Here is a 55,056-nt window from a genome sequence, read left to right as displayed (position 1 = left end):
TGGCAGCCACCAGGGTCTCCACTGGGCTCGGCAGCCTGGTCGACTGAGCTGCGTGACCGAGATGATCAACCTTCCGGGTCTCACGGCCGGGGGTTGGTGCGATGCCACCGTGGGCGCGCGTCGCTGCCGCGGCGTCCGGCGGCGGAGGCGCAACGGGGGCAGAGGCGCCGTACCCGGTCCGCCGCGCCTCCCGATTCCGGGAACGTGTCCGTCCAGGCGACGTGCGGGAAGCGGGACAGCTGGGAGCGGCTGAGTGACAGACCGCAGACCGTCTCGTTCAGGCCCGGCTCCCAGGCGTGGACTTCGCCGGCGGGCAGCCGACGGCGGCCCTCCTCCTCGTCGGTCCACTGTCCGGAGGCGGCGACGGCGTACTGCTTCGTGCGAGCCATGGCGAGCGCCGGCCTGCGGTCAGCCGACGGTGTCGTCGACGCGGGGCCACACCATCGCGTAGGGACATTCACACCGAGTGATCACGGCACCCTCCTGCGCTCGGGTTCGTACAGCTCTCCCGCGTGCCCGAATCACCGGATCTCAAGCCCTGGGGCGCGGGACGAGCGGACACTGCCGCCGTGGCCATGTCCGCATGGTTCTACGTGTCCGACACCGATCAGGGTGACGAGGACTACGGACAGTACACGTCGTACGCGGGGCCGACCCACGTCCACGGCAAGGGCCACTGCCTCGACTGAGGCGGCAACATCAGCAACGTGTACGCGCAGGTCTCCCGTTCGAACTGCGGCGCGCTGAAGGAGAGTCGGGTCACCTTCACCCGGTGACCGCGTTCGCCCTGGCGGACCTGTGTGTTCCGCCAGGGCGACGCGGACCGCGATCGGTACCGGGCGACCTGCCGTAGACCTTGGGCGAGGAGGCCTGCCCGCGGGTGCGTGAAGGCCCAGCCCAGGTACGGCGGAGACGGCGCCACCCGGCTGTCCCCGCCGGCGTCAGCCCTGTTCGCGCAGGCCCCAGGGAGAGCCGTACTCGGTGAGCAGGTCGAGGAAGGGGCGGGGCGGAAGGGCCTCGGGGCCGAGGACGCCCTGACCCGACCAGGCTCCGGTGGCGAGGAGTTCGAGGGCGACGACCGGGTTGACGGCGGTCTGCCAGACCACGGCCTGGGAGCCGTACTCGCGCATCGACCACTGGTTGTCGACCACGTGGTACAGGTACACCTCGCGCGGAGCACCGCCCTTCGTGCCTTTCACCCAGGTGCCCGCGCACGTCTTGCCGGTCATGCGATCACCCAGGGTGGCCGGGTCGGGCAGGCAGGCGGCAACCACGTCGCGCGGGGACACCTCGACGGGCCCGTCCCCACCAGGGACGGTGACCTTCGCGGTCGAGTCCAGACCCAGCGCGTGAAGGGTCTTCAGCTTGGCGATGAAGTCGTCGCCCAGACCGTACTTGAACGTCACCCGGCGCGCGTCCACCCAGCGCGGGATCAGCAGCACCTCCTCATGCTCCACGTTCACGCACTCGACGGGGCCGATACCCTCGGGGAAGTCGAAGACCTCCGGCTCGCTGAACGGCTCGGTGGTGAACCAGCCCCGGTCCCTGTCGTAGACCACCGGAGGATTGAGGCACTCCTCGATGGTGGTCCAGATACTGAAGGAGGGGGCGAAGTCGTAGCCCTCCACGGTGAGATCGGCGCCGTCGCGGACGCCGATCTCCTCGATCTCGTCGAAGAGTTCGTCCGCGGCGTATCGGGCGAAGACGTCGGACAGGCCGGGTTCCACTCCCATGCCGACCAGAGCCAGACGACCCGATACCTCCCAGCGGTCGGCCAGCTCGAACTGGCCGTCACCGAGCTTCACGCCGCACTCCTGGTACGGGTGCTCGGCGTGCGGGACGGACAGAGACATCGCCATGTCCAGATAGTGCGCGCCCGCTGCGAGCGCCGCGCGGAACAGGGGCATCACGAACCGCGGGTCGGTCGCGTTCAGCAGGACGTCGCAGCGCTCCTCGAGGAGCAGCCGACGCACGCCGTCCTCGTCGGACGCGTCCAGGCGCCGTGCGCTGAATCGGCCCCCGTGCTCCCTCAGCGCCGCAACGGCCGCCTCGGCCCGCGTGAGGTCGTAGTCGGCCACGACCATGTGGGTCAGGAAGTCGCGGCGGGCAGCGATCCGGGTGACGGCGGTTCCGACACCGCCCGCGCCCACGAGAAGTACTCGCATGTCAGACACCTTTCTTCTGGAAGGCAGACGCCCTACGGGATGCCCTGATGCAACGGGACGGCGCAATGTAAAGTCAACTGCGTTGGCATAAGGCTCGCCGCCACGGCGGTGCGAAGGAGTGGTCCGCATGGCCAAGCAAGTGGTGCCGGAGCCGGCGCGGCGCAGGCGCCGGCCGACCCGGCAGGGCACGGTGCTGTCCGAGACGCTCATCGTGCACACCGCGCTGCGGGTCCTGCGTGAGCACGGCGGCGCCGGCCTGACCGCGCGCCGCCTGGGCGCCGCCCTCGGCGCCGACCCGAGCACCCTGTACCGCTACTTCGCCGGCATGGACGACCTGACCCGGGCCATCGGCGAGGAACTCATGGGCCGGGCGCTGGACAGCTGGTCCGCCACGGGCGAGTGGCAGGCCGACCTGCGCGCGCTCGGGCTCGCCATCCATTCCTCGTATCTCGCCCACCCGCATGCCGCCGCCCTGACCACGAGCCGGGTCACCGGCCGCCCACGGGAGATCGCGGTCGACGAGACGATCCTCGGCATCCTGCGCTCCGCGGGCTTCCCGGACGCCGCCGCCGTCCGCCTCTACCACGCCTTCATCGACCTGAGCCTGGCCTTCGCCGCCCTCGACGCCGGAGCCCTCGCCCTCACGGAAGAGGCCCGGGCGGCGGACGAGGAGATATGGAGCTCTACCTACGCCCGCCTCCCCGCGGAGTCCTACCCGCACATCGCCGCGACCGCCGGCCTGCTCGCCGCCCGTATGCCGCACAGCGCCTATCCGGACGTCCTGGACACCTTGCTGGACAGCGCCGCCGCCCAGCTGGCCACCGCGCGGTCCACAGCGGCCGCCCACGGCCGGTCCGCCCGGCCCGAAGATCCGGCTGCCGCCCGATGAGCAACGCCAGCGACCGGGCCGTGGGCCCACAGCACCGGCACCGGCACCGGACCTCGCGCCACAGCCATGGACCGCCGACCGCCTCTGCGTAGCTCCCGCCCTGCCCGCGATGCCGCAGCCCGACCAGCCCCGTCGACCGGCCGTGGGGCCCGCGTCTTCCACCAGAGGTTCGCCCCGCCCATCCCCGGACACCGGGCTCTTCCGGAGGCCGGAGCCGTCCCGCGGGTGCCAGGTCGAAGGGCGGGGCGGACGGCGGGGCCAACCGGGTGGTCCCCGGCCGTGTCGGGCGGGCGGCGTGGGGCCGGTTGGCCATGCTGGGCCGGGATGGGCACCCCTTCCCGTGACAAGGAGCACCGCATGCCGACGGACCCGGTCGGACGATTCCTGGCGGCCCTGGACCCCGATCACCGCAAGGCCGTCGGCGCCAAGCCGCGTGAGGAACAGGAACAGCTCGCGGCGGCCTGGGAACGTGAACTGGAAGCGGACGACGAGCTCGACACCCTCGACGAACTGTCCCCGCCTGCTGCGGAGGCCGAAGCGGCACGCCGCGTCCTGGACCGTGGAACCGGCTAGCGCCCGTCTTCGAACGTGGCACGTCTCGCCTGCTGAGGCCTGCCTGACGCAGAACGCTGTCCGGGGCCGGGACCGGTCGGCCTCGAGCTGTCCAGCACGGCAAGGAGACACGCCTCAGCGCAGATGAGGCCTGCCCATCCGGATGGTGGCGCTGCACACCTGAGTGGGTAGGCGGTGCCCCTGCGCGTCGGTCAGGTGTACGAAGGAGCCGTAGTCCTTCTTCGCGGGGTGGGGCGGCACCACATCGCTGGACGCATGGGAGTCGCCCCTGATCCAGCAGCTGCCGGGCGGGACGTCGTGCGGTTGGTAGAAGAGCGGGAAGCCGACCGTATGGCCCTGGTCGAGCACCAAGCGGACCGGCTTGGCCTTGTCCTTCGGCTCCGACTGCCCGTCCTGCGCCTTGCCGACCCAGACGTTGAGCTGCGGGTAGCCGTCGAACGCGCAGGGCTGCGCACTTCTGTTCCTGGCGCTGAGCATGGCCGCCGGTGCGCCCGCCGCCTGGTCGGCCAGGCGGGTCCATTTCCAGCGCAGCTGCGCTGATCCGCAAGCGACGGCATGGCGGTGGCCCCCGTCGCAGGCGGTCGACCCCAGCAGCACCGCCAGGCTGAATATCAGGACCGTTGCTCTTCGCTGTGCCATCAGGACGTCCCCCCGTGGAGAGGCCACCTGCCTCCACGGCCGGATAGATGCAGCCTTTTCCCGGGAGGTTCCAGCGGGCGGGTCGGCGTCGGTCGCGCCCGGCCTTCACCAGAGCGGTCACGCAGCGCCTGGTGGCCGTGCCGCTGGCCGACTCGTCACGCGAACTCGACGCCGTACCGGGCGGTTTGCCGGCGCGTTTCGTCCGCCGGTCACATTCCCGCGCTGTGATCCGTCAGGGCGGTGACCGCAACGTGAGATGGAAGGAAAGACGACATGGCAGCACGTTCGATCACCGCGCAGGTGCCGATGCGTCCGCGGATGCCTCAGGACCCTCTGGAGCTCGTCCCGGAACTGGCGGAGGTGTCCGCGGCTCTGTTCAAGGCCACCGGCAACCGCTCGATACCGCGGACCACGATCAGTCTGGTCCAGCTGCGCGCCGGGCAGATCGTGGGCAACACCTACCTCACCGTCCTGCACACGGGCTTCCTGCGCAAGGCCGGGGAACGGGAGGAGCGGATCACCGCGGTGGCGTCCTGGCAGGACGCGCCGTACTTCACCGGCGCCGAGCGTGCCGCGCTGGCTCTCGTGGAAGCCGTGCTCCAGCCGTCCGTACAGGGCGAGCGGGTGTCCGACGAACTGTATGCCCAGGTGTGCGAGCACTACGACAACACGGCGCTCACGACCCTGACCATCGCCATCGGACAGGTCGGCTTCTTCATCCCCATCGCCCTCATCGCCAAGCCGGTCCCCGGTCGGGCGTTCACCGACCCGTGGGCATGAGACCGGCCGCCGGGTCGTCCTCGGCGTAGGCGGCTCCGGAGCCGAGGGCCAGCACCGCCGGCGCGGCCGCCGCCCTGGCGAAGAACGTTCCACCTGAATGCGGCCGGCCCGGGCCGCCGGGCCGGCCGCCGTGGTTTCCCGACACTGCGGTCCGGCCGTACGCCGGCCCGCGGTGACAGCGATCGGCTTGCGGCCGGGCGCCGTGAACTGGCAGATGGGAAGCGAGTGTTCGACGTAGGTTGTGCTGTGAATGATCCACGCCTCGGCTGAAAGACGGACACGACTCATGACCGACCCCGCGACGACATCCGGACCAGTGACGCACCAGAAGATCGACACGTCGGTGCCGCACTCCGCCCGCATCTGGAACTACTGGCTCGGCGGCAAGGACAACTACCCCGTCGACGAGGAGGCCGGCGACGCCTACACCGCCGTCTTCCCCGGCATCGTCACCATCGCCCGCAGCAGCCGTGCCTTCCTGCGCCGCAACATCACCCATCTGGTCACCGAGGCGGGCGTGCGGCAGTTCCTGGACGTCGGCACCGGCCTGCCGACCGCCCAGAACACCCATGAGGTCGCCCAGCGGCTCGCCCCCGAGGCACGGATCGTCTACGTCGACAACGACCCGATGGTGCTGGCTCATGCCCGCGCCCTGCTGTACTCCTCACCCGAGGGCGCGACCGCCTACATCGACGCCAACGTCACCGACCCGGAGCGCATCCTCGCCACCGCCGCCGAGACGCTGGACTTCAGCCGGCCCACCGCGCTCATCCTCAGCAACATCCTGGGTCACGTCGCCGATCACGCCCAGGCCCGCTCCATCGTCACCCGGCTGATGGACGCCCTGCCGTCGGGCAGTTACCTTTCCGTCAACGACGGCTCACGCGGCATCGACCCGGTCTTCGAACAGGCCCAGGACGGCTACAACAACAGCGGAGCCGTCCCGTACAACCTCCGCACGATCGACGAGATCACCGCGTACTTCGACGGCCTGGAGCTCATCGAGCCCGGCGTCGTCTCGGTCACGCAGTGGCGTCCGGAGCCCGGTTCGCCCGCCCCGGAGGTAATCGCCGAGCATGGCGGACTCGCCCGCAAGCCGTAGTCGGGAAACGAGCCCGCGGGCGCTCCACTCCGTCTCTCCCGAGGCGGAATGGAGCGCCCCTGGTTCGGCGGGTCGCGCCCACGAGCTGCTCCCGCTTCCTCCGCTCGCAGACGGGACGGACCTGCGCGCCGTAGTGGTCAGCCGCCTCCGCGCACACTGCGAGTACGGGCTTGGCGGGCGCCTGCAGCCGCCCCAGAGCACCGACCACCGCGGACAGAGCCGCGCTGCCCCGGTCAGGCGGTGCGGCCGGCCTTCAGGGCGGCCGCGGTGGTGACGACGCGGCGCGCCTGGTAGCGGGCCGCCTCCAGAGCCACCTCTCCGGGCAGGCCGTCGCCGGCCACGTGGGAGGTTCCATAGGGGTTGCCCGACTGGAACTGGATGGGGTCGGTGTAGCCGGGGGGCACGATGATGCCGCCCCAGTGGTAGAAGGTGTTCGCCAGCGCCAGGAGGGTGGATTCCTGTCCGCCGTGGGCGGTGTTGGAGGCGGTGAAGGCCGAGTACACCTTGTCCGCGAGCTTGCCCTGGAACCACAGCGGGCCGGTGGTGTCGATGAACGCCCGGAGCTGGCTGGCCGGGTTGCCGAAGCGGGTCGGGGTGCCGAACAGCACCGCGTCGGCCCAGGCCAGGTCGTCGTGGCCGACCTCGGCGACATCGGCGCTGTCCTGAGCGTGCTGGGCCCAGGCCGGGTTGGCGTTGATCGCCTCGGGCGGGGCCGTCTCTGCGACCTTGCGCAGGCGCACGTTGGCGCCCGCCTTCTCCGCGCCCTCGACGGCGGATTGCGCCAAGGTGTGTACGGTGCCGGTGGAGCTGTAGTAGATGATCGCCACGTTCACGGGTTCCACGATCGGATTCCTTCCTAAGCGGGTCTGATCGGTACGACGAGACAGCCCCGCGAGATGTGAGGCGCCGCCTCGACCTCACAGTTCGATGCGACGGCTCGTCGTAGAAGGTGAGGCAGAGCGTCCAAGGAAGCTGGTGACACCATGACCAACCCATCGGAGCCGGGATACGGCCGGCCCGACCCGGGCCTGAGCGTGATCGTGAGCGAGCGGCGTCAGCTGACCAACCTCGCGTACCGGCTGCTGGGCTCCCTGGCCGATGCCGAGGATGTCGTACAGGAGACCTACGCCCGCTGGTACGCCATGTCCGCACAGCAGCAGGAAGCCATCGACTCCCCCGGCGCCTGGCTGACGACCGTCGCCAGCCGTATCTGCCTCGACCTGCTCGGCTCGGCGCGGGCCAGGCGCGAGCGTTACGTGGGCGAATGGATCCCGGAGCCGCTGCCCGACCGTACGGAGTGGATCAGCGGGCGGCCGGGCGCCGGCATCGTCGACCCGGCCGACCGGGTCACCCTGGACGAGTCGGTCAACATGGCCTTCCTCGTCGTGCTCGATGCGATGACCCCGGCCGAACGGGTCGTGTTCATCCTGCACGACGTCTTCCGCTACCCCTTCGCCGAAGTGGCCGAGATCGTCGGCCGGACCCCGGCGGCCTGCCGCCAGCTGGCCACTTCGGCCCGTCGGCGCCTTGGCGCGTCTCAGCCCGCCGCGGCCTCGGCAGCCCAGCGCGCCGGCATCGTCAGAGCCTTCAAGCAGGCGTGGGAGGCCAAGGACATCGACGCCCTCATCGGCCTGCTGGCTCCCGACGCCACGGCGACCGGCGACGGCGGCGGACTCGTCAGGGCCGCGCTCCGCCCGGTGGAAGGCGCCGAGCAGGTCGCACGCTTCTTCGCTGACCGGTCCGGTGCGGCGCCCGACATGACGCTCGTGGAGCGTACGGTCAACGGTCAGCCGGGTCTGGTGGCCCAATTGGACGGCGTGACCGTGTCGGTGATGGCGTTCGACATCACCGGCGACCGGATCAGTGACATCTGGGCAGTGCTCAACCCCGACAAGCTCCGCTTCTGGACGACGGGCTGACAGCCGAGGGCGTCGTCCTTTGCCCGGACGACGCCGCTGAGGAACGGCGCACCGAGCGCCGGTGTGCTCGAACCGCGGGTCGATCCGGGCGGCAGCACAGGGGCCGGCCCGTTCGTGCGGGCCGGCCCCCGGCGGCTGTCGGCGGTCAGCGGCGAGACGGCTCTCTGTCCGCGGGGATCAGCGGATCCTCATGGTGGCCATCATGCCCATCGCCGAGTGGTCGAGCATGTGGCAGTGGTACACGTAATCCCCGGCATAGCTGTCGAACGTCGCCTGGAGTCTGACCGTCTCACCGGGCTGGAGCACCACGGTGTCCTTCAGGCCCGACTCGGCGGGCCCCGGCGCGTTCCCGTTGCGTTCGATCACCCGGAACTGCACCAGGTGCATGTGGAAGTTGTGCGCGGCCTTGACGTTGGTGTTGGTGACCGTCCAGATCTCGCTGGCGCCGTAGCGGACGCTGGCGTCGATCCGCTCGGGGTCGTACACCTTTTCGTCCATGTAGGCCTGTGGGTCGGTGCGGCCGTCCTCGTCCATGCGCATCACGATGGTGCGGCTGCCCGTGGGAGTGGGCAGCGGCGGCAGGGTGCGCAGCACGGGCGGGACGGAGCTCGGGTCTTCGGCGGTGTGTGTCACGTCGAAGCGCATCACCTGTCCGACCTGCTCGACGGGGCCGCGGCCCCCGGTGTTCTGCAGGACGACCTGGGTGCCGACCGGGTAGCGGGAGAAGTCGATGACGACGTCGGCGCGTTCACCCGAGGACAGGTAGACGGACTTGGTGGTGTTCGGGCTGGGCAGCAGTCCGCCGTCGGAGCCGATCTGGATCATGTCGCTGCCGTCGGCGAGACGCAGCTCGAAGAAGCGCATGTTGGAGGTGTTGGCGAAGCGCAGCCGGTACTTGCGGGCGGCGACCTGGAAGTACGGGTAGGGGGCGCCGTTGACCAGGAGGGTGTTGCGGTTGCGGTCGCTCATGGCGTACAGCAGCTGGCCCGTGGCGTCGAAGTCGGCGTCGCGCAGCTGGATCAGCACGTCGTACTTGCCCTTGGGCAGGGGCAGGGCGTCCTCGGTGCAGTCGCTGATCAGATAGCTGCCCTGCAGGCCCCGGTAGACGTTCTCGGACTCCACGTGGTGGGCGTGGTCGTGGTACCAGAGCGAGGCGTGCGGCTGCTTGTTGGGGTAGGTGTACACGCGCCGGCCGCCCGGGTCGATGGTGTCCATCGGGCCGCCGTCGCTGTCCTGCGGTACCGAGGCGCCGTGCAGGTGGCGTGAGATGGGGACGTCCAGCCCGTTGTGCTGCACGATACGCACGGGCCGGTTCTTGCGTGCCTTGATGGTCGCGCCGGGGAACTGGCCGTCGTAGGTGACCAGCTCGGTCTGGATGCCGGGCAGGATCTCCTTGGTGACCTTGCGCGTGGTGATCTCGTAGGTGTCCACGCCGCCGGCGGTGGAGACGGGCCGCGCCACCGGGATCAGAGGCATGGGCACCTTGAAGAGTTCGATCGCCAGGGGCGTGGTGCCGGTCGCCGGTGCGTCGGCGGCTTGTGCTGCGCGGGCGGAGAGCAGGGGAAGCAGCGAGGCCCCGGTGAGCCCAGCGGATCCGGCCGCGATTCCTGCGCCGAGCACACGGCGTCTGGTGACCATGATGTGTCGTCCTCCTCGGGTGGTGCCTGGTCGAACTGGTGGATCGGTCACAGCAGGTCAGCCGGGACGGTGCCTTGCTGGGTTCCGGTGCGTTGCGGGCGTGCCTCGGCATCCGGGCCTGCTCGAGGGCCCGGATGCCGCCGTATGTGGGGCGGCCGGCCGTTGGTGCGCGGCGCGTCGGCCGCGCGGTGCCGGTCCGGTTCAGGTGGGAATGCCTTCGCGCTTGATCGTGGGGACGGCGATGCCGAGCGCACGCAACTGCTCGAAGGGGTTCATGAACTCGCGGTTCTGCACGATCTTTCCGTCCTCGAGCTGGAAGGAGTGCAGGAAGTGGTTCTCGTAGTAGCCCTCGGGGTAGCCCGGGAAGCGGATCTTTCCGTGCCCGTCGCACTCGACCCAGAAGAAGTTCGGGTCCTGCGTCTCGAAGACCTGGATGTTGTACCACTCCCAGTCCGGGAAGCATTCGAGCGACCAGACGCCGTGCTCGGCCAGGCGGTCGCGGCCCTTGATGACGATGGGCTCGCCGGTGTCGTTGGTCCACAGGCCGCCGCTGCCGTGCTCGACGAACAGCTCGTGCCGCTGCAGACGGGCCGGCCCCTTGGTGTCCGCCAGGTACTTCTCGACGGTGGCGCGGTTCTTGCGCCGCAGTTCGGCGGCGTCGGTGAAGCCGTGCGGTGCGTCGTCAGCCATGGTTTCCCCCAGCAGTGTGTCAACAGGCCGAAACAGGCAAGAGTGTCGTCGCCGCGACTCGGGACCGGGTCGAGAAGTGTTCAAGGACCTGCGGTGATGATGTGTCCGGCGCGGACACGCCGGCAGCGGGCGCCGGCGGCACATGGGAGCCGGTGCCAGGGTGTGGGTGTGGTTTCGGTGGCTGCCGGCGACGAGGTCGCCGGGGTGGCTCCCGTCAGTCTCGAGCGGAACGCGATGTGCCAGGTGCAGGCTGGAACATACATGCCGGGACGCGTACACGACCGTTGTGCCCCCGGACTTCGCAGGGCACGCGAAAGGGGACCTGATTCGATGGCAGGCGCTCGCCCCGAGGCCGCAGAGGTCTCCAAGACGTCCGACACCCCGCACGGCGCGGACGGACGGCCCCCCGGTTCGGCCGCCGCCGCGCAGGCGGTGACGGGCGAGCTGCTCGAACTGGCCCTGGGATATGTGTACTCGGCTGCCCTGCACACCGCCGCGCGGTTCGCCATCGCCGACCATCTGGTGGACGGCCCCCGCACGGCCGACGAACTCGCGGCGGCCACTCAGGTCAACGGCCCCTACCTGTACCGGCTGTTGCGGTTCCTGGCCACCAAGGGTGTCTTCCGGGAGGACGACCAGGGCCGTTTCCATCTCACCCCGCTCGCCCGGCCGTTGTGCACGAATGCGGAGCGGTCGCTGCGGGACTACATCATGGTGCGCGGCGAGGCGGTCTTCTGGGAGTCGGCGGGCCACCTCCACGAGGCGGTTCGCACCGGCACGACCGCCTTCGAGGGCCTGTACGGCGTCCCCTTCTACGACCACGTCGCCGCCGACGCTGATCTCGGCGAGGCGTTCAACTCCAGCATGGCGGCGTTCTCCGAGACACTGAGCAACGACGTCGCCGAGGCCTGGGACTTCTCCGAGGTCAAGACCGCTGTCGATGTGGGCGGCGGGCGCGGCGGCCTGCTGCGCGCGATCCTGCGGCGCAATCCACACATGACGGGCACCCTGTTCGACCTTCCCACCGTGGTGGCCGGGCACGTTCTGGACATTCCGGAGCTGACGGGACGCTGGAGCGCCGAGGGCGGGGACTTCTTCACCTCCGTGCCGGCCGGCGCCGACGTCTATCTCCTCAAGCACGTGCTGGCCAGCTGGCCGGACGAGGAGTGCGTGCGCATCCTGCGCACGTGCCGGCACGCGATGCCCGCGCACGGACGGCTGCTGGCCGTCAACGCCATGATCCCGGCGGGCAACGAGCCGCACCCGGGCAAGACCATCGACATGCTGATGATGACGGTCCTGAACGGAAAGGGCCGTACCCGCGCGGAGTACGAGGGGCTGCTCACGGCGGCCGGTTTCACGGTCCGACGCGTGCTGGAGCCCTCGCCGCACGCGTCCGTGATGGAAGCGGTCGCCGCCGGCTGAACGTTCCCGGCCGATCGGTTCACGAAGGCGGCAGCTTCCGTACCGTTCGGCCAGGACGCTCACGCTGCGGTCAACGACCTGAGACACCACTCGCTTCGGATCTGGCACAGGTATTGAGCGCCGACGCCCTGATCGTCACACCGGGGGTGACCCTGACCGGCGAAGCGCCGGCCGAGCATGCCCGCCCCGGAACACCCCGTGCCGCCATCACGGCTGGAGCGTCACACGTGGTGGTGGGCCGCACGGTCACGCGCGCCGCGGATCCAGAGGCCGCGTTCCGTCTCGTCCGCGCCGGCCTCACCGCGTAACAGACAGACCCGGGGTCAGGCTCGGGCGGCGATCGGCCGGCCGCTCCGGCGGAGGCCCTTCTCGTCACGGACACGAGTGCGCATACCTCCGTACGGCCGGCGCGTCGGGTGCCAGCATCCGCCGTTCTGCCCGGCCGGTCCGAGCGCCCGGACCGGCTGAGCCGTACCGCCTGCCCGCGGCGGTCGGATGTCCCATGACATCCGACCGCCCTGGGACCGGCTCACACCGGCCCGGTGATCGGTGCCGGTCGCAGCGCCAGGTCCGACGACAGGGCCTAGGGTTGGAGGCGGCTGGTCCGCCAGCCCTGGGTGGTGCGGTCGTAGCGCAGCCGTTCGTGCAGCCGGTCGGTGCCGTTGGCCCAGAACTCCACGCCGGCGGGGGCCAGGAGGTAGGCCGCGTAGGTCGGGGGGCGCGGCAGCGGCCGCTGGGGCTCGCCCAGCTCGCGGGCCCGGGACCGCAGTTCGGCGAAGTGGTCGAGGTCGTCGACCGGCCGGCTCTGCCGGGAGACGGTGGTCATGGCATGGGTGAAGACGGGCCGTGCGCACCACAGGGCCTCCGCCTCGGCGTCGGCCAGCCGCTGTACGGGGCCGGCGACGGTGATCTGCTGGCTGGTCTCCCTCCAGTACAGGACGCCGGACGCCCATGGGTTGTCGGCCAGTTCCCGGCCCTTCTGGCTGTCGGCGTGGGTGGTGAAGACGAGGCCGGCGTCGGTCACGGAGGTGATGGTCACGATGCGGGAGGAAGTGCGGCCGCGGGTGTCGGCGGTGGCCAGGGCCAGCGCGCGTGGCTCGCGCACCCCGTGGACGGCGGCCGTCTTCAGCCACGCGGTCAGCAGGCGCATCGGCTCGGCGGGCGGTGCGAGGAACTCGGGGAAGTCCACCGTGACGGTGCCGGTGAGCGATTCGGAACGGGTGGAGCCCTCGCGGGCGCCGGGGGTGGTGCCGGGGGCCGCGTGCGAATGGGACAGGTCAGACATGGAGCACCCCTTCGATCGTGACGACGCCGTGGCCGAAGACCTCGACGGAGTCGACCCGGTCGCCCTCCCCGTGCACGAGCGCGCCCATGGGAGAGGGACGGCCGATCTCGACGCCCTGAGTGATCTCGATGCGCTGCCCGTAGGCGCCGAGGCCGTGCCGGGCGAGATGGATGGCGATGGGCCCGGCCGCGGAGCCGGTGGCGGCGTCCTCCACGACTCCGTAGGCGGGCGAGAACATGCGATTGCGCCATGAACTGCCGGATCCGGCATAGCAGTTGGCCGCCATGTCGGGGAAGCGGGCGAGGGCGCGGTGATCGGGGTCCACTTTCGACAGGGCCTCGATGCTCTCGAAGCCGACGAGGACGTGCCGCGGGCCGTTGCGGTAGATCTCCACCGGGAGCGTGGAGTCGCTGACGCCGAGTGCCTGCAGGAGTTCGGCGGCGCGGTCGAAGGGCTCCCACACGGGCACCGGCTGGCGCATGCTCGCCGCGACGACCATGCCGTGCTCGCGTCGGAGTTCGAAGGGGATCACGCCCATGGCGGTCTCGATCCGCAGCCGGTCGGCGTCGGTGCGCCTGCCCAGGGCGATGGCGGTGCCGAGCAAGGGGTGCCCCGCGAAGGGGAGTTCGTTGACCGGGGTGAAGATCCGCACATGGGCGTCGGTGCCGTCCTGCCGGGGTTGCAGCACGAACGTGGTCTCCGAGAGGTTCATCTCCCGTGCGATGCGCTGCATCTGGTTGGCGGTCAGGTCGTCGCTGCCGAAGAACACCGCCACCGGGTTGCCGGTGAGGGGTGTTCGCGCGAACGCGTCGACGACGACGTAGGTGTGCATCGGTTCTCCACTCGTGGTACGGGTCCGGGCCTCGCCGGGCATCGCCTCGGGAGGTGGGGCGGTGCCGGGCCGGTGCACGGGGGACGGGCACCGGCCCGGCGGCTCGAAGGGGGCGGATCAAAACGGTTGAGGTGGTTCAGGCCGGGTCGGGGGTGCGGACCGGAGCGAGCAGGCCCGACAGGAACGTGCCGACGATGCGGGGGCCGTCCCGGGTGAGCACGGACTCGGCGTGGAACTGCAGGGAGGCGAAGTGGGGCCCGCGCAGGGCGTGGACCTCCCCGGTGGCCGCGTCCCGGCTGACCCGGATGGTTCCCACACCGTCCGCGGTGAAGGTGTCGTGCTCGCTGACCAGGGCGAAGGTGTTGTAGAAGCCCACCTGTTCCGGGCTGCCGAACAGGTCGATACTTTTTTGCACCCCCTGGTTGGGCTCGGTCCTGCGGTGCAACGGCAGTCCGAGTCCGAGTCCGAGGATCTGGTGGCTGAGGCAGACGGCGAAGAACGGTCGGCCTGCGTGCAGCAGCGTCTCGACGGCGGTGTGCAGGTGCCGCATTCTGGGGTGCGCCATCTCCTGCGGATCGCCCGGCCCCGGCCCCATCACGACCAGGTCGTGGTCCGAGAGGGCGTACTCCTGGTCGTAGCGGCGGATGGTCACGTGCAGGCCCAGGGACCGCAGTTGCTGCTCGATCATCGAGGTGAAGGTGTCCTCGGCGTCCACGACGAGGACGCTGCGCCCGGCCAGGTGCGGCAGCGCGGAGGTGCGCTCGGCGGTGTCGGACAGCCAGAAGGCGGCGAGGGAGTCGTTGCGCCGCTCCAGGGCCCGGCGCACGCTGGGATGGTCGGCGAAGCGCCGGGGGTGGCCGCCGCCGAGTGCGGCGACGAGCCCGGCCGCCTTGGCCCGGGTCTCGGCGGCCTCGGAAGCGGGGTCGGAATGCCGCACGATGGTGGCGCCCACGGCGATGTTGATGCGTCCTTGGCGGGTGATGTCCGCGGTGCGGATGAGGATCGCGGAGTCCATGACGCGTCCACCGGCGGCATCGCGTCCGATGAGCGCGGCGACGCCGCTGTAGTAGCCGCGGCCTCCCGGCTCGTACTGGTGGATGATGCGGCAGGCGCTCTCGAGCGGGCTGCCCGTGACGGTGGGGGCGAACATGGTCTCGCGCAGGATCTCGCGCACGTCGCGGCCGGTGTGGCCTTCGATGAAGTACTCGGTGTGGGCGACCTGCGCCATTTCCTTCAGGTAGGGGCCCACGACACGGCCGCCCGCCGGGCAGATCCGGGCCATCATCTTCAGTTCCTCGTCGAGGACCATGTACAGCTCGTCGGTTTCCTTGCGGTCGCCGAGGAAGTCGAGGACGCCCGGCAGCGCGGGACCTGAGGGGGGGTAGCGGTAGGTGCCGCTGATGGGGTTCATGACGGCCGTGCCGTCCTCGAGGCTGATGTGCCGCTCGGGCGAGGCGCCGATCAGGATCCGGGTGCCCGTGTCGATCAGGAACGTCCAGTGGGCGCCGGACTCGCGCTCCAGGAGCCTGCGGAAGAGGGCGGGGGCGCTGTGCGGACCGTAGTCGGTGATGTCGGCGACGAAGGTGCGCTTGACGACGAAGTTCGCCCCCTCCCCCGTGCCGATCATCTCCTTGACGATACGACGCACCGTGTCCTCGTATGCGGCGTCGTCGACGTCGAAGTCCGCGCCCGCCAGCGGGGTGGGCACGTCGGGGATGCGCTCGAGTGCCTGGCCGAGCGGCAGCCGCTGCTGACCGGTGACGGTCATGGCCACCAGCGGTGTGGCGTCGTCGGCGCAGGCGAAGCCGCGTTCGGTGAGCTGCCGGTAGGGGACGACGACGAGGACCTCGTGGTGCGCGCCGGTGGCCGCGTCCGGGGCGGGGGCCAGCGGAATGTCGGCCAGCGTGGCGGGCAGGGACACGGAGCCGGTGAGGACCTCCACGATGCCCGGTCCCGTCGTGACGGGCCGGTGCAGCAGGGCATAGGCCCGCGACCGGCTGTTCAGCACCTGCTCGAGCAGGTCGCCGGCGCTGTCGGGGCCGCCGGTCGGTGGCGGTGGGTATGTCATGTGAACAGTCCCTTGGCCATGGTGACCTTGGCGCAGCACTCGGCGGCGTAGGTGAGTGCCGATCGGTGGTGCTGCGGGGTGAAGTCGGCCGTCGCGTCCGCGACGATGAACGGCTGGATGTCATGGGTGAAGGCGTCGACGGCGGTGGCCAGGACACCGACGTGGGCGTAGACGCCGCACAGGATGAGCTGGTCGCGGCCCTCGGCACGCATCCGGTCCAGCAGGTCGGTGCGGAAGAACGCGCTGTAGCGCCACTTGGTGAACAGCCAGTCGTCCGCGGCCGGTGCGAGGGCGTCGGTCACCTGGCGGTCTTCCGGTCTGGTTCGCATGCCCGGGCCCCAGAAGTCCTTGAGCAGACCTCGTTGTTCGTCGTTCATGCCGCCGGGCTGGGCGGTGTAGGCGACAGGAACGCCGAGGGCCGCGCACTGGTCGCGCAAGTGTGCCGCGTTGCGGACGAGTTCCTCGCGCATGCTGTCGGGGAAGGGGGTGAGGAAGTAGCGCTGCATGTCGTGGACGAGAAGGACCGACCGGTCGGGTTCGGCGTTCCAGTGCACGAGGGGGGCGGGCAGGTCGCCCTCGGCGGGCAGCGGGTACGGGCTGATGGGGGGTATGCCGGTCATGGCTCCACTTCCTGGCTTGCCTGGTCGGTAAGGGGGTGCGCACCGCGACCTCGTGCACGCGGGCCCGCTCAGGCGGTCCAGGCCGAGACCACGGAGACGGCCTGCGGCGGGTTGAGGCGGGGGTCGCAGTACGAGGTGTAGCGCTCACCCACGCCACCGAGGTCGGCCTCGGTGGCGGCGCATTCGGTGACGTCGTCGGGTGTGGTCTCCAGATGCAGTCCGCCCGCGACCCCGCCCGCGCCGCGCACGGCCTCGACGAACCGGGAGACCTCGAGCGAGACGGTCCTGACGAGCCGTGTCTTTCGGCCGCCGGGCGCCGTCACGGTGTTGCCGTGCATGGGGTCGGTGAGCCAGACGACGGGGTGACCCGCAACGCGTACGGCCTCGACGAGGCGAGGCAGCCGGTCGGTGACGCGGTCGGCTCCCATGCGTGCGATGAGGGTGAGCCGCCCGGGGTCGCGCCAGGGGTCCAGCCGCTCGCACAGGGCCAGCAGTTCACCCGGTTCCATGGCGGGGCCGACCTTGCACGCCACCGGGTTGCTCACCTGGGCGAGCAGGGCGACGTGGGCGCCCTCGACCTGGCGGGTGCGCTCGCCGATCCACGGCCAGTGGGTCGAGCCGAGGAACAGCCGCCCCGCCTCGTCGGTGCGGAGCATGGGCATCTCGTAGTCGAGGAGCAGCGCCTCGTGACTGGTCCACACCACCGGTTCCACGGTGTCACGTCGTGCGGCGCGTTCCCGCCAGCCCAGGTGCTCGGCGATGTCGCAGGCGGCCATGTAGCTGGTGAGGATCCGCAAGGGGTCGGGGCGGCGGCTGTCGTGGTCGGGTTCCGGGCCGTTGACCATGTGGCCGCGGAACACGGGGAGTTCGACACCGTCGACGGCTTCGGTGGGCTTCGAACGGGGCTTGGCGAACTGGCCGGCGATGCGTCCTGCGCGCAGGACGGGCTTGCCGGTGATCAGGCCGAGCGCCCCGGCGAGCAGGTCGAGCAGTGCGGCCTTGCGTGCGACGTGGTCGCGGGTGCACTCCCCCGGGTCCTCGGCACAGTCCCCGCCCTGCAGCACCATGGCCTCGCCGAGCGCCACCCTGCCCAGCAGGGTCCGCAGCGTGGCCACGTCGTCGGCCCGGACGAGGGTGGGGCGTTGGGCGAGTGCCTCGGCCACCCGGCTCACCTGCCGCAGGTCGCTCCATTCGGGCTGCTGTAATGCCCCGCGGATACGAATCTTCCGTATGACGTCTTCCATGAAGATCTCCGATACCGAGCGCCCGCACCTGCTGGAAGGGGTTCATGAACTCGCGACTGTGCCGGGCCTCCCCATTCCTTCGAGCTACTGAATGGGCAGGAAATGTGATTCCGGCAGGTTGCTCTCGGCACACATGATCCCGTCGAGCGATCCTGCACCAGGAGGCAAGCGTCCGCAACAAAGATCCACGAACGGTCAATGAACACTCGAGGCGAATTGGATCGGGACCCCATCGGGGGATATGAAAACCGGCTGACTGGTTTTTCGCCGAATGCAGTGCATAACGCGCTGCGGAAAATACGGTCGGTCAGGTGGCGGCCGTCTCCCGCACACGGGGGCTGCGGATGAGCACGGCCATGAGGGAGCGGCGGCGGTGGCCGCGTATGTCGTGGGCCCTGGTGGGTGCGTCGGGGCCCGGTCGGTCATGTGCGGCGGCCGCGCGGGGTGTTGCGAGGTCCGCGATGGGTGAACTGGGGCCACCGCGAGGCGTTGTGGGGCCGCGGTGGGCCAGGGGCCGTCCGGTCAGTGTGGGGGCCACGCACACGAGCGGCGCGCGCACGGGTGCGATGGTTGCGGCGCGGGTGACCCGTCGTCCGATCACCCGCGCCGCCGCTTGGTGGGCCGCTCACCTGTGCCGTTCCGCCGGTCAGTGCCCGGCCGGCCCGGTCCCTGTTCCTGAGGGGAGTCGGGCGGGCCGGATTCCAGTTGCCCGTCCGAGGATGCCTGCGATGAACATCTGCAGACAGGTGCCGACCACCGGGACGGCGAGTGTGATGCCTTCGAAGATGCGCAGGCCGGTGCCCGAGAGCAGGTCGTCGGGAAGTGAGTATCCGAGGAAGCCCTCCACGATGGCCAGGACGAGGATCACGAAGCCGATCAGCCAGTTGAGCTCGCGGGGCTTGCGGAACGATCCGGTGAAGAAGTGCCGCAGCGTGTGCACGCAGAGCGCGGCGATCATGGTCAGGGCCGACCAGTGGTGCAGCTGGCGGATGAACAGGCCGCCGCGTACCTCGGCGCCTCTTGACGCTCGTCGCGCGGCGCCTTGTCGGTGACGCTCATACCCGCGCGCCCCTCCCCCTCGCCGCTCGTCCGTCCCAGGCACACGCGTCCGGCCGGTGAACGGTCGGTGGTGGGGGCCGTGGCCTGCGGCGGCGAAAGCGGGCCCGCGCCTCGGAGCGAGGAAACGATATCGACCTGTAGTGCGGCCGGACAATGACACTCGAGCCGGCTTCGGACCCCAACTCCATTTGTTCTTGAGCGAGTTCCGAGTCACCCGGACGCAGCGTCCCGGCGGTCCTGGACCTCCAGCACACGCGGGCACACGGGCCCCGAAGCGGTCCGGGCCGGGCCTCTCAGCCTTTGCCAGGCGGCGCCCACGGCCTATCGGGAGGCTGCGGGCCCTCCAAGGCGCTGCGGAACTTCTCTTTCAGGCTTTTTGGCTGAGCCTCCTTCTCCTCGTTCGAATGCACGAGCCGGGCAGTGGTCACTCGTATCTGACAATCGCGGTGCCGCTGTCTGAGAAGCACCACCCACGCGCCGTCCTGGGTGAGGAAAGCATGGCGCGCCGGCTCGTCTCCCGGACGGGCATGCCGAGCCAGAACTCCCGGTGTGTAGTGCAGAGCCGCGTCCTCGGCTGCCGCAGCGGCCGCAGTCTGATCCCCGTCGATCGGGTGAGCGGCCACCAGCATCCACCGATGCAGCCTGAGTTCCACGCCCTCGACGCGCTCCGTCACTCGTGTGTCCTCTTCGATGAGGACGTACCACTCGGCAGTCATGGCCGGTACCTATCTGTCTTCCAGGGCGTGGTCAGAGTTCCGAGAGCCGCGTCAGCGGCGGGAGTCGGCGCGCTTGGGCGGCGCTATGCGGACTCGCTTCTCCACGGGCGCGGTGTCGATGTCGTCGAGCTGCGCGACGATCGTGCTGCGCAGTTCGTCGTAGTCCTCGAAGGAGTGGTCGTTGAAGAGGGTGTAGCCCGTCCACATCAGGTTGGCGCACACCCGCGCCGGCACCCGGCCGGTCTGGGCGCCCATGCCGACCAGCGCCACTGATCGGATGCTGCCGGGCGCCTTCTTGTTCTGCTGGTGGATCGCCTGGAAGGCGGCCGCACAGGCCAGGGCCACGTTCAGGGTCTCGCTGACGTTCTGCGAGGACGTCTCCATCGTCGGTGTCGAGATCAGGAATCTCGGCTTGACCGCCCCGGACGGGACGCACACCGCGCCGCCCACCGGGAGGACACCCGCGAACTGGCTGCGGATCGCCTTCTGCACCCGCAGCTGGATGCCCGCGCCGAGATACCGCTTGATGACGCCGTCGACCCCGCCGTCCATCCGGCCCCGGGAGTTGGTGGGGCTGACCCAGGCGTCGACGTCCTCGTCGAGGATCGAGCCCTTGCGGATCTCGATCTCGGGGGTGTCGGCGAACGCGGCTCGCCATGCCTCCACCACTGCGGTGTTGATGTCGGTCAGCACCACCCTGAGCGGCGACTGCACGTGGTCTTCGGTCATGGTTCACTCCGATCGGGAACGATCACTCAACTGATCGGAACGCTACCGCGCCCCACTGACAGAGCAGCCGCCCGCCCGGCGCCCCGATGAACCGGAGGGCGGTTGTCAGTGGGCTCACCTATTCTCGTGGCACTTCGCCGATCAGGCCTTCCACCAGCACGGTTCGACCATTCGGAGTTCCTCCACCATGAGCGATGCCCGCACCCCCGCCACGCCCGACCCACACGACCCGCTGGCCCTCGCGGAACTGTTCAAGGGCGGCGGTGAACCTTGGCTGCCGCTGCTGAAGCCGGTCATCGAGGCACAGCCGGACGCGGCCGCGTTCATCGGCCCGGGCCGTGACCCGGAGGTCGTCCCTGTCCGTGAACTGACCTTCCAGGCACTCAAGCCCAACGCGCCGCACAAGTGGAAGGTCGTCGTCTTCGGTCAGAACCCGTACCCGCGGCCGGAGAGCGCCACCGGCATCGCCATGTTCGACAACACCTTCCACGACTGGAAGGACAGCCAGTTCGGCAGAGTCGTCAGCATCCGCTGCATCATCAAGGCAGCGGCGATGTGGAAGTACGGCATTCCCAAGAAGACGCCGATAGCCGACATACGCGCGCTGCTGAAGAAGCAGGACACCGTCCAGCCGCCGGAGTGGTTCCAGGCGATGCTCACCCAGGGCGTGCTGCTGCTGAACGCGGCGCTGACGGCCAACAGCGACGGGGCGATCGCCACCGACCGGCACACCGGGTTCTGGCGGCCGGTCGCCGAGCGGATCGTCGAGGAGATCCTCAAGGCCAAGCAGAACGCCGACGAGGAGGACCGCGGGGTCGTCTTCGCGTGGTGGGGGGCGCACGCTCGCACTCTGAAGAAGGTCGTCCTCGAACTCCAGAAGAAGTACCCCGAGGTCGAGGTCCGGCACATCGACCACGCCAACCCCGCGGCACAGGGCGACATCTTCTGCGACGGCGACCACTTCGAGATGGTGAACGCGGCCCTCGCGTCGCTGGGCACCGACGAGATCGACTGGCTGCCGAGCACCGGCTGGAACAAGCTCGCGGCGGAGACCGATGGAGCCGACGGCGACGTCGCCGACCGCATGGGCGCGTTCATCGCGTCCACCATGGAACTGCACCAGCTCTACCTCGACCGGCTCTCCAGCGTCAAGGACGAGGGACTCGTCCTTCCCGCGATCACGGGCGTGTTCGACACCCCGCTCATGGACTTCCGCGAGGCCGTCGCCCCGGTCGCCGCGCTGCTGTCCGGGCTGGGCCGACACGTCGACCGGTCCCACGAGTTCGCCAAGCGGCGCGCGGACGAAGCGTCCAACGGCCTGTCTGCCGACGCGATCGCCGCCCTCTACCTCTACACCTGCGAGTCCGCGTTCTACCGCGAGATCAACGCCATCCTGCGCTCCCCGGACCGGACCAGGGTCGTCCCGTACCTGCCGTATCTACGGCTGCTGTTCACTGCGGTGTCGCAACTCCCCCACCGGACGGCGCCCTTGTGGCGCGGGGTGTCGCTGGACCTGCGTGGGCAGTATCCGCTCGGACGGACCGTGACCTGGTGGGGCGTGTCCTCGTGCACGTCCGAACTCGGCGTGGCCAAGGCGTTCCTCGGCAGCCGCGGCAAGCGGACGCTGTTCGAGGTGGTCCCCGCCCGGGCCGTGGGCATCCGCGACTTCTCCGCGTTCACGGGCGAGGAGGAGTTCATCCTCCTGCCGGGCACCCAGCTGAAGGTGACGGACATCAAGGTCGAGCGCGGCGGCCTGTGCACCGTGAAGCTGATGGAGCTGGAGGAGCAGACGCTGGTGTCCTGACCGGACACTGGCGCCGGCCGCGGCCCCCGGCAGGGTGGCCGCGTGCACGGGCGGGCCGTGAGGTAGCGCGCCGAAGCGCCGACGCCCACCACATTGCGTTGCCTGGCGCACCCGACCGTAGTACGGCGCGGCCCGGGTCAGCGCGGCCGCGGTCCGTGTGGTGAAGTCGCGCGACGGGGGTATCGGCAGGGCAACGCGTGACGCGACCGCTCGGAAGGGTGACGATGGGTTCGACAAGTCAGTTGCGACAGCTCAGGGCCGTGTATGCGGGCGGCGTGGTCGCCTGGACCTTCTGCCTGTTGCTGAGCCTGGTCCGGGGAGACGGGTCGACACGGAACACGGTGCTCCTGCTGGGCCTGCTCGCCGTTTTCCTCGTCCTGCTGCTGTGGTCGACCTGGTGCCTCTGGGAGGCCGGGACGCACCGCCCCCGGACCGGGCCCAGGACACGGTGAACGCGCCCGTCGAGCGGTTCGGACGCGGTGTCGAGCCGTTCCAGCGGGGCCGCAGGCACATGCCGGGTCCCGCGGCGAGCGCTCCTTCCCGGCGCGCGCATCGCACGGCGCAAGCGTGGAAGAAGGGCCCCATGACTGCTCTCACGGAACGGCAGAACGTCGCCGACTTCTACGACTTCGAGGCCGCCTTGACGGAGGAGGAGCGCAAAGTCCTCCTCAGGACCAGGGCGTTCATGCGTGAGGAGGTGCAGCCGCTGGTGGCAGAGCATTGGGCCGACGGCACGTTCCCCACGGAGCTGATCACCCGGTTCCGGGAGAGCGGGCTGGTCGGGCTGCCGTACGAGGGCTACGGCGACCACCGTCCCGCTGCCGGCCATGTGCTGACGGGGATGATGGCGATGGAGATGAGTCGCGTCGACGCTTCGGTCGCCACCTTCTTCGGCGTCCACAACGGACTCGCCATGTACGCGATCCACGTCGGCGGCGACCAGGAGCAGCGTGACCGCTGGCTGCCGGGGATGGCGAGGATGGACACCATCGGGGCCTTCGCGCTCACGGAGCCGCTCGACGGTTCCGACATCGCGGCCGGCATGCGCACGACGGCCCGGCGCGACGGCGACACATGGGTGCTCAACGGCGCCAAACGCTGGATCGGCAACGCGACTTTCGCCGACCACGTCGTCGTCTGGGCCCGGGACGTCGCCGACGATCAGGTCAAGGGGTTCGTCGTCGGCAAGGGCACACCTGGGTTCAGGGCTGAGAAGATCGCAGGTAAGACGTCACTGCGTATCGTCGAGAACGCGGACATCACCCTCGAGAACGTCGAGGTGCCGGAGTCCGACCGGCTGCAGAACGTGTCCTCGTTCCGCGACGTCGCCGAAATCCTGCGCGCCACGCGCAGCGGCGTGGCCTGGCAGGCCCTCGGCGTCATGATCGGTGCGTACGAACTGGCCCTCCGTTACGCCACGGAGAGGCAGCAGTTCGGCCGTCCACTCGCGGGTTTCCAGCTGGTGCAGGATCTCCTGGTGAAGTGCCTGGGCAACATCACGTCGAGCTGGGGCATGCTGCTGCAGCTCGCCCGGTTGCAGGACGCCGGGGTGTTCCGGGACGAACACTCGTCACTGGCCAAGGCCCACGTCACCGGCCGCATGCGCGAGGTCGTGGCGTGGGCCCGGGAGATCTTCGGGGGCAACGGCATAGTCCTGGACTACGACGTCGCGCGCTTTTTCGCGGATGCGGAAGCCATCTACTCCTTCGAAGGCACCAGGGAGATGAACACACTGATCGTGGGAAAGGCGATCACCGGGCAGAGCGCCTTCGTCTGACCGGCATGGACGCGGAGTCGACCTGAGTAGCCCTGGTAACGGCCGCGGAGACGCGGAGAGAAGACGCCTTCGGGAAGTGACACGTGATACACGCGCGGTTCCCGCGGCCCGCACCAGGTGATAGACACGGCGGGGTCACAGTTCCTGTCCGCCAGCAGGAAGGTTGCTGCCGCATGTCTGCAACACGCCGTCAGGTCCTGGTCCGAGCGAGCGCCGTGGGAGCGGGCATCGCCTTCACCGGGGCCCTGTCCGAGCTCTTCGCGGGCACCGCCGCCGCGCAGAACCTGGGCCACACCGGCTACGGCCCGCTCGTCTCCGATCCAAACGGCCTGCTCGACCTGCCGAAAGGCTTCCGCTACACCGTGCTGTCCCGCGAAGGTGACCAGCTCCGCTCGGGAGAGGGCCGCGTCCCCTCCAACCACGACGGCATGGCCGCCTTCGCCGGCCGAGGGGGCCGTACGCACCTCGTGCGCAACCACGAGAACCGCGTCACCGCGAAGATCCCGGTCCCGACCGTCGGCGGCCTCACCTACGACCCCGCGGGCAAGGGCGGCTGTACGGCCTTGACACTCGGCACGGACCATCGCGTGCTGTCCGAGCGGGTCGCCATCGCCGGTACGGCCGTCAACTGCGCGGGCGGCCGCACTCCTTGGGGTACCTGGCTGACCTGCGAGGAGACCGAGGACAAGGCCGGCACCAACGGCTACACCAAGGACCACGGCTTCGTCTTCGAGGTCCACCCCACCGACCCCGGCTGCTCCGGCGCGGTCCCGCTGACCGCGATGGGCCGCTTCCAGCACGAGGCGATCGCGATCGACCCGGGCAACGGCATCGTCTACGAGACGGAGGACGCCTTCGAAAAACCGTTTGGCCTCTTCTACCGTTTCCTGCCGAACAGGCCGCTGGGGGGCGTCGGTTCGCTTCGCGCGGGCGGCCGGCTCCAGGCGATGCGGGTGCCCGGCGTACCGGACCTGTCGACGATCCAGGAGACCGGCGCGTGCTTCGACGGCATCGAGTGGGTGGACGTACCCGACCCGCTGGCCGCCTCCACCCCCACCCGGTTCCAGAACTACGGCTCCAAGGGCATCACCCACGCACAGAAGTTGGAGGGCTGCTACTGGGGCGGCAGCTGTGTGTACTTCGTATCGTCCTTCGCCCGCAGCGCGGACGGCTCCGCGGCCGACCATTATGGCCAGATCTGGCGCTACGACCCGGCGCGCCGTCGGCTGACCCTGGTCATCGTGTTCGGTCCGGAAACCGATGTGCAGCTGCCCGGCGAGTCCCCGGACAACATCTGCCTCGCCCCCAGCGGCGGCCTGATGGTGTGCGAGGACGGCAACGGCGCCCAGCACGTCTTCGGCGTGACCCGTGAGGGCGAGGTGTACGCGATGGCCCGGGGCCGCCAGAACATCGGGACGCCGGAGAATCCCGAGTGGGGTGAGTTCGCCGGGGTCACCTTCTCCCCCGACGGGGGGACGATGTACGTCAACTGCTACACGCCCGGCACCACGTTCGCGGTGACCGGCCCGTGGCACAGGTAGACGCCGGGCAGTCCTGACCATGCCGGGGCGGGGTGCTCGCTCCGGCATGCCGGAGAAACAGCAGGCCAACGGCTCGTGCAGGCTGCCGAGCGCTCCGCAGGCGACCCTCGGGCCCACCCGTGCGGGGGATCCGACCGCCGATGTCGCGGTGATGAGTGGCACCCCGAGGTGGTGCCGACGGCCGAGGCCGTCAGGAGGCGCGGCGACGGCCGATGAGTTTCTCCATGATCGGCGGTCTGAGATCTGGTGGATGCCCCACGGCCGCGAGTTGGTCCAAGCTTGCACCGACCGGACCTGTCGGATTCGGCACGAGATACCGAGGAACCCCAGATGCGTACGCTGATCAGCACCGCCTTCATCTCGCTCGACGGCGTCGTGGAGGCCCCGGGCGGTGAGCCCGGTTACCGGAACTCCGGGTGGACCTTCAAGGACGTCGAGTTTCTGCCCGAGGCGTTCGACCTCAAGGGCCGGGAGCAGAAGGAAGCCACCGCGATGCTGATGGGCCGGGTCAGTTACGAGGCGTTCAGCCCGGTGTGGCCGGACATGGAGGATTTCGCCGATTACAAGGTGATGCCGAAGTACGTCGTCTCCACTACTCTCACCGCGGACGACCTGGTGCCGAACTGGGGCGAGACCACGATCCTGCGTTCACTCGCCGACGTCGCCGCGCTGAAAGAGACCGAGGGCGGCCCGATCATCGTCCACGGAAGCGCCGCCCTCAACCAGAGCCTTTCGGACGCCGGTCTGATCGACCGTTACCACCTGCTCGTCTTCCCGCTCCTGCTCGGCGCCGGAAAGCGTCTGTTCAGCACCACGGACAAGGACACCCAGAAGCTGAAGCTGGTCGAGCACGAGGTCTACGCCAACGGCCTGCAGAAGACCGTCCTGGACGTCGTCCGCTGACCTACCTCCCTGGTGACGCCCCTGCGGTCGCGGCGTCGGCGCCGCGACCGGTCGATGGCGTGGTCTGCGCCCCTCGTCAGGAGTTGACGCCGGTCAGCGCGAGGAATTCGCCGCGCGAGCGGGCGTCGGAGCGCAGCAGGCCGAGCAGGGTCGAGGTCATCGTGCTGGATCCGGTGGCCTGGACCCCGCGCAGGGTCATGCAGGAGTGCTCGGCCTCGATGACCACGCCGACGCCCTTGGGTTCCAGGTGGGTCTGCAGCCAGTCGGCGACCTGTTTGGTCAGGCGTTCCTGGACCTGCGGGCGGCAGGCGAAGTGCTCGACGACGCGGGCCAGCTTCGACAGGCCCAGGATGCGGGCGCCGGGCAGGTAGCCGACGTGGGCGGTGCCGACGAACGGCAGCAGATGGTGCTCGCACACCGACCGGACGGGTATGCGGCGGGCCAGGACGAGTTCGTCGTAGCCCTCGTCGTTGGGGAAGGTGGTCAGGTCGAAGGGGCGCGGGCTGAACAGTTCCGCGTAGGCACGGGCCATCCGGCCGGGCGTGCCGCGCAGGCTCTCCGAAGCGGTGGAGATGCCAAGGGCGTCGAGGAACTGGCCGGCCGCTGCTTCCGCGGCGGCCAGGTCGATACCGCCGGGCTCGTGGACCACCCGCAGGGCGGGCCCTGCGGGCGCCACCGCCTCCTCGGGGTCGTTGATCCGGGCGGCGGTGCGGTGCGGGTGCTCGATCATGTCAGCTGCCACCGATACCCAGGGCGGTGAGCAGGACCAGGACGAGGGTGACCACGGCGAACAGGCCGTGTGCCAGCACCACCGCGAGCGGGAAGTGCCGTTCGGCAGGGACGGCCCCTTGGGCTCCCGGGCCGGTGGCGGCCGCTGCCGCCCCGGCCGTGGCGCGGTCGCGGTAGACGGGGATCCATCGGGCCAGCATCACGAACCCGAGCAGTGCGACCGGCAGCAGCAGACCGAACGCGGTCCAGGCCAGGGCACTCCTGTCGGCCACCACATAGATGACCCACACCACGAGTCCGATCGCGGCCAGGGCGAAGTGCCCGAAGACGACCGGTGCGGGCAGGCGGCTGGTACCGGTCTGCTGTTGCCGGATTCCGCCGCGTTGGATCCAGGTGCCGAGCATGTAGAAGCCGCCGAGGGCGGTGACCACCCACGCGATCAGTGCGGCGATGTCCATGGAGAACTCCCGAGTGATGAAGATGTCGAAGGCAGCCGGACGGCACCGGCGGCCGTGGAGGCCGAGCGGGCCGGATCACATGACGGAGCGGGCGTTTCGCGCGCTGCGGCCAGGGACATACCCCTCGGCCTGAGTGCTCTCGTCGGCGACCCGTACGCCGTAGCGGTAGGCGAGCTTGCCGCCCAGAAATCCCGAGACGCCCAGGGTTGCCACGCTGAGCGCGGACAGGACGAGCCGGCCCGGGCCGACACTCCCGCCGGTGGTGTAGTCGCCGTAGCGCCACACGAAGTTGACGGCGTAGGCGGCGGTCACCAGCAGGTTCAGCGTCATGTGGACCAAGGCGGTGCCGAAGGCCCGGGTGCCGCTGGGAATCGCGAACAGGTCGAGGAATCCGACCATGGCCGCCAGCAGGGCACCGATCACGCCGACCGCGATCAACCACTCCGAGGACTGGGTGAGGAATCCCGGACGGTGCACGACGTGGGAAGCGATGTCGAACACCAGGCTGGTCACCCAGGCGCCGATCGGCACCGTCACCAGGATCGGATGGAACGGGTGACCGTACGGACCGGCGAGAGGGGCACTGACGGGGCGCTTCGCCTGAAGCTGTGACTCATGGGCATCGGCCATGGCAACCTCCCAGTAATTTCACCAACGATTCTTGGTCTTATTGAGAGAGGCTGTCAAGTCACGCTGGCAGACCACTGGAGGGAACGCTTGTGCCCACACACGCTGGAGTTATCGTGGACTGGTGGCTCCTGACCCGACTCCCCAGGCCGACGCGGCTCACACCGCCATCGATTCCGTCAGCGCCCTGAGCGAGGATTCGCGGCGGCGCATGTTCACGTTCATCCGGCGGGCCCGCCGCGCCGTCACCCGCGACGAGGTCGCCGCCAGTGTCGGCATATCGCGCAAACTCGCCGCCTTCCACCTCGACAAGCTCGTCGACGCCGGCCTGCTGCGCGCGCGCTACGAAACGCCCGGCGGGATCCGCAAGGTCGGCAGGCAGCCGAAGGTGTACGAACCCACGGACACCCAGATCACCGTCAGCATCCCCGACCGGCGCCATGAACTCCTGGCGGACCTGCTCCTGGACGCGGTGCTGACCGAGGGGGCCGGCGAGAACGCCGCACAGGCAGCGGTACGGGCCGCTGAGCAGCGAGGCCGGCAGCTGGGAGAGACCGCCCGGGACGAGACCCGCCCGGGCCGCCTCGGTCCCGAGCGCGGGCTGACCGTCTGTGAGCGCCTGCTCGACCAGTACGGATACGAACCCGTCCGCGAGACCCCCACCCGGCTCCGACTCCGCAACTGTCCGTTCCACCCGCTGGCAGCGAAGGCCCCCGACCTCGTGTGCGGCATGAACCATGCCTTCCTCCGCGGCTACCTCAACGGCCTTCAGGTCAACGCACTCCAAGCCGTCCTGGCCCCCGAGCCCGGAGAATGCTGCGTCCGGCTTGCCCCCAGTACCACCGATCAGCCCGGCCAGCGGCCCGAGGACCACTGACTCCGCGCCCGGGCTTCAAGGTGGTCGAGTGAGTCCGCCGCATCGAACCCGCCTCGTCGCCGCCGGCCCGGCTACGCGGAGCGCTCTTCCGCCCCGGGGTGCCGGCAGCGGACGGCGACGGCCGCGATGTCGTCATCGAGCCTTCCGCCGCTGTAGTGGAGCAGGTCCCGGTGAAGGCGGTCCAGCAGCTCGCGGGGAGGCGCCGGGCCGAGCTCCCGCATCCAGTCCGGCAGCGGGAAGAACGTGCCGGTGCGGTCCCGGGTCTCCGTTACGCCGTCGGTGTAGAGCAGCATCTGGTCACCCGAGGTGAAGGCGACGGTGTCGACGTTGTAGTCCTCTCCGAGGAGCGTCGCGAGGTTCAGGGGCGGTGAGGGCACGGTGGGCTCGAGGACGCGGATCTCCCCGCCCCGCACCAGCAGGGGCGGTGGGTGCCCGCAGTTCAGGATCCTGACCTGATCACCGCCGTACGGGATCTCGGCGATCAGAGCGGTGGCGAAGTGCTCCGGCTGATCCGGGTCGAGGATCGCGACGCTGTAGCGGCCTATGCTGGCCTCCAGGCGATGGATGATGCCCCTCAGGTCGGGCTGGTCGTACGCGTTCTCCCTGAAGCAGTTGATCACCGCCGAGGCCGCCCCCACCGCCGACAGCCCCTTGCCCCGCACGTCCCCGATGAGCAACCGGACCCCGTACGGCGTGTCGGCCACCTCGTAGAAGTCGCCGCCGATCCGCGCCTGCTCCTGCGCCGCCAGGTACAGCGACTCGATGTCGATGCCCTGGATACGGCGCGGCAACGGGCGCAGCAGCACCTTCTGCGCCGCGTCGGCGACGAGCCGGACCTGGAAGAGCGTCTCTTCTCGCTGGAGTCGGATACGGCTGGTGTAGGCGGCCACCAGAGTCACCGCGACGATCGCGGCGGCCGTGTACGGCGTCCCCAGATCGGTGTAGACGAGGCTCAGCCCGATCATGATCAGCAGGCAGAACGCCCCCAGCAGGATCGTCGCGGTCATGGGCCACATCGCGGCGGCGAGGGCGGGTGCGGCGGGCAGGAGACGGCTGAAGGCGATCTCCCTGGGGGTGGCGAATGCCAGGCCGGAGATGAGGACGGTGAGAATCACCGGGGACAGCAGTACGGTCTCGCGTCGGCCACCGTACGGAGGGCGGTGGCGCCGAAGCCGTCCAGTCCTGATCACAAAAGCATCTTATCGGGGCGAAATGGTCTTCGTGCTGTGTGACAGCATGCGCCCGGGTTCGGAGCGGTCGCGGTCGGTTGACGCGATGTGTCGCGCCTCGGGAAGTCGCTCCGCCGAGCGGGTGGGCGCGTCACATGCCGGCTGCGGCTCTCCGCTGTGCCTGCTCGAACTCGGTCAGAGGGTCGCCGTCGGCCTGCCAGGGCCACGGGGTGACCACGCCTGCGAGCGCCTCGAAGACCCCGGAGGCTTCCCGGCGCCGGTCGGCGGCCATCAGCGCATAGGCGAGGAGGTTGAGGTCGGCGAGAGCCTTGGCATGGCGGAGGAACCCGGGCTGGACCCAGGTGTGGGCCACGCGGTCGAGGGCCTGGGTGGCCATCGTCTGTGACCAGTGGTTCCGCGCCACCAGTGCTTCGACACCACCCCGGCCGATGCGGGAGTGGTACTGGAAGACCTGAGCGGTGAGTTCCGTGGCCGCGCAGGGCACGTTCGGGGGCATGCGGAGTCCCAGGGAGTCCACGAAGTCCAGAACCTGGACGCGCGACCCCGCTTCCTCCGGGCTGAGATAGCCCAGCATGCTCATGTACGCCTCACGGTTCCAACGGTCACGCGCGAGCACCTCGTTCCACACTCCGAACACCTGCGACCGCTCCCAGCTCTCCAGGCGGGCCACCTCCAGGAGGATCACCCAGGGCGTGGGATCGTCCGGGGCGATCTCGGCCGCCTGGAGGCACATGTCAACAGACCCGGCCGCGTCTTCGAGGGAGCCCAGGCGGCGGGCCCGCGCGACCTGCGTCCAGGCGTGCAGCTCCAGCGCGTCGGCGTTGCGCGGCTCGCGGGCGGCCCAGGACCGCGACAGATGCGTTTCGGCCAGGTAGTCCGCCAGTACGCCCATGCGGTGCGTCCGGCGGTCCCAGTCTCCGCGGTCCTGGTCCAGGAGACGGGAGATCTGCGCCACGCACAGGTCCGTCGTCGCGATCATCCCGGTCTTCGTGGTCGCCAGCAGCGACTTCAGCAGCTTGCCCAGGTCCTGGTCGTCCAGTTCCGGGGCAAGGCGTGATCTTCTGCGGCGACTCGAAAGAAATCCCATGCCGGGAGGCTAGAGGGGACCGGGACAGACACAAGGTTTGAGCCAAGATCGTTACTGATTACAGGCCTCAACCGCGGTTACCCGCTCGTACAGCGAGACGCCGGGGGCAGCATGCGGGCGGCAGCGGCTCGTAGCCCGATGCCGGAGCACGCGCGGTGCGGTGCGCGCAGGGCAGGCCGGGGCCGCCACCACCGTGCTCACGAGGCACGTCAACGCCGTTCCGTCCGCCCGGCACCCCGCAGCAACAGGTGCGGACGAACTCGGGCGCCGGCTACCGGGGCAACTCGCCCATCTGGCCCCCCTGTTGCCGACCGCCGCCTGGAGGGAGGTTCCCGCCGGGCACGTAGGTCTGCTGCCGGGGCACGTTGGCGACAGGCCAGGGCGCGGAGGGCAGCACCTGTGCCAGGTGATGACGCAGGCGGTCGGCCTCACCACGGACCTGGGCGGGCACGTCACCGCGCTCCGCGACGAGGCGGTTGAAGATCGGGGTTTCCTGGAACACGCTGGGATCTGCCTTCCGAGTGGCGCGGTACGGCAATCACCGGGCGGCATTGCCGATCATGGACAGAGTCGAGTATCCGATGTCGCAGGAGCGTCGGTGACCAGTTCACGCCGAGCGGGCAAGGCGGTTGGTCACACAGCGCGCCTTGCTCACGGCCCCGGACGCCTCTGACAGGCGGCCGACGCAGCGGACCCCGCGGTGAAATCAGCCAGGCTGCGGAGATATGACAGACCGGGGCGGCCGGAGAGCTGTCTCTCGCCGACGACCTCGAACCCTGAGCGGGCCAGCACGGCCCGCGATGCCGCGTTGTCGAGCGTGGCCGCGGCACACAGGCGGGTCAGCCCATAACTGTTGGCCGCGCGGTCGCACAGCTCCCGCACGGCCCAGGTGGCCAGCCCCCGGCCCGCGGCACGCTCGGCGATCCGATACCCCAGCTCGGCACCGCCATCCGCCACATCCATGAGGTTGACCCGCCCCAGCACCTCGCCGTCCGCGCCGACCAGCACATGGAAGTAACAGACACCAGCCTCCTGCTCGGCGAGCAGGGCACGGTGCCGCTCGTCGAACCGCGCGAAGTAGTCATCGCCTCGGTCAGGGACGGACGCGGCGAAGTAAGCCCGGTTCTCCTGCTCGAAGGCGAGTAGCGCGGGGGCGTGGCCTGGGCGGAGCAGCTGTATCTCGGGCATGCACAGGAATATAGGCAACCCAACTGCCGCCCCGCTTCCCGGTTTTCCCTGCCGGCCTCGACTTGTGCGACGCACGCGTCGGCGAACGCACAGGGCGGTGCGTCTGCCCGAGATTCCGCAGGAGCCCCGCCGGACGGCGCCGATACCGACCCGACCACCCCGTCGTCGCGCCTTCCCCGACCGGCTTGAAGAGCGGGCATGCCGGCGCATCGCCCCCGCGCATGGCGCTCAGTGCTCCCAGGCCTGCGGGCCGCCGCCTCGCCACTCGATCCACTCGGCGCTCGACACGTCATCCGGTTCCACGTCCTCCAGACCGGCCGCCCGCAGGAACTCGACGATATCGATGATCGTGTACGCCATGCCGGCGAAGGAAGGGCCGACGCGGACGCGGCGGCCACCGTCCTCTGCGGGCGGGTACACGATCACCTGGGGCATAGCGCCACCGTCGCCCCGGCCGGGCTGTGCCGCATTCGGAGGGCAGCCGGACGGGTGGTCGTCGGGGAGAGCGTCCCTGGCCAGGCCGTGCACCTGCCGGGCGACCCGGAGCCGCCGCGGACGGCCGACCGTCCGCCCGGCTCCGCTCCCCGGGTGCGGACCAGAGTGCCCTCCCCCAGGGTGGGAAAGGCGTTCGCAGCCGATAAGAAGAGGTGGGAGGCAGTGGCCGACGTGGCGACCGACGATGAGCAGCGCGAAACCTGGGACACCTTCCGGGAACTGGTCAACATGACCCCGTCCGCCCTGGAGAGATGGCTGGCGACCGGCGAATCGCAGGCAGCGGGGCAGCACAAGGACGGCGGCGAATCGACCGGACATGCCTCGGGCCGGACCATCGTCGAGATCCTGCGCAAGAAGAAGGGCGACCTCTCGGACGCGGACTACGCTCACATGCGTAGGGTCAGCGGCTACATCCGCCGCCATCTCGCCCAGCGGCCGTCGGCAGACGTGCGCGACACACGGTGGCGGCACTCGCTGATGAACTGGGGGCACGACCCCCTAGCCGGCGGTTGAGTTCGCAGGCCGTACTCCCCCCATCGGCAGGCGGCGGACGCACGTGCACACCGGCGGGTGGTGATGGCATCACAGGCGGAGTCGGGGGTACCCCGCTGAAGGAGGTCATGATGTTCGAGGCAGGCGATATTCGTGAATGGCGGGGCCACGACGTGGTGGACGCGGACGGCCACAAGATCGGCGTTCTGGAGTCGGTCTACGTGGACACTGTCACCGACCAGGCATTCTTCGCCACGGTGACCGTCGGCATGCCCACCCGTCGCCGCCTGGTGTTCGTCCCCCTGCCCGGTGCCACGGTCGGCCCGGGCTATCTGAAGGTCGCCCACAACAAGGACGTGGTCAAGAAGGCCCCGTCCATCGACACCGACGGCGAACTGCCCGCAGCGGAGGAGCCGGGTGTCTTCGCCCATTACGAGCTGGACTACGCAACGGGTGCCGGCGGCGAACGACGCCTCGCCCGCCGCTGACGCGCCGCAGCCGCCGGGAGATCCGATGGTCCTGTTCCTGTCCCTGATCCTCGTGGCCCTGGTCCTGGGCATCATCGGGTTCACCGTCCACGGCCTGTTCTACCTGCTGGTCATCGGTGCCGTCGTCCTCGTCGTCGATCTCGTCCATGCCGCGATGCGCTTCCGGCGAGGGGGGAGAAAGCACCGTATCCGCCGTTGACCCGGGCGCATCGCCACGCGGGCTCTGGGCGGCGGTCCGTCCGCACCACGCTGACCGGACAGGTCGGCTGGTTCGTCGCGATCGGCGTGGCCTCCACAGCGGCTCAGGCCCTGCTGTACTGGCTGCTGCGCCACTGGGCCCCTCCCCCGGAGGCCAATCTCGCCTCCCTCCTCGCCGTCACGGTCCTCAACACCGAGGCGAACAGGCGGCTGACCTTCCGCGGCGCTCCGGTCCGCGCCGTCCGGGCACATCTGGCGGCAGGCGCCCTGTTCGTCCTGGCATACCTGGTCACCACCGGGGCCGTCCTGCTCTTCCGTCAGTACCGGCCCACCGCCCCACCCGCAGCGGAGACCCTGGTGCTGGTACCCAGCTTCGCCCTGGTGACCGTGGTGCGCTTCACTCTGCTGCGACTCGTCGTCTTCGGACACCGCCGCCGCTGAGGCGCCCCCAGGTCCTGTCGTTCGGGTCAGGCCGGCTGTGAGGCGCGGCGCCTTTCAGCCGACCCTCGCCGGCCCAACCGGAGTCCGCCTGAGGAGGGATGGTGTCCCCAGATGCTGCAGGCTGGAGAGGACGTTCATGGCGCAGTGCTTGACGTCGTCCTCGTTGCCGGTGATCAGGCAGCCGCCGACGCGGCCGTAATAGGCGTACTGACCGCTTTCGTTGAGCGAGCTGGAGCACGCGTACAGCGATGTCGTGGTCCACCGCCGGTATGCCGTCGGCCTCCACTCCCTGCGCGTCCATGATGGCGGTGTTCCGGTCGATCAGCCCCTGGGTGCTGCTCGTCTCCGGCGAGCGCTTCAGGGTGCAGTTGATCACCAGCGCCCGTAGATCGTCGTACCGGGCCGGTGGTGCGTCGGTGGCGGGCGACGAAGCGGTCGCACGGTCCTCCCAGAGCCCAGCCGCCGCACGGTGCGCGGCGGCGCGTCGTCCACCGCCGGCCTGTGCGCCGACCGCGGCAGCCGCCACCGCGAGAACTCCGAACGGCCCCGCGTGGGCGTGGGGCGAGAGGACGGGGCGGGGCCGGCCTGCCGGAACGCCCTCCTGCGGATGGCTCGGGCATGAGCCCGGCCCGGTCCTGCGCGGAGCAGGACCGGGCCGGTTGTCTTCTCAGCGCCGTGTGCCGTGTGTCAGCCCTGGCGTGCCTTGAAGCGGGGGTTCTTCTTGTTGACGACGAAGACCACACCGCGGCGGCGCACGACCTGGGCGCCGGGCTTGGACTTCAGCGAGCGCAGTGACTTGCGCACCTTCATGGCTGGGTTCTCCTCGTACTCTGGTGCAGACGGCCGGTCAGCTGCGAGAGGCGGCGGGGCGGCGGCCGTAGCGGCGCTGGAAGCGTTCGATGCGGCCGGCGGTGTCCACGACCCGCGCGGTGCCGGTGTAGAAGGGGTGGCTGGCCGCGGAGATCTCCACGTCGATCAGTGGGTAGGTGTTGCCGTCCTCCCACTCGATCGTCTTCGACGCCGTCGCGGTCGAGGGGATCAGGAAGAGCGTGTCGGCCGCACGGTCGCGGAAGACGACCGGCCGGGACGCGGGGTGGATACCAGTCCTCATGGGGCTTGCCTCCTTGGTGCGGTTCTTGTGGAGGGCGGCGGTGCCGTTCAGCGTTCCTCGCGGAAGGGAACGTGCTTGCCGGCGACCGGGTCGTACTTGCGCAGGACGAGCCGGTCCGGGTCGTTCAGACGGTTCTTTCGCGTCACGTAGGTGACGCCGGTCCCTGCCGTCGACTTCAGCCTGACGACGGGACGCACGGCGTTGTGTGCCATGAGGTTCTCCCTTCACACGCCCTGTTTTGCCCAGGACATGTCATCCTTGGAAACAATGCGGGGCCCTGCGCCATTCCCGGTTCAGCCGAACGATCGTCCTCATGGGCGACTGGTGAGGCTCGGGGACACTGTTCCCTTCAGGACCACGGCGCCTATAACCGGCCGTACCCTCAGGGCATTCCCGAGCGCTCAGCGCATGGCGTCACGCCGTCCCGCGCGGCGGCTCCTGCCCTACCGGATCTGCCGCCAGAGGGCACCGGGCTCTTCATCCTGAGGGTGCCGGCGCAGCTGATCCGTCCGCTGCCGGACGGGTGACGGCTCACCGGGTGAACTCCGGCGAGGGGACGGCACGCCACCGCGCCCCGTGCGTACACCCGGCCTCCTCTTCCGTGCGGGGTGTCCTCGGCAGCGGCATGCACCCAGGGGTCTGTCAACACGGCTGAGCAGGGGGGACGGCAACGGCGGGTGGGAGCGGCCCAGCCACGCTATAGCAGAGGTATGAGACGGTCCCGTACAGCGTCGTGTGCGTCCGCCTTCTTCGTCGCGGCCGCCTGCGCCTTCGCCGGCCCCGCGACGGCGCCGGCGGCGCCCAGCAGAGCGGGGGTGGACTATGTGGCCCTCGGTGACTCCTACTCGGCCGGTGTCGGCGCCGGCAGCTACCTCGCCTCGGGCACGGACTGCAGGCGCAGCAGCCTGGCGTACCCCGTCCTGTGGGCCGCGACCCATGCCGCGTCGTTCAGCTTCACCGCGTGCAACGGCGCCGGGACCAGCGAGGTCATGGCAGAGCAGCTCGGCCCGCTCAGTCCCCGTACCGACCTGGTCAGCATCAGCGTCGGTGGCAGCGACTCGGGCTACGCCCGCGTCATGGCGACCTGCGTACTGCCGGGCACCACCGCGTGCATGTCCGCCATCGCCCGTGCCCACTCCGCCATGGACGGGACTCTCCCGGCCGACCTCGACCGTCTCTACTCAGCCATCCGGAACAAGGCACCCGCCGCCCGCGTCGTGGTGCTCGGCTATCCGCACTTCTACCAGCTCCACGGCGCCTGCCGGGGCGGCCTGCACGACACGGAGAGAGCCGCGCTCAACGAGGCCGTGGACCATCTGAACAGCGTGATCGCCAAGCGTGCCGCCGACCACGGGTTCACGTTCGCCGACGTCCGGACGGCCTTCGCCGGGCACGAGATCTGTTCATCCAGCCCCTGGCTGCGCAGCGTCGACTGGCTGAATCTCATCGAGTCGTACCATCCCACGGCATCCGGGCAGTCCCTGGGCTACCTCCCTCTCCTCACCAACGCGGCCTGACCAACGCCCGCGTACCGCGACAGCAACCGGCGATCTTGGGCACTCGTAGAGAGTGATCTTCGTTGTCGCTGTCCAGGAGGAAAGCCAGCATGGCCATACCGGTGCGCCCCGTTCGACATGTGAACCGCGACCGACGCTTCGATCTGCGAACGACCACCCTGTTCTTCCTCCTGCTCGCGATCATCCTGTGCGTCGTGGGGTTTCTGGCGCGTACCGCGGCGGCTGTCGTCGAACGCCGCCCGCTGTGGGCCGGTGCACTGGTACTGCTCGGCATCGCGGCCGCCCTGATGTTCCGGTCCAGGTGGCGCCGCTTTTCCGCCGCGAAATGCGCGCGGCGGGCCGCCCGGGCCCTGGAGGCAGCGGCCGAGACGGCGTCCGACAGCCTCCGCGCCACGGCGGCGGACGAAGCGGTTCCCTCCGCCGTGGGGATCGGCGCGCCGACCGACCCGCTCGCCGACGCCGCGCCGGCGGGCCCGGGCTGCGGTGCGTTCCTGCGCCCGGAAGCGACACAGGCCACCACCGTGCCGCTGGACTTGGGCGAGGAGCAGACCGTTCCCCTCGACCACGTCATCGACTACGCCGAACTCGACCCCGACGGTTTCGAGCAAGCCATAGCCGGCCTTTGCGCCCGTGATGACTGCCGGGAAGTGGAAGTGGTGGGCGGACCCGGCGACTTGGGGGCGGACGTCACTGCGGTCACCTCGGACGGGCGGCGCGTGATCATCCAGTGCAAGCATTACGGTGCTGCCAACAAGGTCGGCTCGCAGGACATGCAGCGTTTCGGGGGGACCTGCTTCACCGTCCACGAGGCCGATGTCGCAGCGGTCGTCACGACGAGCGACTTCACCGCTCCCGCTCTCGAGTACGCGGGTCAGTGCGGAATCGTGTGCGTCAACGGCCAGGAACTGGAGGCGTGGTGTCGCGGCACGGGCCCAAGTCCCTGGGACCGAGCGGACATCGAGCCCTGACCGGCATCAGCATCCGGTGCTGTCCGGGTCAGCGGTCCGGGGCTGTCTCGCGTACCGGGTGGCCGCCGCCGGAAAGCGTACGACCGGCCCGGTCGCAGGTCGGCTGTACGAAATCGGCTTCTTCACTTCGTGGGGCTGAGACCGGGGATGCTGCCGGGGCGGCTCCCCCGGCACACGTGCCGAACCGGGAGGGCCTGAGCCGGGTCGGTCCCCAGGGTCGGCGACCCGGCCTGAGACCGGAGTTCCCCGTCCCCGGGTATCGACACACCGCCCGGCCCCAAGGCGAAGGCGACGATCGGCGCGGCGCCCGTCAGCGTGCCGTCCCCCGCCATGCTGGGCCGTGCCGTGCCGGCAACCGGGTAGGACCGAGAGGTGCGGCGGCTGGTGCCATCGTGCGTCACATGCGGGCGAGGATCTCCGCCTTCTTGGCGCTGAACTCCTCCTCGGAGAGGATGCCGGCTTCCCGCAGCTGTGCAAGCTGCTGAAGCTGCTCGACGGGCGTGACGGTCTGCGGCGCCGGCGGCGCGGGCGGCGCCGGGGAAGGGGCAGCGGCGGGGGCCTGACCAGGGACCGGGTGCTTGCCGAGGATCAGATCGGTGAGCAGCGACTAGATGCCCGGAGCGGCGTCGTGCGGCACACGCGACCCGCGCGCGCCCGGTGTCGGGCCCCGGCCAAAAGGACCTCCTGCTCCAGGGACCGTGTCAGGCGGGGGCGTTGTGCGGGGTGTCCCGGAGGGCGATGCGGGCGGTGATGCGTTTGCCGACCGGCTCACGCTGGGCTTCGAAGCCCTGGGCGACGGCCATCACGATCTCCAGACCGTGCTGGCCCACCCGGCCGGCATCAGCGGCACGGGCCACCGGCAGCACCGGATCGGAGTCCCACACCGCCACCTCGACCATGCCACCGGCGATCCGCAGGTCCATCAGCACCGGGCCGGGCGCGTACTTGCGGGCGTTGGTGACCAGCTCACTGACCACCAGCTGGGTCAGGTCCGCAGCACGCTGCGAGACGGACAGTCCGTGTTCGGTCCGCACCCGAGTGAGGAAGCCGAGGGCCAGATGGCGCGCCTCGGCAATGCACGTGCCGTCCCCGTCCAGCGCGACCGTGGTTCGAATCGGCTGCCCGCCGGGCGCCGTTGTGTCCTCACCCAAGGTCTGATTCCATCAAGTCCGCCTTTGCTCCCGCGTACCACCCGCGCGTACCCGCCCATCAGCTGGTGACGCCTGCGCCCCTCGATTGGTTCCGCCACATAACGGCATCACCCGTACCATGCGGGCAGCACTCCGGGTGAGGATCTTGGTGTGCCAGTATCACCGACACGGCTGAGGGAGAAAATGGCGGACACCGAAAACGCTGAACAGCCCGGCCGGCTGTCGGTCGTCACCACGACCACCGAGGGCATCCACGTCCTGACTCCGGCCGGAGAGATCGACCACCACACCGGCGAGACACTGCGTGACGCCCTGGACATCGGCGTCCCTCGGCCCCGCATCGTGGTCGACCTGCACCAGGTGACCTTCATGGACTCCAGCGGCATCAACATCTTCATCGCCGCCCACCGCGCCCTCACCGAGGCCGGTGGCTGGCTGCGCCTGGCCGCACTGACCGAATCCGTCCTGCGCACGATCCAGATCGTCGGTGTCGACGCCGTCATCGACTGCCGCCCCACCCTCCGTCAAGCCCTCGGCAACTGACGGCTCCCCCGGTCGGACCCTGCCCCGGCCGTCTGAGACGGGGGTTGCCGCTGTCCATCGGCCGCGCCCGACGGTGACGGCTCGGGGAGCAGGACGGCCGTGCGCACAGGCACTTGATCTTCTACGGCGGAGAGCCGCCGCGGGTGCACGACTGCCCCCGCGGGCCCTGACGAGAGGGGCAGTGGAGGCGTCCGGACGGGCAGCCGGGCCGCCCCCTCCCCCGCTGTGCGGGCGCGCCGATCGACCGGCAGCGGCCGGACGGTGGGCCGCGGACGCGTCTCACTCCCGGTCGGCTCACGCCCCGGACGTACGGCGGCGGTCATCGGACGGCGGCATCGGGGGGACGTTCCCGAAGCGCGCCGTAGGCGATGAAGTACGCGGGCAGGCGGCGCGTCCACCGGGACCCGGCGAACAGGCGCGCGACGCGCTCGGCCCGCTCGGCACTGCCGAAGGGGGGTCGGCCCTGCAGGACGGGCGCGATGAAGCGGGCGTGGGCCATGCGCTGGAGCGTCTGGGTGGTGACCGTGATGGGACCACGGCGGCGCTGCACACCGCGCACGTCGCGCAGGCGCACGGTGCCGCCGCGCAGCGGCTCGGCCAGGTGGCGGGCGGCGGCCACGGCGTCCTGGACGGCGAGGTTGATGCCGATGCCGAAGACGGGGGACATCGCGTGTGCCGCGTCGCCGATGCACAGCAGGCCGGGGCGGTGCCAACGGCGCAGGCGGTCCAGGCGTACGTCCAGGAGCTTGACCTCGTCCCACGAGCGCAGGGCGTGCGTGCGGTCGGTGAGCCAGGGGACCGCGGTGGCGAAGTCGGCCAGGAAACGGTCCAGCCCGGCGGCACGACGCTGAGGGTCGGTGCCCTTGGGGATGAGTGCGGCGCACTGCCAGTACTCGCCGCGATCGATCATCGCGGTCAGGAACCGGTCACCCGCGCTGCCGACGAGACCCCGCGGGTCGCCTTCGTGGCGCGGCAGCCGGAACCACCAGGCGTCCATCGGACAGGTGAAGCGGCGCAGTCCCAGTTCCGGCCGGGAGCGGGCCAGTGATCCGCGGCCGTCGCAGGCCACGGTGAGAAGGGCGCGCACTTCGCCGGTGCGGCCGTCGGAGGTGCGGTAGCGCACCCCGGTCACGCGTCCGGATTCCATCAGGAAGGAGGTCGCCTCGGTACCCATCCGGAGGTCGAAGGACGACTCGCGCCGGGCCTCGTCCGCGAGCAGGTCCAGCAGGTCCCATTGGGGCACCATCGCCACGTAGTTGTAGGGGCCGCGCAGCACGGCCAGGTCCGCGACCGTGACCGCTGAGCGGCCGGCTCCCACCGGCAGCTGGATGGTGCGCACCCGCCGCTGCGGCAGCCCGGCGAAGCGCTCGGCCAGGCCCAGGTCGTCCAGGAGCGCAAGGGTGGAGGGGTGGACGGTGTCGCCGCGGAAGTCGCGCAGGAAATCGGCGTGTTTCTCCAGTACCGTCACCGCGACGCCGGCCCGGGCCAGCAGCAGGGCGAGCACCATGCCCGCGGGGCCGCCGCCCACTACACAGCACGTGGTCCGTTCCATGGCAGTCCTGCCCTTCCTCGCCGAGAGAGCAGTAATTCCTCGCTTGATGAATATCATACGCCCCGGCCGGGTCCGCCGGGCGGCGGAACATGCCGCCGAGTGGCGCAATCACCGGTGTGCCGCGGCCCGGCGAAGCAGGCTGGAGATCTTGTCGGCCGTGTGACAGGAGTCCGGTGTGCGAAGGCCGCGTCAGCCGAACCGTCAGGCATGGTGTCCTCCTGCGTGCCACGCCCTCCGGGCCGCGGCGCGCAGGGGCGCGGGATGAGGCACGGGCGTACCGGTCGGCCCGAGGCCGCCATCGCCGTGCGGACACAACTGCCCGCGCCCCCGGCGTGGACGCGCTGGCTGCCGGTCCTTTACGTCGTGGCGCTCCTGCTGATCGAACCCGTGACGCCCGCGGACTGGCCGGTGAGCTTCGCCCTGATCGCCGTGCCGCTGCTGACCGCTTTCACCCACGGGCCCGTCGTGGTCGCCGGCGCAACGGTGTTCTCCGTCCTCTTCGAGGGAGTTCTGGCCGGTACGCCCTGCTGTGCCGGCCGGTCCGTCGGCTATCTGTGGGACCGCCACTACGTGGCCTCCTACATCTGCACCGCCCTGGTGGGCGCCCTCGGCACGGTCCTGGCCGCTCACCGGACCCGCCGTGAGCGCACGCTCGCCGACGTGCGCTTCGTGGCCGAGATCGCGCAGCGCGTCCTGCTCAGACCGGTCCCCCACCGGATCGGCGACCTCCTCCTGGAGAGCCTCTATCTCTCCGCCGCCGCGGAGGCACGCATCGGTGGCGATCTCTACGAGGCCGTCCCCACCCGGTACGGGGTCCGGCTGCTCATCGGTGACGTCCGCGGCAAGGGACTGCTCGCCGTCGAGACCGCCGCCGCCCTGCTCGGCGCGTTCCGTGAGGCGGCGCACGACGAGCCCGATCTGCCCGCCCTGGCGGACCGTGTGGAGACCAGCATGAACCGCAGGGCGACGCGTCTCGGCGGAACCGAGCTGGGCGAACGGTTCGTCACCGCCGTCTTCGCCGAGATCCCCGCTGCCGGTCACCTCGTCCGCGTCGTCAACTGCGGCCACCCTCCCCCACTCCTCGTCCGCCCCGACGAGGTACGCGAACTGGACAAGGGGAGGTCGGCTCCGCCGTTGAACCTCGGCATGCTCGTCGGCGACCCGTATCACGTCGACGTCTACGACTTCCGCCCCGGCGACCAGCTCCTGCTGTACACGGACGGCATCACGGAGGCGCGGGACGCGGCGGGTGTCTTCTACCCCCTTGTCCAGCGGCTGCGTTCCTGGGGCTCGCTGCCGCCCCACGAGCTGCTGGAACGGCTGCACAACGACCTGCTGTCCTACAGCCACGACCGCCTGCAGGACGACATCGCGGCGCTCGCCGTCTGTCTGCCGGCCGGCGAGCCGCCGGCACCGTCCGCGTCGGTGGCCGGATGAACGCCGTCCCGGGGGTGGGTGGTTCCCGCGCACCCCGGTGCGGGCAGCACGGTCCGGACCGGATCAGAAGGCCGTCCGGGCGAACCATCTGTCGAGGACCGCGACCTCTCCCGAGACGTCGAAGGCGGGCTCGCGGTAGGACCGCCGGCCGTAGAGCAGCTGCAGGAGACCTGCCGCCTGTCCTCGCACCGCCACCGTGGGGCGCTCGGATTCCGCGTGCTCGCTGCCTGCCGGTGGAAGCAGCCGGAAGCCGTCCTGCTCCAGCCGTACCCGCCACTCCTCGCCGGTCGCGCCACCGGAGTCCGTGCACTGGAACGCGATGATCTCCCCGTCGCCGCGCAGCTTGTTCACGTCCGGAGCGAAAAGACCCGCGTAGGGCAGGTTGACGAGGAACTCGTCCACGCCGTCCGCCGCCAGGGCGGGGTCGATGTCCGATTCCCGGCCGACGGCCCGCTCGGCGTCCACCCGGTGGACCAGCGTCTCGAAGAGCATCCGGCGGGCCCAGAACCGCGCGTGCTGGTCCTCGCCCCATGCCCACATCGCCGCCCGCGGATCCGTGGCCCCCAGTACCGCCGCCACATCGGAGACTCCGGCCGCCACCCAGTCGGCATGGTCCCGCGGGTCGTCCGGCAGCCCCAGATCCAGGTCACGGTTGCGCGGAGGCTCCTGCACCAGTCGGGTCAGCAGCGTGCAGAACCAGCGCTGCAGCGCTCCCACGTGCCGGGTGAGATCGGCCAGCGTCCAGTCCGGGCAGGCGGGCACGGCACGCGCGGGGTCGGCGCCCTTGACCGCCTCGGCGAAACGCAGGGTCTCGCGGGCGATGGCCTCACGGTAGGTGTCGTACGGCAGAGGATGCCCCGCCCTGCTTGTCGCTGCCATCAGCTGCCGCCGTTCCGTGCTCGGTGGATGTTCGCCTGCTCAGTGTGGATGCTGGAGTCCACTCGAAGGCAAGTCCGCACTCTCGTCCCCGGGCTCAGGCGATCTCCTGTTCGGCCCAGATGATCTTTCCGTCGCCCGTGTACCGGGCGCCCCAGCGGTGGGCGAGCTGGGCGACCAGGAAGAGGCCGCGACCGCCTTCGTCCGTGCTCCGGGCGTGCCTGAGCCGGGGAGCCGTGCTGCTGGCGTCGGCGACCTCGCAGGTCAGGCGGGCGTCGCGGAGGAGCCGAAGGCGGATGGGGGGTGTGGCGTAGCGGATCGCGTTGGTGACGAGTTCGCTCACGATGAGTTCCGTCGTCATGACCAGCTCCCCGAGACCCCAGTCCTCGACCTGGCGAGTGGCCCGGGTGCGCATGTCACCGACAGCGGCCGGGTCGACGGGCACCTCCCAGGAGGCGACGCGGTCGGACCCCAGGACGCAGGTACGGGTCAGGAGCAGGGCGATGTCGTCGGGCTGCGGCGCGGGCACGAGTCGCCGCACGGCGGACGTGCACAGCGTGCCGAGGTCCTCGTCGGTGCGGGCGAGGACCTCCCGGAGCCGGGACATGCCCTGTTCCATGTCGTGCTCGCCTCCCTCGACGAGTCCGTCGGTGTAGAGGCCGAACAGGCTGCTCTCGGCCAGCTCGATCTCGGTGGCCTCGAACGCCATTCCGCCCAGCCCGAGCGGGGGCCCGGCGGGAATCTCCGGGAAGTAGGCGTGTCCGTCGGGTGCCACGACGACGGGTGGTGGGTGCCCGGCCCGGGCCATCGCGCACCGGCCGGTGACCGGGTCGTAGACGGCGTAGAGACAGGTCGCGCCGATGAAGGTGGCCGCCCCGGCGGCGGTCTCCTCGTCGGTGAGCCGGAGCACGAGGTCGTCGAGGTGGGCGAGCAGCTCGTCGGGAGGCATCTCCATGTCGGCCAGGGTCTGGACGGCGGTGCGCAGCCGTCCCATGCTCGCCGCCGCGGTGATGCCGTGTCCCACCACGTCCCCGACGACGAGGCCCACCCGGGCGCCCGACAGGGGGATCACGTCGAACCAGTCGCCGCCGACACCGCCCGACGGGTCCGCCGGCAGATAGGAGGAGGCCACCTCCAGTGCGGTGCCGCCCGTCAGGGCAGGCGGCAGCAGGCTGCGCTGCAAGGTGACCGCTGCCGTGTGCTCCCTGCTGTAACGGCGGGCGTTGTCGACACACACCGCCGCTCGGGCCACCAGTTCCCGGGCCAGCAGGACGTCGTCGGGTCCGAAGGAGACCGGGTTGAGCGACCGGGCGAACGTGGTGAGGCCGAGCGCGGTGTTCCGGGCCCGCATCGGTGCGGCGATGAGGGAGTGCAGGCCGAACTCGCGGATGCGTTCCGCCCGCACGGGTTCCCGGGCGACCCACAGTTCGTCGGACGGATCGAGCACCGGGATGAGCAGCGGATCGCCGTCGATGAGCAGGTTCACGTCGTGGGGCGGCGGGACGAAGTCGACCCTGTCCCCGATTCCGGCCACGGCCTCGGGGCAGCCCTCGCGTACCGAGCGCATCCCCGCGCGCCGCATCACGGGCCCGGCGGGTGCGGGCCCCGCGTCGGTGAGCCACGCTCCGTGCCCCTCGGGACTGAGCACGGGTTCCAGCAGGTCGACGATGACGAAGTCCGCGAAACGGGGGACGGCGAAGTCGGCGAGTTCCTGAGCCGTCCGCATCACGTCGAGCGTCCTGCCGATGCTGGTGCCTGCCTCATTGACCAGCGACAGCAGCTGGCGGGCGTTCCAGCGCTCGGTGACGTCCAGGACCATGTAGCAGACGCCGGTGGTGGCGCCGTCCGCGTCCACGAGAGGGAAGAACGAGGTCGAGTAGGCGTGCTGGCGGTGCGGGTCGGCCCAGCTCCACCCCACGTACTCGTAGTCCGTCACCGGCACTCCCGTCGCGAGCACCTTGCGCATCAACCCCTCGAGGGTCTCCCCCTGCAGTCCGGGCAGCAGCTCGCTCAGCCGCCGTCCGAGCCGCTGCTCACGGGGCACCCCGCCGAACCGCTCCAGGGTGTCGTTCAGCCAGACGTAACGCAGCTGAGGGTCCATGACGGCCATGCCGACCGGCGAGCGGGTCAGGAACCCGTCGAGGACGGACTGGCCCATCGCCCACTGTGGCTTCTGTTCGCGTGCCGACACCAGGAAGCACTGGTCGGCACCGATACGGAAGGACGCCGAGACCCGCAGATGGACGTCGAGAGGGTGGCCGTCACGGTGCCGTACGGTGATCAGCCCGCTCCAGCCGTTCCCGGCACGGCACCGCTCCGCGATGCCCGCGACCCGTACCGGATCCTCGGGCATGGCCAGCAGACCAACGACCGAGCCGCCGACGACCTCCGGCGCCGGATAGCCGAACAGTGCTTCGGCGCTGCGGGTCCAGCCGATCACGACGCCGTTTTCCGAAATCACCGCGGCCGCGTCGGTGGACGCGTCGAAGAGACCACCCGGTCCCGCGGACGTGAATGCGGCGATACCGTTGCTCGCAGATTCCATCAGCTCCACCCATATACCACTATGGGCCTGATAGGCCTTACATTCCTGATGTACATGTTCCCGGTGTGCGCGGGGCCGGCAGCCGATGCAGAGGCGGCGCCGTCGGCCCCGCGTGCGGCAGGGGCCGCCGCGGCTCGCAGCGCGGGGGCCGGCGCTCTGCGGTTGGGTACGCGGAGCACCGGAGGGAGCATGGAAGAGACCGGTCCTCAGCACGCAGACGCGCGGCCGGGGCGACGTCGACCGCCAGGTCGGCCGAACCGGCCGGTGGAGGTGCATCCGGGATGGCAGTGGACTCCTTCGAGACCGGCCATGACGGGCAGCGGCCCGAGCTGCCCCGGCCGACCGGCCTGCTGGACGTGCTCAGCGTGGCCGCGGTGGCCCTGGACACCCGTGGGCGTGTGGTCTTCTGGACCCCGCAGGCAGAGGAACTCTTCGGCTACACCGCACAGGAGGCCCTCGGCAAGCACGCGGCACGCCTGCTCATCCACCCCGAGCATCTGCAGGCCGTGACGAGTCTGTTCGAGGAGGTGCTGGAGACCGGCCGGGGCTGGGCCGGCGCGTTTCCCGTGCGGCACAAGGACGGCAGCAGCCGCCTGACGGAGTTCCGCACCATGCGGCTGCTGGACGACCTCGGAGACGTCTACGCCCTGGGCATCGCGGCCGACCACACGCTTCTCCAGCGCGTCGAGACCGACCTGGCCCTGTGCGAGCGGCTCATCAACCAGTCCCCCATCGGTCTGGCCCTCATGGACCCCGACCTGCGGTATCTGCTGGTCAACCCGGCACTGGAGCGCATCGACGGCATCCCCGCCGAGGACCACATCGGCCGCCACCTCCGGGAGACCTTGCCCTTCCCGGACGTCGACACCGTCGAGTCCGCCCTGCGTCAGGTGCTCACCACCGGTACGCCCCTGCTGGACCAGTACCATGTGGGCCGCCCCCCGGCCGATCCCGACCACGAGCACGCCTGGTCGCTGTCGTTCTACCGCCTGGAGGATCCCGGTGGCCGGACCCTGGGCGCGGCCGCCTCGGTCGTCGACGTCACCGAACGGCACCGCGCGGCAGGCGAGGCCGACCGGGCGCGGCGGCGCCTGGCGCTCATCGCCGATGCCTCCACGCGGGTCGGCACCACGCTGGACGTACAGCAGACCGCCGACGAGCTGGCCGAGATCGCCGCCCCGGCGCTGGCCGACGTGGTGGCCGTGGACGTCCTCGACTCCGCGCTGGCCTGCCGTCGCATGCGCCGGCCGGACAACGGCCCGGAGATCTTCCGGGCCCTCGCCCTGAAAGCCGCCCACCCCACCGTGGCACTGGACGCCGCCGACCCGCCCGGTGACCTCGCGGCCTATGAGGGTGACCGCCTGGTCACCTTGTGCGTCCACACCGCTCGGCCGGTCCTCGTCCGCCATGTCGGGGCGCGCGATCTGCCGCGCATCGCCCGGGACGCCGAGGCCGGCAGCCTGCTGGCCCGCGCCGGCGTCCACTCGTATCTCGCGGTGCCGTTGATCGCCCATGGTGAGGTGATCGGCGCCCTCGATCTCAAGCGCACCCACAACCCGGCCCCGTTCGACGAGGACGACGTCATCCTGGCCGGGGAACTGGCCGGCCGTGCTGCCGTGGCCATCGACAACGCACGCTGGTTCCAGAGTGTCCGCAACACCGCGCTCACCCTCCAGCGCAGCCTGCTGCCCGACCACTCGCGGCACCACACGGGCCTGGAGGTCGCCTCCCGATACCAGCCCGCGCAGGCCACCAGCGAGGTCGGCGGGGACTGGTACGACGTCATCCCGCTGGCCGACGACAAGACCGCCCTCGTGGTGGGCGACGTCATGGGCAACGGTATCGACGCCGCCGCCACCATGGGCCGGCTGCGCACCGCCACGTGTGCCTATGCCGAACTCGACCTCGCGCCCGGCGAGGTGCTCCAGCACCTGGACAAGGTCACCTGCGATCTGGAGCACTACATCGTCACCTGCCTGTACGCGGTGTACGACCCCCGTACCGGACGGTGCACCATCGCCAACGCCGGACACATGCCGCCCGCCCTCGCACGCCCCGGTGACACCCCCAGGCTCCTCGAACTGCCCCCGGCGGCCCCGCTGGGCGTCGGCGGCATCCGGTTCGAGGCCACCACGCTGGAACTGCGCCCCGGTGATCTGCTGGTCCTCTACACCGATGGCCTCGTCGAGACCCGCCAGCACCCCATAGACGACCGCCTGAACGTCCTGCTGAGCTTCCTCGACGAGCCCCACCGGCCGCTCGAGGAGACCTGCGACATGCTGCTGCACGGGCTGCGCCATCACGACGACCAGGACGACGTGGCCCTGCTCATCGCGCGGGCGCTGTAGGTGGTGGCGTGCACCGCGGTCGGCACACCGGGAAGTGATCCCACGAGCAGCGACCGCGCCACGTCCTGAAAGTGCCGCCGCGATCTCTTGACGGTCCCTGGCAACTCTCATACGTTGCGACCGCACGCCGGAATTGAAACGTTTCAACCAGCTCTTCACTGTCCGCGTCCGCCGCCCGGCCGAGCCGTCCCGCTTCGCCCGACCCGAGTGAAGGAGTACTCCGTTGGCACGTCAGCCCTCCCCCCGGCTCACCCAGCCCGCACGACCGACCGCCGCTCAGCCGCCGCCACTTCCCCGGCGCGGGATCGGCGTTGGCCGCGGGCGCCCTCGCCGCGGGAACCGCCGGCGCGCTCGCCGGCCGTGCCTGCCCGCGCGGGCAGGTGCCCGGGACCGGCCGCCTACACCGCGAGCCAGGCCGCGTGGTCGGGCGGCAGCAGGCCGCCCTCGACTCGGCCGCTCGACAGCAGGACCGAGGTGTGGGCGGGCAGCCGGTACGCCTCGGCCGAGAGGTTGACCACGCAGACGAAGCCGGGGTCACGGCCGAAGGCCAGGACTCCCTCGGGCGCGTCCAGCCAGGTCAGGGTGCCGTCGCCGAGCGCGGGGTGCTCGCGGCGCAGGCGCAGGGCGCCGCGGTACAGCTCCAGCATCGACGTCTCGTCCCCGGTCTGCGCCGCCACGCTCAGCTCACCCCACCCGGCGGGCTGCGGCAGCCAGGGCGCGCCGGTGGCGTCGTCGGGGCTGAAGCCGTACGGTGCGGCCTTCCCGGACCACGGAATGGGCACACGGCACCCGTCGCGGCCCCGGTCGGTGTGTCCGGACCGCTCCCAGACGGGGTCCTGGAGCACGTCCTCGGGCAGGTCCTCGACCTCCGGCAGCCCCAGCTCCTCACCCTGGTAGACATAGGCCCCGCCGGGCAGGGCGAGCATGAGCAGGGCCGCCGCGCGGGCGCGCAGGGTGCCCAGTTCCAGGTCCAGGGGGCCTTCGGGACGGTACGGCTCGTTCGCGGTCCATCGCTTGACCGCCTTGCGGCCGTAGCGGCTCGGGTGGCGCATGACGTCGTGGTTGGACAGCACCCAGGTGGCCGGCGCGCCCACGGCGCCGAGCATGGCGAGCGAGTCGTCGATGACCGCGCGCAGCTCCTTCGCACCCCAACTGGACATCAGGAAGTCGAAGTTGAACGCGGTGTGCAGGCCGTCCTCCCGGACGTACGCGGCGAGCCGTTCGGGCGTGTCGGCCCAGGCCTCGGCGACGAACGACCGGTCACCGGGGAACTCGTCGGCCACCCTGCGCCAGGCGCGGTAGATGTCGTGGACCTCGTCCCGGTCCCAGTGCGGGTGATCGACGTGCTGCCGGGGCCGCTCGTCCGCGGCGTCCCGGGAGGCGAGGGGACCCAGCACCGCCGGCTCCTGGCGGGGCGGCAGGTCGGGCAGTTCGGGGTGCTTGACGAGTCCGTGGGCGACGTCGATGCGGAACCCGTCGACACCCCGGCTGAACCAGAAGCGCAGGATGGATTCGAACTCGGCGCGCACATCGGGGTGTTCCCAGTTGAGGTCGGGCTGCTGCGGGGCGAACAGGTGCAGGTACCACTCGCCGTCGGGCAGCCGGGTCCAGGCCGGCCCGCCGAAGCAGGAGACCCAGTCGTTGGGCGGTTCGGTGCCGTCGCTTCCGCGGCCGGGCCGGAAGACGTACCGCTCGCGTTCCGGGCTGCCGGGTCCGGCGGCCAGGGCCGCCTGGAACCAGGCGTGCTGGTCGGAGGTGTGGTTGGGCACGATGTCGGGAATGACGCGGATCCCGTGCCGGTGCGCTTCCTCGATGAGTCGCTCGGCCTCGGCGACGGTGCCGAACAGCGGGTCGATCGCGCGGTAGTCCGCCACGTCGTAACCGTGGTCCGCCATCGGCGACTTGTACCACGGGTTGATCCAGATGGCGTCGACACCGAGCGACTTGAGGTACGGCAGGCGGGAACGGATGCCGGCGATGTCACCGACTCCGTCACCGTTCGCGTCGGCGAAACTGCGGATGTAGACCTGGTAGATGACGGCGCTGCGCCACCACGGTGCGGTGCGGGACATGGTGTGGATGAGTCCTTCGCGAGTCTCGGACAGTGCGGTGTCTACTTGGCTGCGCCGGCGGTGAGTCCGGCGACGATACGGCGCTGGAAGAGCAGCACCATGACCACCAGAGGGACGGTGACCAGGACGCCCGCCGCCATCTGGCTGCCGAACGGGGTCTCGAACTGGGTGGCGCCGGAGAACTTGGAGATGGCGACCGGTGCCGTCTGCATGGCGGACTTGTTCGTCATCGACAGGGCGATGAGGAACTCGTTCCAGGCGGCGATGAAGGTGATGATCGCGGTGGTGAAGATGCCCGGCGCGGCCAGCGGGATGATGATCCTGCGGAACGCCTGACCGCGGGTGCAGCCGTCGATCATGGCGGCGTGCTCCAACTCGTCCGGCATCTGCCGGAAGAACGTGGTGAGGTTCCACACGGCCAGCGGCAGCGCGAACGACATGCTCGGCACGATCATGGCCTGGTAGGTGTTGATCCAGCCGATGTCCGTGAACAGCTTCAGCAGCGGAACCACGATCGACACCACCGGGAACATCGAGGTGGCGATGATCAGTGTCAGGATCAGCCGCTTGAAGCGGAAGCTGAGCCGGGCCATCGCGTAGGCGGTGAAGGTGGCCAGCACCAGCGCCACCACGGTGGTGACGCCCGCCACGATCAGGCTGTTGAGCAGCGCCCGCGTGAACCCCTGGGACGGGTCGAACACCGCTCGGTAGTTCTCGAACGACACCCGGGTGGGAAACAGCGAGGTGTCGAAGATGTCGGAGGTGCGCCGGAGGCTGGAGACCAGCATCCAGTAGAAGGGGGCCAGGCAGTAGGCCACTACCGCCGCGACACCCACGTACAGCAGACGGTCGCGCCATTTCGTCGACAGGGTCATGCCGTCACCTCCGTGCGGCGCGGGGTCGCGAAGCGCCGGCGCCTGATCGCCTTCCGGGCACCGCCGTCCCCGACGAGGTCCGCGCCCAGCAGCCGGACGAAGGCGAGCGCGATGAGGAGGACGTAGAGGAAGAGGATCACCGCGTAGGCGGAGGCCGGACCGAAGCGGACGTTGGACGCCTCGTTCTGCGCGAGCATGGACAGGGTCTCCACCGAGGTCTTCTGCGCGCCGACGAGGATGTAGGGGAGGTCGAACATCCGCAGCGCGTCCAGGCACCGGAACAGCACCGCCACCAGCAGCGCGGGTCTCACCAGCGGCAGGGTGATGTGCCAGAAGCGGTGCAGCGCGCCGGCTCCGTCGATGCGGGCGGCCTCGTAGACCTCCTTGGGGATCACCTGCAGGCCGGCCAGGACCAGCAGCCCGATGAAGGGGGCGGTCTTCCACACCTCGGCGACGACGACCGCGACCTTGGCGTGGAAGCCTTCGGTGGTCCACAGGATCTGGTGGCCGAGCATGGCGTTGGCGATGCCGTTGCTGTTGAAGATCCACCGCCACAGCAGACCGGAGATGGCTGTGGGCACCGCCCAGGGGACGAGGATGCCGGCCCGCACCAGGGCCCTGCCCCGGAACGCCTTGTGCATGATCAGTGCCATCGCCACACCGATCACCGTCTCCAGTCCCACCGTGACGACGGTGAAGACGGTGGTGTTCCAGAAGGCGTTCCAGAACCGGTCCCCGGCGGCGCCGAAGACGTCGGTGTAGTTGCGCAGCCCGACGAACGGCTCGGTGGTGCGGATGAATCCGGTCTTCGGGTCCACGCCCTTGGTCCCGTACAGCGACTGGCGCACCGCCATGAGCGTCGGGTAGAGCACCACGATCGTCAGCACCAGGAGCGTCGGCGAGACCAGCAGGGCCGCCATCCGGCCCGAACCGGTGGTCGCCCGGGTCCGGCGGCGCGCGATCACGGGTGCGGACCGCTGCCGGGAAGCACTGCCGCGTTGACGCACTGCGGTGTCGGGCGGGATCGTCGTGTCGGCCATGACCCGCTCCTCACTGCGCCGTGGAGTTCTGCAGGGCGCTCTGCAGGTCCTCGAGTGCCTGCGCGCTGCTCTTGCCGCCGGTCAGCGCGGCGTACGCCTCTCGCTGGATCGCCGAGGTCACGTCGCCGTACTGGACGACCCGCGGACGCGGCACGGCGCGCAGGATGGACTGCTTGAGGACCGGCAGGTACGGATACCGCTTCACCAGTGACGCCTCGTCGTACAACTGCGCGTACGGCGGGGCGAGGGAGCCGTCCTTCAGGAATGTGCTCGCGCTGTCCTCGCTGCTGAAGAACCGCATGAAGTCCAGCGCCGTGGCCTTGTTCTTGGCGTAGGTCGACAGGGCGAGGTTGTGACCGCCCAGGCTGGAGGAGCCGGGTCCGTTCAGGCCGGGCAGCGGCGCCACCGCGAACTTCCCCGCCAGCCCGCTCTTCCCGGCCAGCGCGTACACGTACGGCCAGTTGCGCAGGAATATGAGCTTGCCCGACTGGAACGCCTGACGGCTGTCCTCCTCCTGGTAGGTGACGGCCTCCTTGGGGATCGTCCCGTTCTTGACGGAACCGGCGAGGAAGTCCAGGCCCTTCTTGGCCTCCGGGGTGTCGACGTGCGGCTTGCCGTTCGCGTCGGTGACGACACCGCCCGCGGAGTTCACGGCCTCGGCGAAGTTGACCGTGAGGCCCTCGTACTTCTGGAACTGACCGGCGTAACAGGACATGCCCTTGGCCTCGGGCTCCTTCTTCACCTTGGCGCAGTCGGCCGTCATCTCCGCCCAGGTGGCCGGGGGTTCGGTGATGCCCGCCTTCTTCAGCAGATCGGTGCGGTAGTACAGCAGTCCGCCGTCCGAACTGGCAGGGGCCGCGTACAAGCCGCCCCGGTACTTCGCCGTCTCCACCACGGGCTTGAGCATGTTCCGCAGCGGGAACCGCTTCTCGGGCAGGCGGTCGATCCACTGATGGGCGGCGAACTCCGAGGTCCACACGACGTCGAGGGAGAGCACCGTGTAGGCGTCGGACTTCGTCTCCGCGTTCTGGATCATCTGCTGCCGCTGCGAGTCCGCGTCCGTCGGCAGCTGGACGAAGGTGACCTTCTCCTTCGGGTGGAGCTTGTTCCAGCGGTCGATGACCTTCTGCACGACACCGGAGGTGTCCTTTCCGGCCACGTAGGTGATGGGGCCACGGCCCTCGAACGACGTGCTCCCGGCCTGCTCCGCGGAGCCGTTGCCCCCGGACGAGCCGCAGGCGGTGACGAGGAGCCCGGCGGCGACGAGCGTCGCCGAGCACTGAAGGGCTCTGGTGGTCCTGGTCTTCACTGTCTCTCTCCTGGTCGTGCGGAACCGAAGGCGCGGCTGATCGCCTGTGCTGAGACTGAGCTGTCACGACGTTCTGCTGGGATGAGGCCCAGGTCAAAGCCCGGAATGAAGGACTCACGGCGACGGCTTCCGCCCCGTCGAGACAACGCTTGCACGCTAGGAGTGCAGCTAGGCGAAGTCAATCCGTAACTTGTCGGTAGCTCGAACAGATATGGAAGGACGGTACGGCTGGTTTCCGGCCAAACAGGTCGAATTGGGTACATGAGTGGTCCGTGACAGCGCTGTCACAAGAGAGGGTACGGAAGATCGGGTCCGTGCTAACTTCCCCTCATGTCACCCGCTCAACGGCACCCCACGATGGCCGACGTCGCCGAACGGGCCGGCGTCTCCCCGTCCACCGTCTCCCGCACCCTGCGCGGCCTGCCGACCGTGTCGCCGGACGTCCGCGCCCGGGTCGAACAGGCCGCCCACGAGCTGAACTTCGCGGTCTCACGCCAGGCCGCGAGCCTCGTCACGGGAAAGACCGGGGTCGTGGCGGTGCTCGTACCGACGCTCAACTCGTGGTTCATGGGATCGGCGCTGTCCAGCCTCGGTCCCCTGCTGCGCGCGGCCGGCAGGGAACTGAACGTCTACGTCATCCCCGACATGGCCGAACGCACCTCGTTCTTCGAACGTCTCCCGGCCCGCCGGAACGCCGACGCGCTGCTTGTCTTCGGCTTCGACCTCACCGACGAGGAGACGGCTCGGCTGGACGACCTCGGCATGCCGGTCATCTACGTCAGTCAGCACGCCGAGAGCCGGCCGAGCGTGTATGTCGACGACGTGGCCGGTGCCGTGAAGGCCACCCGGCATCTGCTCAACCTCGGGCACCGCCGGATCGCGTTCGCGCCGACCGCGGGGGCCAGCGGCTTCAGTTTCAGCTCGCGCGAACGACTGCTGGGCTACCAGCAGGCACTCACTGAGGCGGGCCTCCCGGTCGACGACGAGCTGGTGGTCACGATGGCGGCCGACGACAAGCGCGGCCTCGCCGCGGGAATCGGGCAG

57 protein-coding genes and 1 pseudogene (1 of these 58 only partly in view) are annotated in these 55,056 nt (G+C 70.2%); 23 read left to right on the top strand and 35 right to left on the bottom strand.

The window, feature by feature from the left end; genetic code table 11:
- Positions 1–80: 80 nt before the first annotated feature.
- Entirely contained in the window at positions 81–389 is a 309-nt protein-coding gene (locus tag AC07C1_RS23100) for a hypothetical protein (protein ID WP_478941687.1), read from the bottom strand.
- Between the two features lie 552 nt (positions 390–941).
- On the bottom strand, positions 942–2,165 hold the full coding sequence (locus AC07C1_RS23095) for a saccharopine dehydrogenase family protein (protein WP_478941686.1): 1,224 nt from the start codon (positions 2,163–2,165) through the stop codon (positions 942–944).
- 127 nt (positions 2,166–2,292) lie between these two features.
- Here AC07C1_RS23095 and AC07C1_RS23090 point away from each other — a divergent pair, with 127 nt between their 5' ends.
- Both AC07C1_RS23090 and AC07C1_RS23085 read left to right on the top strand, forming a co-directional pair.
- A complete protein-coding gene (locus AC07C1_RS23090; protein WP_478941684.1) occupies positions 2,293–3,054 on the top strand; it encodes a TetR/AcrR family transcriptional regulator in 762 nt (253 codons plus the stop codon).
- A 357-nt stretch (positions 3,055–3,411) separates the two neighbouring features.
- Entirely contained in the window at positions 3,412–3,627 is a 216-nt protein-coding gene (locus tag AC07C1_RS23085; protein ID WP_478941682.1) for a hypothetical protein, read from the top strand.
- A gap of 114 nt (positions 3,628–3,741) precedes the next feature.
- Here the strand turns inward: AC07C1_RS23085 and AC07C1_RS23080 are convergent, their stop codons facing one another.
- Positions 3,742–4,266, bottom strand: coding sequence for a DUF4232 domain-containing protein (locus AC07C1_RS23080; RefSeq protein ID WP_478941680.1), 525 nt, complete (start codon positions 4,264–4,266; stop codon positions 3,742–3,744).
- Positions 4,267–4,539: 273 nt separating this feature from the next.
- Here AC07C1_RS23080 and AC07C1_RS23075 point away from each other — a divergent pair, with 273 nt between their 5' ends.
- Positions 4,540–5,046 carry a carboxymuconolactone decarboxylase family protein gene (locus AC07C1_RS23075; protein ID WP_478941678.1) on the top strand — a complete coding sequence of 169 codons (507 nt, stop codon included), beginning with the start codon at positions 4,540–4,542 and terminating at the stop codon, positions 5,044–5,046.
- A gap of 286 nt (positions 5,047–5,332) precedes the next feature.
- A complete protein-coding gene (locus tag AC07C1_RS23070; RefSeq protein WP_478941676.1) occupies positions 5,333–6,148 on the top strand; it encodes an SAM-dependent methyltransferase in 816 nt (271 codons plus the stop codon).
- Between the two features lie 233 nt (positions 6,149–6,381).
- On the opposite strand, the gene wrbA is transcribed toward AC07C1_RS23070, so the two are convergent.
- On the bottom strand, positions 6,382–6,993 hold the full coding sequence (wrbA, locus tag AC07C1_RS23065; RefSeq protein ID WP_478941740.1) for an NAD(P)H:quinone oxidoreductase: 612 nt from the start codon (positions 6,991–6,993) through the stop codon (positions 6,382–6,384).
- A gap of 138 nt (positions 6,994–7,131) precedes the next feature.
- Between wrbA and sigJ the strand changes: the two genes are divergently transcribed.
- The gene (sigJ, locus tag AC07C1_RS23060) at positions 7,132–8,067 is read left to right on the top strand and encodes an RNA polymerase sigma factor SigJ (RefSeq protein ID WP_478941674.1); all 936 of its coding nucleotides are present in this window, start codon (positions 7,132–7,134) and stop codon (positions 8,065–8,067) included.
- A 177-nt stretch (positions 8,068–8,244) separates the two neighbouring features.
- Here the strand turns inward: sigJ and AC07C1_RS23055 are convergent, their stop codons facing one another.
- Both AC07C1_RS23055 and AC07C1_RS23050 read right to left on the bottom strand, forming a co-directional pair.
- Positions 8,245–9,705: a multicopper oxidase family protein gene (locus AC07C1_RS23055; RefSeq protein ID WP_478941673.1), complete on the bottom strand. Its 1,461-nt coding sequence runs from the start codon at positions 9,703–9,705 to the stop codon at positions 8,245–8,247.
- A 201-nt stretch (positions 9,706–9,906) separates the two neighbouring features.
- Positions 9,907–10,395, bottom strand: a complete 489-nt coding sequence (locus AC07C1_RS23050) for a PhzA/PhzB family protein (protein WP_478941671.1) — start codon at positions 10,393–10,395, stop codon at positions 9,907–9,909.
- Positions 10,396–10,725: 330 nt separating this feature from the next.
- Between AC07C1_RS23050 and AC07C1_RS23045 the strand changes: the two genes are divergently transcribed.
- Complete coding sequence (locus AC07C1_RS23045; RefSeq protein ID WP_478941669.1) at positions 10,726–11,820, top strand: methyltransferase; 1,095 nt, start codon at positions 10,726–10,728, stop codon at positions 11,818–11,820.
- Positions 11,817–12,128: an orotidine 5'-phosphate decarboxylase / HUMPS family protein gene (locus AC07C1_RS23040; RefSeq protein WP_478941739.1), complete on the top strand. Its 312-nt coding sequence runs from the start codon at positions 11,817–11,819 to the stop codon at positions 12,126–12,128. Before AC07C1_RS23045 ends, AC07C1_RS23040 begins: the two co-directional genes overlap by 4 nt.
- 275 nt (positions 12,129–12,403) lie before the next feature.
- Here the strand turns inward: AC07C1_RS23040 and phzG are convergent, their stop codons facing one another.
- From phzG to AC07C1_RS23000, 8 genes are all read right to left on the bottom strand, one after another.
- Positions 12,404–13,105 carry a phenazine biosynthesis FMN-dependent oxidase PhzG gene (gene phzG, locus AC07C1_RS23035; RefSeq protein ID WP_478941667.1) on the bottom strand — a complete coding sequence of 234 codons (702 nt, stop codon included), beginning with the start codon at positions 13,103–13,105 and terminating at the stop codon, positions 12,404–12,406.
- On the bottom strand, positions 13,098–13,937 hold the full coding sequence (locus tag AC07C1_RS23030; RefSeq protein WP_478941666.1) for a PhzF family phenazine biosynthesis protein: 840 nt from the start codon (positions 13,935–13,937) through the stop codon (positions 13,098–13,100). Before AC07C1_RS23030 ends, phzG begins: the two co-directional genes overlap by 8 nt.
- A 136-nt stretch (positions 13,938–14,073) precedes the next feature.
- On the bottom strand, positions 14,074–16,005 hold the full coding sequence (locus AC07C1_RS23025; RefSeq protein ID WP_478941664.1) for an anthranilate synthase family protein: 1,932 nt from the start codon (positions 16,003–16,005) through the stop codon (positions 14,074–14,076).
- Entirely contained in the window at positions 16,002–16,625 is a 624-nt protein-coding gene (locus AC07C1_RS23020; protein ID WP_478941662.1) for an isochorismatase family protein, read from the bottom strand. Before AC07C1_RS23020 ends, AC07C1_RS23025 begins: the two co-directional genes overlap by 4 nt.
- 68 nt (positions 16,626–16,693) lie before the next feature.
- A complete protein-coding gene (locus AC07C1_RS23015; protein WP_478941660.1) occupies positions 16,694–17,869 on the bottom strand; it encodes a 3-deoxy-7-phosphoheptulonate synthase in 1,176 nt (391 codons plus the stop codon).
- A 646-nt stretch (positions 17,870–18,515) separates the two neighbouring features.
- The gene (locus AC07C1_RS23010) at positions 18,516–18,971 is read right to left on the bottom strand and encodes a cytochrome b N-terminal domain-containing protein (RefSeq protein ID WP_478941659.1); all 456 of its coding nucleotides are present in this window, start codon (positions 18,969–18,971) and stop codon (positions 18,516–18,518) included.
- Between the two features lie 250 nt (positions 18,972–19,221).
- Positions 19,222–19,644, bottom strand: a complete 423-nt coding sequence (locus AC07C1_RS23005; RefSeq protein WP_478941657.1) for a hypothetical protein — start codon at positions 19,642–19,644, stop codon at positions 19,222–19,224.
- Between the two features lie 51 nt (positions 19,645–19,695).
- Positions 19,696–20,373, bottom strand: a complete 678-nt coding sequence (locus AC07C1_RS23000) for a macro domain-containing protein (RefSeq protein WP_478941655.1) — start codon at positions 20,371–20,373, stop codon at positions 19,696–19,698.
- Between the two features lie 187 nt (positions 20,374–20,560).
- Here AC07C1_RS23000 and AC07C1_RS22995 point away from each other — a divergent pair, with 187 nt between their 5' ends.
- The 5 genes from AC07C1_RS22995 to AC07C1_RS22975 all read left to right on the top strand — a co-directional run bounded on the left by AC07C1_RS22995 (position 20,561) and on the right by AC07C1_RS22975 (position 26,398).
- Positions 20,561–22,177: an ADP-ribosyltransferase domain-containing protein gene (locus AC07C1_RS22995; protein ID WP_478941654.1), complete on the top strand. Its 1,617-nt coding sequence runs from the start codon at positions 20,561–20,563 to the stop codon at positions 22,175–22,177.
- Positions 22,178–22,401: 224 nt separating this feature from the next.
- Positions 22,402–22,629 (top strand): hypothetical protein, encoded by a 228-nt coding sequence (locus AC07C1_RS22990; RefSeq protein ID WP_478941653.1) that lies wholly within the window; start codon positions 22,402–22,404, stop codon positions 22,627–22,629.
- A gap of 131 nt (positions 22,630–22,760) precedes the next feature.
- Positions 22,761–23,954 carry an acyl-CoA dehydrogenase family protein gene (locus tag AC07C1_RS22985; protein ID WP_478941652.1) on the top strand — a complete coding sequence of 398 codons (1,194 nt, stop codon included), beginning with the start codon at positions 22,761–22,763 and terminating at the stop codon, positions 23,952–23,954.
- 173 nt (positions 23,955–24,127) lie between these two features.
- Positions 24,128–25,495, top strand: a complete 1,368-nt coding sequence (locus tag AC07C1_RS22980; RefSeq protein ID WP_478941650.1) for an alkaline phosphatase PhoX — start codon at positions 24,128–24,130, stop codon at positions 25,493–25,495.
- Between the two features lie 330 nt (positions 25,496–25,825).
- The gene (locus AC07C1_RS22975; RefSeq protein WP_478941649.1) at positions 25,826–26,398 is read left to right on the top strand and encodes a dihydrofolate reductase family protein; all 573 of its coding nucleotides are present in this window, start codon (positions 25,826–25,828) and stop codon (positions 26,396–26,398) included.
- Positions 26,399–26,474: 76 nt separating this feature from the next.
- Here the strand turns inward: AC07C1_RS22975 and folE are convergent, their stop codons facing one another.
- From folE to AC07C1_RS22960, 3 genes are all read right to left on the bottom strand, one after another.
- Positions 26,475–27,128 (bottom strand): GTP cyclohydrolase I FolE, encoded by a 654-nt coding sequence (folE, locus tag AC07C1_RS22970; RefSeq protein WP_478941647.1) that lies wholly within the window; start codon positions 27,126–27,128, stop codon positions 26,475–26,477.
- A gap of 1 nt (position 27,129) precedes the next feature.
- Entirely contained in the window at positions 27,130–27,585 is a 456-nt protein-coding gene (locus tag AC07C1_RS22965) for a hypothetical protein (RefSeq protein WP_478941645.1), read from the bottom strand.
- 75 nt (positions 27,586–27,660) lie between these two features.
- A complete protein-coding gene (locus tag AC07C1_RS22960) occupies positions 27,661–28,215 on the bottom strand; it encodes a DUF2231 domain-containing protein (protein WP_478941644.1) in 555 nt (184 codons plus the stop codon).
- 121 nt (positions 28,216–28,336) lie between these two features.
- Here AC07C1_RS22960 and AC07C1_RS22955 point away from each other — a divergent pair, with 121 nt between their 5' ends.
- Positions 28,337–29,089, top strand: coding sequence for a helix-turn-helix transcriptional regulator (locus AC07C1_RS22955; protein WP_478941642.1), 753 nt, complete (start codon positions 28,337–28,339; stop codon positions 29,087–29,089).
- A 71-nt stretch (positions 29,090–29,160) separates the two neighbouring features.
- On the opposite strand, the gene AC07C1_RS22950 is transcribed toward AC07C1_RS22955, so the two are convergent.
- From AC07C1_RS22950 to AC07C1_RS22930, 5 genes are all read right to left on the bottom strand, one after another.
- Positions 29,161–30,279 (bottom strand): PP2C family protein-serine/threonine phosphatase, encoded by a 1,119-nt coding sequence (locus AC07C1_RS22950; RefSeq protein WP_478941640.1) that lies wholly within the window; start codon positions 30,277–30,279, stop codon positions 29,161–29,163.
- A 130-nt stretch (positions 30,280–30,409) separates the two neighbouring features.
- Positions 30,410–31,366 (bottom strand): hypothetical protein, encoded by a 957-nt coding sequence (locus AC07C1_RS22945; RefSeq protein WP_478941638.1) that lies wholly within the window; start codon positions 31,364–31,366, stop codon positions 30,410–30,412.
- A 271-nt stretch (positions 31,367–31,637) separates the two neighbouring features.
- Positions 31,638–31,868: a hypothetical protein gene (locus AC07C1_RS22940; RefSeq protein WP_478941636.1), complete on the bottom strand. Its 231-nt coding sequence runs from the start codon at positions 31,866–31,868 to the stop codon at positions 31,638–31,640.
- Between the two features lie 149 nt (positions 31,869–32,017).
- Positions 32,018–32,554 (bottom strand): GNAT family N-acetyltransferase, encoded by a 537-nt coding sequence (locus AC07C1_RS22935; protein WP_478941635.1) that lies wholly within the window; start codon positions 32,552–32,554, stop codon positions 32,018–32,020.
- 228 nt (positions 32,555–32,782) lie between these two features.
- The gene (locus AC07C1_RS22930) at positions 32,783–32,989 is read right to left on the bottom strand and encodes a hypothetical protein (protein ID WP_478941633.1); all 207 of its coding nucleotides are present in this window, start codon (positions 32,987–32,989) and stop codon (positions 32,783–32,785) included.
- Positions 32,990–33,211: 222 nt separating this feature from the next.
- On the opposite strand from AC07C1_RS22930, the gene AC07C1_RS22925 reads away from it, so the two are divergent.
- The 4 genes from AC07C1_RS22925 to AC07C1_RS22910 all read left to right on the top strand — a co-directional run bounded on the left by AC07C1_RS22925 (position 33,212) and on the right by AC07C1_RS22910 (position 34,668).
- Positions 33,212–33,562 carry a DUF3140 domain-containing protein gene (locus AC07C1_RS22925; RefSeq protein WP_478941632.1) on the top strand — a complete coding sequence of 117 codons (351 nt, stop codon included), beginning with the start codon at positions 33,212–33,214 and terminating at the stop codon, positions 33,560–33,562.
- Positions 33,563–33,672: 110 nt separating this feature from the next.
- Positions 33,673–34,029, top strand: a complete 357-nt coding sequence (locus AC07C1_RS22920) for a PRC-barrel domain-containing protein (RefSeq protein WP_478941738.1) — start codon at positions 33,673–33,675, stop codon at positions 34,027–34,029.
- A gap of 25 nt (positions 34,030–34,054) precedes the next feature.
- Positions 34,055–34,228: a hypothetical protein gene (locus tag AC07C1_RS22915; protein ID WP_478941631.1), complete on the top strand. Its 174-nt coding sequence runs from the start codon at positions 34,055–34,057 to the stop codon at positions 34,226–34,228.
- A complete protein-coding gene (locus AC07C1_RS22910) occupies positions 34,225–34,668 on the top strand; it encodes a GtrA family protein (protein ID WP_478941629.1) in 444 nt (147 codons plus the stop codon). The genes AC07C1_RS22915 and AC07C1_RS22910 overlap by 4 nt, the downstream gene beginning before the upstream one ends.
- Before the next feature lie 64 nt (positions 34,669–34,732).
- Here the strand turns inward: AC07C1_RS22910 and AC07C1_RS22905 are convergent.
- The 4 genes and pseudogenes from AC07C1_RS22905 to rpmG form a co-directional block, all read right to left on the bottom strand.
- A pseudogene (locus AC07C1_RS22905) lies at positions 34,733–35,047 on the bottom strand (flavodoxin family protein); the annotation flags it as partial.
- Between the two features lie 308 nt (positions 35,048–35,355).
- The gene (gene ykgO, locus AC07C1_RS22900) at positions 35,356–35,478 is read right to left on the bottom strand and encodes a type B 50S ribosomal protein L36 (protein WP_054244622.1); all 123 of its coding nucleotides are present in this window, start codon (positions 35,476–35,478) and stop codon (positions 35,356–35,358) included.
- Positions 35,479–35,515: 37 nt separating this feature from the next.
- Positions 35,516–35,779: a type B 50S ribosomal protein L31 gene (locus tag AC07C1_RS22895; protein ID WP_478941627.1), complete on the bottom strand. Its 264-nt coding sequence runs from the start codon at positions 35,777–35,779 to the stop codon at positions 35,516–35,518.
- A gap of 47 nt (positions 35,780–35,826) precedes the next feature.
- Positions 35,827–35,991, bottom strand: coding sequence for a 50S ribosomal protein L33 (rpmG, locus tag AC07C1_RS22890; protein ID WP_478941625.1), 165 nt, complete (start codon positions 35,989–35,991; stop codon positions 35,827–35,829).
- A 498-nt stretch (positions 35,992–36,489) separates the two neighbouring features.
- On the opposite strand from rpmG, the gene AC07C1_RS22885 reads away from it, so the two are divergent.
- Together AC07C1_RS22885 and AC07C1_RS22880 are read left to right on the top strand one after the other, a co-directional pair.
- Entirely contained in the window at positions 36,490–37,296 is an 807-nt protein-coding gene (locus tag AC07C1_RS22885) for an SGNH/GDSL hydrolase family protein (RefSeq protein WP_478941623.1), read from the top strand.
- An 89-nt stretch (positions 37,297–37,385) separates the two neighbouring features.
- Positions 37,386–38,264: a restriction endonuclease gene (locus AC07C1_RS22880; RefSeq protein WP_478941621.1), complete on the top strand. Its 879-nt coding sequence runs from the start codon at positions 37,386–37,388 to the stop codon at positions 38,262–38,264.
- Between the two features lie 397 nt (positions 38,265–38,661).
- Here the strand turns inward: AC07C1_RS22880 and AC07C1_RS22875 are convergent, their stop codons facing one another.
- On the bottom strand, positions 38,662–38,853 hold the full coding sequence (locus tag AC07C1_RS22875; RefSeq protein ID WP_478941736.1) for an SHOCT domain-containing protein: 192 nt from the start codon (positions 38,851–38,853) through the stop codon (positions 38,662–38,664).
- A 112-nt stretch (positions 38,854–38,965) separates the two neighbouring features.
- Positions 38,966–39,415: an ATP-binding protein gene (locus AC07C1_RS22870; RefSeq protein WP_478941619.1), complete on the bottom strand. Its 450-nt coding sequence runs from the start codon at positions 39,413–39,415 to the stop codon at positions 38,966–38,968.
- Positions 39,416–39,598: 183 nt separating this feature from the next.
- Between AC07C1_RS22870 and AC07C1_RS22865 the strand changes: the two genes are divergently transcribed.
- Entirely contained in the window at positions 39,599–39,958 is a 360-nt protein-coding gene (locus tag AC07C1_RS22865) for an STAS domain-containing protein (protein ID WP_478941617.1), read from the top strand.
- Between the two features lie 319 nt (positions 39,959–40,277).
- Here the strand turns inward: AC07C1_RS22865 and AC07C1_RS22860 are convergent, their stop codons facing one another.
- Entirely contained in the window at positions 40,278–41,510 is a 1,233-nt protein-coding gene (locus AC07C1_RS22860) for an FAD-dependent oxidoreductase (RefSeq protein ID WP_478941614.1), read from the bottom strand.
- A 261-nt stretch (positions 41,511–41,771) separates the two neighbouring features.
- On the opposite strand from AC07C1_RS22860, the gene AC07C1_RS22855 reads away from it, so the two are divergent.
- Positions 41,772–42,947, top strand: a complete 1,176-nt coding sequence (locus AC07C1_RS22855; protein WP_478941612.1) for a PP2C family protein-serine/threonine phosphatase — start codon at positions 41,772–41,774, stop codon at positions 42,945–42,947.
- 63 nt (positions 42,948–43,010) lie between these two features.
- Here the strand turns inward: AC07C1_RS22855 and AC07C1_RS22850 are convergent, their stop codons facing one another.
- Positions 43,011–43,826, bottom strand: coding sequence for a maleylpyruvate isomerase family mycothiol-dependent enzyme (locus AC07C1_RS22850; protein WP_478941611.1), 816 nt, complete (start codon positions 43,824–43,826; stop codon positions 43,011–43,013).
- A 94-nt stretch (positions 43,827–43,920) separates the two neighbouring features.
- Positions 43,921–46,368 carry a SpoIIE family protein phosphatase gene (locus tag AC07C1_RS22845; protein WP_478941609.1) on the bottom strand — a complete coding sequence of 816 codons (2,448 nt, stop codon included), beginning with the start codon at positions 46,366–46,368 and terminating at the stop codon, positions 43,921–43,923.
- Between the two features lie 281 nt (positions 46,369–46,649).
- On the opposite strand from AC07C1_RS22845, the gene AC07C1_RS22840 reads away from it, so the two are divergent.
- Positions 46,650–48,716, top strand: coding sequence for a SpoIIE family protein phosphatase (locus AC07C1_RS22840; protein ID WP_478941608.1), 2,067 nt, complete (start codon positions 46,650–46,652; stop codon positions 48,714–48,716).
- A 398-nt stretch (positions 48,717–49,114) separates the two neighbouring features.
- Here AC07C1_RS22840 and AC07C1_RS22835 read toward each other — a convergent pair whose 3' ends face one another.
- The 4 genes from AC07C1_RS22835 to AC07C1_RS22820 are packed head-to-tail and all read right to left on the bottom strand — an operon-like array spanning position 49,115 to position 54,012.
- Complete coding sequence (locus AC07C1_RS22835) at positions 49,115–50,788, bottom strand: glycoside hydrolase family 13 protein (protein WP_478941606.1); 1,674 nt, start codon at positions 50,786–50,788, stop codon at positions 49,115–49,117.
- 41 nt (positions 50,789–50,829) lie between these two features.
- A complete protein-coding gene (locus AC07C1_RS22830) occupies positions 50,830–51,663 on the bottom strand; it encodes a carbohydrate ABC transporter permease (protein WP_478941604.1) in 834 nt (277 codons plus the stop codon).
- A complete protein-coding gene (locus AC07C1_RS22825; RefSeq protein ID WP_478941603.1) occupies positions 51,660–52,703 on the bottom strand; it encodes a carbohydrate ABC transporter permease in 1,044 nt (347 codons plus the stop codon). Before AC07C1_RS22825 ends, AC07C1_RS22830 begins: the two co-directional genes overlap by 4 nt.
- Before the next feature lie 10 nt (positions 52,704–52,713).
- Positions 52,714–54,012, bottom strand: a complete 1,299-nt coding sequence (locus AC07C1_RS22820) for an ABC transporter substrate-binding protein (RefSeq protein WP_478941602.1) — start codon at positions 54,010–54,012, stop codon at positions 52,714–52,716.
- Positions 54,013–54,342: 330 nt separating this feature from the next.
- Here AC07C1_RS22820 and AC07C1_RS22815 point away from each other — a divergent pair, with 330 nt between their 5' ends.
- Positions 54,343–55,056: the 5' portion of a LacI family DNA-binding transcriptional regulator gene (locus tag AC07C1_RS22815; RefSeq protein WP_478941600.1), read on the top strand. It continues 348 nt past the right edge of the window; only the first 714 of its 1,062 coding nucleotides appear in the window; the start codon lies at positions 54,343–54,345; its stop codon lies off the right edge, out of view.

It is taken from the genome of Streptomyces sp. NPDC045022 (assembly GCF_056432605.1).
The sequence above is the reverse complement of the archived record's forward strand: the minus strand, read 5'-3'. Positions and strand labels throughout refer to the sequence as shown.

Bases quoted from the DNA above. Each gene is read 5' to 3' on its own strand.
- AC07C1_RS23100 (WP_478941687.1), bottom strand. From the start codon at position 389: ATGGCTCGCACGAAGCAGTACGCCGTCGCCGCCTCCGGACAGTGGACC.
- AC07C1_RS23095 (WP_478941686.1), bottom strand. From the start codon at position 2,165: ATGCGAGTACTTCTCGTGGGCGCGGGCGGTGTCGGAACCGCCGTCACC.
- AC07C1_RS23090 (WP_478941684.1), top strand. From the start codon at position 2,293: ATGGCCAAGCAAGTGGTGCCGGAGCCGGCGCGGCGCAGGCGCCGGCCG.
- AC07C1_RS23085 (WP_478941682.1), top strand. From the start codon at position 3,412: ATGCCGACGGACCCGGTCGGACGATTCCTGGCGGCCCTGGACCCCGAT.
- AC07C1_RS23080 (WP_478941680.1), bottom strand. From the start codon at position 4,266: ATGGCACAGCGAAGAGCAACGGTCCTGATATTCAGCCTGGCGGTGCTG.
- AC07C1_RS23075 (WP_478941678.1), top strand. From the start codon at position 4,540: ATGGCAGCACGTTCGATCACCGCGCAGGTGCCGATGCGTCCGCGGATG.
- AC07C1_RS23070 (WP_478941676.1), top strand. From the start codon at position 5,333: ATGACCGACCCCGCGACGACATCCGGACCAGTGACGCACCAGAAGATC.
- sigJ (WP_478941674.1), top strand. From the start codon at position 7,132: ATGACCAACCCATCGGAGCCGGGATACGGCCGGCCCGACCCGGGCCTG.
- AC07C1_RS23055 (WP_478941673.1), bottom strand. From the start codon at position 9,705: ATGGTCACCAGACGCCGTGTGCTCGGCGCAGGAATCGCGGCCGGATCC.
- AC07C1_RS23050 (WP_478941671.1), bottom strand. From the start codon at position 10,395: ATGGCTGACGACGCACCGCACGGCTTCACCGACGCCGCCGAACTGCGG.
- AC07C1_RS23045 (WP_478941669.1), top strand. From the start codon at position 10,726: ATGGCAGGCGCTCGCCCCGAGGCCGCAGAGGTCTCCAAGACGTCCGAC.
- phzG (WP_478941667.1), bottom strand. From the start codon at position 13,105: ATGTCTGACCTGTCCCATTCGCACGCGGCCCCCGGCACCACCCCCGGC.
- AC07C1_RS23030 (WP_478941666.1), bottom strand. From the start codon at position 13,937: ATGCACACCTACGTCGTCGTCGACGCGTTCGCGCGAACACCCCTCACC.
- AC07C1_RS23025 (WP_478941664.1), bottom strand. From the start codon at position 16,005: ATGACATACCCACCGCCACCGACCGGCGGCCCCGACAGCGCCGGCGAC.
- AC07C1_RS23020 (WP_478941662.1), bottom strand. From the start codon at position 16,625: ATGACCGGCATACCCCCCATCAGCCCGTACCCGCTGCCCGCCGAGGGC.
- AC07C1_RS23015 (WP_478941660.1), bottom strand. From the start codon at position 17,869: ATGGAAGACGTCATACGGAAGATTCGTATCCGCGGGGCATTACAGCAG.
- AC07C1_RS23005 (WP_478941657.1), bottom strand. From the start codon at position 19,644: ATGACTGCCGAGTGGTACGTCCTCATCGAAGAGGACACACGAGTGACG.
- AC07C1_RS23000 (WP_478941655.1), bottom strand. From the start codon at position 20,373: ATGACCGAAGACCACGTGCAGTCGCCGCTCAGGGTGGTGCTGACCGAC.
- AC07C1_RS22995 (WP_478941654.1), top strand. From the start codon at position 20,561: ATGAGCGATGCCCGCACCCCCGCCACGCCCGACCCACACGACCCGCTG.
- AC07C1_RS22990 (WP_478941653.1), top strand. From the start codon at position 22,402: ATGGGTTCGACAAGTCAGTTGCGACAGCTCAGGGCCGTGTATGCGGGC.
- AC07C1_RS22985 (WP_478941652.1), top strand. From the start codon at position 22,761: ATGACTGCTCTCACGGAACGGCAGAACGTCGCCGACTTCTACGACTTC.
- AC07C1_RS22980 (WP_478941650.1), top strand. From the start codon at position 24,128: ATGTCTGCAACACGCCGTCAGGTCCTGGTCCGAGCGAGCGCCGTGGGA.
- AC07C1_RS22975 (WP_478941649.1), top strand. From the start codon at position 25,826: ATGCGTACGCTGATCAGCACCGCCTTCATCTCGCTCGACGGCGTCGTG.
- folE (WP_478941647.1), bottom strand. From the start codon at position 27,128: ATGATCGAGCACCCGCACCGCACCGCCGCCCGGATCAACGACCCCGAG.
- AC07C1_RS22965 (WP_478941645.1), bottom strand. From the start codon at position 27,585: ATGGACATCGCCGCACTGATCGCGTGGGTGGTCACCGCCCTCGGCGGC.
- AC07C1_RS22960 (WP_478941644.1), bottom strand. From the start codon at position 28,215: ATGGCCGATGCCCATGAGTCACAGCTTCAGGCGAAGCGCCCCGTCAGT.
- AC07C1_RS22945 (WP_478941638.1), bottom strand. From the start codon at position 31,366: ATGGGATTTCTTTCGAGTCGCCGCAGAAGATCACGCCTTGCCCCGGAA.
- AC07C1_RS22935 (WP_478941635.1), bottom strand. From the start codon at position 32,554: ATGCCCGAGATACAGCTGCTCCGCCCAGGCCACGCCCCCGCGCTACTC.
- AC07C1_RS22930 (WP_478941633.1), bottom strand. From the start codon at position 32,989: ATGCCCCAGGTGATCGTGTACCCGCCCGCAGAGGACGGTGGCCGCCGC.
- AC07C1_RS22920 (WP_478941738.1), top strand. From the start codon at position 33,673: ATGTTCGAGGCAGGCGATATTCGTGAATGGCGGGGCCACGACGTGGTG.
- AC07C1_RS22915 (WP_478941631.1), top strand. From the start codon at position 34,055: ATGGTCCTGTTCCTGTCCCTGATCCTCGTGGCCCTGGTCCTGGGCATC.
- ykgO (WP_054244622.1), bottom strand. From the start codon at position 35,478: ATGAAGGTGCGCAAGTCACTGCGCTCGCTGAAGTCCAAGCCCGGCGCC.
- AC07C1_RS22895 (WP_478941627.1), bottom strand. From the start codon at position 35,779: ATGAGGACTGGTATCCACCCCGCGTCCCGGCCGGTCGTCTTCCGCGAC.
- rpmG (WP_478941625.1), bottom strand. From the start codon at position 35,991: ATGGCACACAACGCCGTGCGTCCCGTCGTCAGGCTGAAGTCGACGGCA.
- AC07C1_RS22885 (WP_478941623.1), top strand. From the start codon at position 36,490: ATGAGACGGTCCCGTACAGCGTCGTGTGCGTCCGCCTTCTTCGTCGCG.
- AC07C1_RS22880 (WP_478941621.1), top strand. From the start codon at position 37,386: ATGGCCATACCGGTGCGCCCCGTTCGACATGTGAACCGCGACCGACGC.
- AC07C1_RS22865 (WP_478941617.1), top strand. From the start codon at position 39,599: ATGGCGGACACCGAAAACGCTGAACAGCCCGGCCGGCTGTCGGTCGTC.
- AC07C1_RS22860 (WP_478941614.1), bottom strand. From the start codon at position 41,510: ATGGAACGGACCACGTGCTGTGTAGTGGGCGGCGGCCCCGCGGGCATG.
- AC07C1_RS22855 (WP_478941612.1), top strand. From the start codon at position 41,772: ATGAGGCACGGGCGTACCGGTCGGCCCGAGGCCGCCATCGCCGTGCGG.
- AC07C1_RS22850 (WP_478941611.1), bottom strand. From the start codon at position 43,826: ATGGCAGCGACAAGCAGGGCGGGGCATCCTCTGCCGTACGACACCTAC.
- AC07C1_RS22845 (WP_478941609.1), bottom strand. From the start codon at position 46,368: ATGGAATCTGCGAGCAACGGTATCGCCGCATTCACGTCCGCGGGACCG.
- AC07C1_RS22840 (WP_478941608.1), top strand. From the start codon at position 46,650: ATGGCAGTGGACTCCTTCGAGACCGGCCATGACGGGCAGCGGCCCGAG.
- AC07C1_RS22835 (WP_478941606.1), bottom strand. From the start codon at position 50,788: ATGTCCCGCACCGCACCGTGGTGGCGCAGCGCCGTCATCTACCAGGTC.
- AC07C1_RS22830 (WP_478941604.1), bottom strand. From the start codon at position 51,663: ATGACCCTGTCGACGAAATGGCGCGACCGTCTGCTGTACGTGGGTGTC.
- AC07C1_RS22825 (WP_478941603.1), bottom strand. From the start codon at position 52,703: ATGGCCGACACGACGATCCCGCCCGACACCGCAGTGCGTCAACGCGGC.